This is a genomic window from Mycolicibacterium elephantis DSM 44368 (assembly GCF_004014805.1).
Taxonomy (GTDB): domain Bacteria; phylum Actinomycetota; class Actinomycetes; order Mycobacteriales; family Mycobacteriaceae; genus Mycobacterium; species Mycobacterium elephantis.
In genome coordinates this window covers 111117-167983 of the sequence record NZ_ATDN01000056.1, presented here as the reverse complement: position 1 = coordinate 167983, position 56867 = coordinate 111117, and the positions used below count along the sequence as shown (strand labels likewise).

General features: G+C 68.4%; 53 protein-coding genes and 1 pseudogene (2 of these 54 cut by a window edge). 25 read left to right on the top strand and 29 right to left on the bottom strand.

What is annotated here, in order from left to right; translation table 11 throughout:
* Both MELE44368_RS23650 and MELE44368_RS27430 read left to right on the top strand, forming a co-directional pair.
* Positions 1 to 256: the 3' portion of a hypothetical protein gene (locus tag MELE44368_RS23650; RefSeq protein WP_128110716.1), read on the top strand. The gene continues 221 nt to the left of window position 1, outside the view; the window shows 256 of its 477 coding nt (coding positions 222-477); the start codon falls outside the window, past its left edge; the stop codon is at positions 254 to 256.
* A pseudogene (locus MELE44368_RS27430) lies at positions 214 to 4710 on the top strand (HAD-IC family P-type ATPase); the annotation flags it as partial. The gene MELE44368_RS23650 and the pseudogene MELE44368_RS27430, both read left to right, overlap by 43 nt.
* On the opposite strand, the gene MELE44368_RS27240 reads toward MELE44368_RS27430, so the two are convergent.
* Positions 4626 to 4850 (bottom strand): Rv1535 domain-containing protein, encoded by a 225-nt coding sequence (locus MELE44368_RS27240; protein ID WP_241566749.1) that lies wholly within the window; start codon positions 4848 to 4850, stop codon positions 4626 to 4628. The pseudogene MELE44368_RS27430 and the gene MELE44368_RS27240 overlap by 85 nt on opposite strands.
* Between MELE44368_RS27240 and MELE44368_RS23640 the strand changes: the two genes are divergently transcribed.
* Positions 4818 to 5090: a hypothetical protein gene (locus MELE44368_RS23640; protein ID WP_128110715.1), complete on the top strand. Its 273-nt coding sequence runs from the start codon at positions 4818 to 4820 to the stop codon at positions 5088 to 5090. The two genes, MELE44368_RS27240 and MELE44368_RS23640, sit on opposite strands and share 33 nt — an antisense overlap.
* A 13-nt stretch (positions 5091 to 5103) precedes the next feature.
* Here MELE44368_RS23640 and MELE44368_RS23635 read toward each other — a convergent pair whose 3' ends face one another.
* Genes MELE44368_RS23635 through MELE44368_RS23625 form a run of 3 tightly spaced genes read right to left on the bottom strand, consistent with a single transcriptional unit; the run spans position 5104 to position 7218 of the window.
* Entirely contained in the window at positions 5104 to 5490 is a 387-nt protein-coding gene (locus MELE44368_RS23635) for a nuclear transport factor 2 family protein (RefSeq protein WP_128110714.1), read from the bottom strand.
* A gap of 28 nt (positions 5491 to 5518) precedes the next feature.
* The gene (mshD, locus tag MELE44368_RS23630) at positions 5519 to 6433 is read right to left on the bottom strand and encodes a mycothiol synthase (RefSeq protein WP_128110713.1); all 915 of its coding nucleotides are present in this window, start codon (positions 6431 to 6433) and stop codon (positions 5519 to 5521) included.
* On the bottom strand, positions 6430 to 7218 hold the full coding sequence (locus MELE44368_RS23625; protein WP_128110712.1) for a winged helix-turn-helix transcriptional regulator: 789 nt from the start codon (positions 7216 to 7218) through the stop codon (positions 6430 to 6432). Before MELE44368_RS23625 ends, mshD begins: the two co-directional genes overlap by 4 nt.
* A 178-nt stretch (positions 7219 to 7396) precedes the next feature.
* On the opposite strand from MELE44368_RS23625, the gene lmeA reads away from it, so the two are divergent.
* The 8 genes from lmeA (at position 7397) to MELE44368_RS23585 (ending at position 11599) form a co-directional block, all read left to right on the top strand.
* On the top strand, positions 7397 to 8194 hold the full coding sequence (gene lmeA / locus MELE44368_RS23620; RefSeq protein ID WP_128110711.1) for a mannan chain length control protein LmeA: 798 nt from the start codon (positions 7397 to 7399) through the stop codon (positions 8192 to 8194).
* Positions 8191 to 8613, top strand: a complete 423-nt coding sequence (locus MELE44368_RS23615) for a thioredoxin family protein (protein WP_128110710.1) — start codon at positions 8191 to 8193, stop codon at positions 8611 to 8613. Before lmeA ends, MELE44368_RS23615 begins: the two co-directional genes overlap by 4 nt.
* A gap of 5 nt (positions 8614 to 8618) precedes the next feature.
* Positions 8619 to 8735 (top strand): Ms5788A family Cys-rich leader peptide, encoded by a 117-nt coding sequence (locus tag MELE44368_RS27580; protein WP_409366152.1) that lies wholly within the window; start codon positions 8619 to 8621, stop codon positions 8733 to 8735.
* A gap of 94 nt (positions 8736 to 8829) precedes the next feature.
* Positions 8830 to 9306: a DUF4395 domain-containing protein gene (locus tag MELE44368_RS23610; protein ID WP_128110709.1), complete on the top strand. Its 477-nt coding sequence runs from the start codon at positions 8830 to 8832 to the stop codon at positions 9304 to 9306.
* Between the two features lie 36 nt (positions 9307 to 9342).
* Positions 9343 to 10176: a sulfurtransferase gene (locus MELE44368_RS23605; RefSeq protein ID WP_128110708.1), complete on the top strand. Its 834-nt coding sequence runs from the start codon at positions 9343 to 9345 to the stop codon at positions 10174 to 10176.
* A gap of 1 nt (position 10177) precedes the next feature.
* Positions 10178 to 10480, top strand: coding sequence for a DUF1416 domain-containing protein (locus MELE44368_RS23600; protein ID WP_046754390.1), 303 nt, complete (start codon positions 10178 to 10180; stop codon positions 10478 to 10480).
* Between the two features lie 214 nt (positions 10481 to 10694).
* Positions 10695 to 11324: a heme-binding beta-barrel domain-containing protein gene (locus MELE44368_RS23590; RefSeq protein WP_128110706.1), complete on the top strand. Its 630-nt coding sequence runs from the start codon at positions 10695 to 10697 to the stop codon at positions 11322 to 11324.
* Complete coding sequence (locus MELE44368_RS23585; RefSeq protein WP_128110705.1) at positions 11324 to 11599, top strand: hypothetical protein; 276 nt, start codon at positions 11324 to 11326, stop codon at positions 11597 to 11599. Before MELE44368_RS23590 ends, MELE44368_RS23585 begins: the two co-directional genes overlap by 1 nt.
* Here MELE44368_RS23585 and MELE44368_RS23580 read toward each other — a convergent pair.
* Positions 11596 to 12441 carry an ABC transporter substrate-binding protein gene (locus MELE44368_RS23580; protein ID WP_128110704.1) on the bottom strand — a complete coding sequence of 282 codons (846 nt, stop codon included), beginning with the start codon at positions 12439 to 12441 and terminating at the stop codon, positions 11596 to 11598. The genes MELE44368_RS23585 and MELE44368_RS23580 overlap by 4 nt on opposite strands.
* Before the next feature lie 223 nt (positions 12442 to 12664).
* On the opposite strand from MELE44368_RS23580, the gene MELE44368_RS23575 reads away from it, so the two are divergent.
* The 5 genes from MELE44368_RS23575 (at position 12665) to MELE44368_RS23555 (ending at position 16927) form a co-directional block, all read left to right on the top strand.
* Positions 12665 to 13435, top strand: coding sequence for an SDR family NAD(P)-dependent oxidoreductase (locus MELE44368_RS23575; RefSeq protein ID WP_128110703.1), 771 nt, complete (start codon positions 12665 to 12667; stop codon positions 13433 to 13435).
* Positions 13436 to 13551: 116 nt separating this feature from the next.
* Positions 13552 to 14742 carry a lipid-transfer protein gene (locus tag MELE44368_RS23570; RefSeq protein WP_128110702.1) on the top strand — a complete coding sequence of 397 codons (1191 nt, stop codon included), beginning with the start codon at positions 13552 to 13554 and terminating at the stop codon, positions 14740 to 14742.
* Positions 14739 to 15188, top strand: coding sequence for a MaoC family dehydratase N-terminal domain-containing protein (locus MELE44368_RS23565; RefSeq protein WP_241566748.1), 450 nt, complete (start codon positions 14739 to 14741; stop codon positions 15186 to 15188). Before MELE44368_RS23570 ends, MELE44368_RS23565 begins: the two co-directional genes overlap by 4 nt.
* Positions 15185 to 15598, top strand: coding sequence for a MaoC/PaaZ C-terminal domain-containing protein (locus MELE44368_RS23560; protein WP_409366151.1), 414 nt, complete (start codon positions 15185 to 15187; stop codon positions 15596 to 15598). The genes MELE44368_RS23565 and MELE44368_RS23560 overlap by 4 nt, the downstream gene beginning before the upstream one ends.
* Before the next feature lie 144 nt (positions 15599 to 15742).
* Positions 15743 to 16927, top strand: a complete 1185-nt coding sequence (locus MELE44368_RS23555; protein ID WP_128110699.1) for a TetR/AcrR family transcriptional regulator — start codon at positions 15743 to 15745, stop codon at positions 16925 to 16927.
* On the opposite strand, the gene MELE44368_RS23550 is transcribed toward MELE44368_RS23555, so the two are convergent.
* From MELE44368_RS23550 to MELE44368_RS23540, 3 genes are all read right to left on the bottom strand, one after another.
* On the bottom strand, positions 16924 to 17565 hold the full coding sequence (locus tag MELE44368_RS23550) for a 3,4-dihydroxy-2-butanone-4-phosphate synthase (protein WP_128110698.1): 642 nt from the start codon (positions 17563 to 17565) through the stop codon (positions 16924 to 16926). The genes MELE44368_RS23555 and MELE44368_RS23550 overlap by 4 nt on opposite strands.
* Entirely contained in the window at positions 17565 to 18062 is a 498-nt protein-coding gene (locus tag MELE44368_RS23545; RefSeq protein ID WP_128110697.1) for a flavin reductase family protein, read from the bottom strand. Before MELE44368_RS23545 ends, MELE44368_RS23550 begins: the two co-directional genes overlap by 1 nt.
* Before the next feature lie 108 nt (positions 18063 to 18170).
* Entirely contained in the window at positions 18171 to 19097 is a 927-nt protein-coding gene (locus MELE44368_RS23540; protein WP_128110696.1) for an alpha/beta hydrolase fold domain-containing protein, read from the bottom strand.
* A gap of 122 nt (positions 19098 to 19219) precedes the next feature.
* On the opposite strand from MELE44368_RS23540, the gene MELE44368_RS23535 reads away from it, so the two are divergent.
* Positions 19220 to 20047 carry an SDR family NAD(P)-dependent oxidoreductase gene (locus MELE44368_RS23535; RefSeq protein ID WP_128110695.1) on the top strand — a complete coding sequence of 276 codons (828 nt, stop codon included), beginning with the start codon at positions 19220 to 19222 and terminating at the stop codon, positions 20045 to 20047.
* A gap of 20 nt (positions 20048 to 20067) precedes the next feature.
* Here MELE44368_RS23535 and MELE44368_RS27235 read toward each other — a convergent pair whose 3' ends face one another.
* From MELE44368_RS27235 to MELE44368_RS23490, 9 genes are read right to left on the bottom strand one after another with little or no spacing between them, the layout of a single operon-like run.
* Positions 20068 to 21090 carry an Rv1363c family protein gene (locus MELE44368_RS27235; RefSeq protein WP_241566747.1) on the bottom strand — a complete coding sequence of 341 codons (1023 nt, stop codon included), beginning with the start codon at positions 21088 to 21090 and terminating at the stop codon, positions 20068 to 20070.
* Positions 21054 to 22481, bottom strand: coding sequence for an MCE family protein (locus MELE44368_RS23525; RefSeq protein ID WP_128110694.1), 1428 nt, complete (start codon positions 22479 to 22481; stop codon positions 21054 to 21056). Before MELE44368_RS23525 ends, MELE44368_RS27235 begins: the two co-directional genes overlap by 37 nt.
* Before the next feature lies 1 nt (position 22482).
* The gene (locus MELE44368_RS23520; protein ID WP_128110693.1) at positions 22483 to 23628 is read right to left on the bottom strand and encodes an MCE family protein; all 1146 of its coding nucleotides are present in this window, start codon (positions 23626 to 23628) and stop codon (positions 22483 to 22485) included.
* Positions 23628 to 24893, bottom strand: a complete 1266-nt coding sequence (locus MELE44368_RS23515; protein ID WP_128110692.1) for an MCE family protein — start codon at positions 24891 to 24893, stop codon at positions 23628 to 23630. The genes MELE44368_RS23520 and MELE44368_RS23515 overlap by 1 nt, the downstream gene beginning before the upstream one ends.
* Positions 24893 to 26197 (bottom strand): MCE family protein, encoded by a 1305-nt coding sequence (locus tag MELE44368_RS23510; protein WP_128110691.1) that lies wholly within the window; start codon positions 26195 to 26197, stop codon positions 24893 to 24895. Before MELE44368_RS23510 ends, MELE44368_RS23515 begins: the two co-directional genes overlap by 1 nt.
* The gene (locus tag MELE44368_RS23505; protein ID WP_128110690.1) at positions 26194 to 27222 is read right to left on the bottom strand and encodes an MCE family protein; all 1029 of its coding nucleotides are present in this window, start codon (positions 27220 to 27222) and stop codon (positions 26194 to 26196) included. The genes MELE44368_RS23510 and MELE44368_RS23505 overlap by 4 nt, the downstream gene beginning before the upstream one ends.
* A gap of 16 nt (positions 27223 to 27238) precedes the next feature.
* Positions 27239 to 28606 carry an MCE family protein gene (locus MELE44368_RS23500; protein ID WP_128110689.1) on the bottom strand — a complete coding sequence of 456 codons (1368 nt, stop codon included), beginning with the start codon at positions 28604 to 28606 and terminating at the stop codon, positions 27239 to 27241.
* A 4-nt stretch (positions 28607 to 28610) separates the two neighbouring features.
* Positions 28611 to 29459, bottom strand: coding sequence for an ABC transporter permease (locus MELE44368_RS23495; RefSeq protein WP_128110688.1), 849 nt, complete (start codon positions 29457 to 29459; stop codon positions 28611 to 28613).
* Entirely contained in the window at positions 29456 to 30166 is a 711-nt protein-coding gene (locus MELE44368_RS23490; protein WP_128110744.1) for an MlaE family ABC transporter permease, read from the bottom strand. The genes MELE44368_RS23495 and MELE44368_RS23490 overlap by 4 nt, the downstream gene beginning before the upstream one ends.
* Before the next feature lie 970 nt (positions 30167 to 31136).
* Here MELE44368_RS23490 and MELE44368_RS23485 point away from each other — a divergent pair.
* The 5 genes from MELE44368_RS23485 to MELE44368_RS23465 all read left to right on the top strand — a co-directional run bounded on the left by MELE44368_RS23485 (position 31137) and on the right by MELE44368_RS23465 (position 38914).
* Entirely contained in the window at positions 31137 to 32354 is a 1218-nt protein-coding gene (locus tag MELE44368_RS23485) for a cytochrome P450 (protein ID WP_128110687.1), read from the top strand.
* A gap of 5 nt (positions 32355 to 32359) precedes the next feature.
* Positions 32360 to 33358, top strand: coding sequence for a PDR/VanB family oxidoreductase (locus MELE44368_RS23480; RefSeq protein WP_128110743.1), 999 nt, complete (start codon positions 32360 to 32362; stop codon positions 33356 to 33358).
* 305 nt (positions 33359 to 33663) lie between these two features.
* Positions 33664 to 35583, top strand: a complete 1920-nt coding sequence (locus tag MELE44368_RS23475; protein WP_128110686.1) for a flavin-containing monooxygenase — start codon at positions 33664 to 33666, stop codon at positions 35581 to 35583.
* Positions 35584 to 35628: 45 nt separating this feature from the next.
* The gene (locus MELE44368_RS23470) at positions 35629 to 36759 is read left to right on the top strand and encodes an acetyl-CoA acetyltransferase (protein WP_128110685.1); all 1131 of its coding nucleotides are present in this window, start codon (positions 35629 to 35631) and stop codon (positions 36757 to 36759) included.
* A gap of 7 nt (positions 36760 to 36766) precedes the next feature.
* Positions 36767 to 38914, top strand: a complete 2148-nt coding sequence (locus MELE44368_RS23465; RefSeq protein ID WP_128110684.1) for a 3-hydroxyacyl-CoA dehydrogenase NAD-binding domain-containing protein — start codon at positions 36767 to 36769, stop codon at positions 38912 to 38914.
* A 64-nt stretch (positions 38915 to 38978) separates the two neighbouring features.
* Here the strand turns inward: MELE44368_RS23465 and MELE44368_RS23460 are convergent, their stop codons facing one another.
* Positions 38979 to 40526, bottom strand: a complete 1548-nt coding sequence (locus tag MELE44368_RS23460) for a long-chain-fatty-acid--CoA ligase (protein ID WP_128110683.1) — start codon at positions 40524 to 40526, stop codon at positions 38979 to 38981.
* A 154-nt stretch (positions 40527 to 40680) separates the two neighbouring features.
* On the opposite strand from MELE44368_RS23460, the gene MELE44368_RS23455 reads away from it, so the two are divergent.
* Positions 40681 to 41886, top strand: a complete 1206-nt coding sequence (locus MELE44368_RS23455; RefSeq protein ID WP_128110682.1) for an acyl-CoA dehydrogenase family protein — start codon at positions 40681 to 40683, stop codon at positions 41884 to 41886.
* A 59-nt stretch (positions 41887 to 41945) separates the two neighbouring features.
* Here the strand turns inward: MELE44368_RS23455 and MELE44368_RS23450 are convergent, their stop codons facing one another.
* On the bottom strand, positions 41946 to 42842 hold the full coding sequence (locus MELE44368_RS23450) for an alpha/beta hydrolase (RefSeq protein ID WP_128110681.1): 897 nt from the start codon (positions 42840 to 42842) through the stop codon (positions 41946 to 41948).
* Positions 42843 to 43003: 161 nt separating this feature from the next.
* Between MELE44368_RS23450 and MELE44368_RS23445 the strand changes: the two genes are divergently transcribed.
* On the top strand, positions 43004 to 45082 hold the full coding sequence (locus MELE44368_RS23445) for an acetate--CoA ligase family protein (protein ID WP_128110680.1): 2079 nt from the start codon (positions 43004 to 43006) through the stop codon (positions 45080 to 45082).
* Positions 45083 to 45148: 66 nt separating this feature from the next.
* Here MELE44368_RS23445 and MELE44368_RS23440 read toward each other — a convergent pair whose 3' ends face one another.
* The gene (locus tag MELE44368_RS23440) at positions 45149 to 46990 is read right to left on the bottom strand and encodes an acyl-CoA dehydrogenase (RefSeq protein ID WP_128110679.1); all 1842 of its coding nucleotides are present in this window, start codon (positions 46988 to 46990) and stop codon (positions 45149 to 45151) included.
* Between the two features lie 243 nt (positions 46991 to 47233).
* Between MELE44368_RS23440 and MELE44368_RS23435 the strand changes: the two genes are divergently transcribed.
* Positions 47234 to 48487, top strand: a complete 1254-nt coding sequence (locus MELE44368_RS23435) for a TetR/AcrR family transcriptional regulator (RefSeq protein WP_128110678.1) — start codon at positions 47234 to 47236, stop codon at positions 48485 to 48487.
* Here the strand turns inward: MELE44368_RS23435 and MELE44368_RS23430 are convergent.
* The 9 genes from MELE44368_RS23430 to MELE44368_RS23390 form a co-directional block, all read right to left on the bottom strand.
* Positions 48484 to 48873 carry a hypothetical protein gene (locus MELE44368_RS23430; protein WP_128110677.1) on the bottom strand — a complete coding sequence of 130 codons (390 nt, stop codon included), beginning with the start codon at positions 48871 to 48873 and terminating at the stop codon, positions 48484 to 48486. The genes MELE44368_RS23435 and MELE44368_RS23430 overlap by 4 nt on opposite strands.
* Before the next feature lies 1 nt (position 48874).
* Positions 48875 to 49912, bottom strand: coding sequence for a phosphotransferase family protein (locus MELE44368_RS23425; RefSeq protein WP_128110676.1), 1038 nt, complete (start codon positions 49910 to 49912; stop codon positions 48875 to 48877).
* A 15-nt stretch (positions 49913 to 49927) separates the two neighbouring features.
* Entirely contained in the window at positions 49928 to 50704 is a 777-nt protein-coding gene (locus tag MELE44368_RS23420) for an SDR family NAD(P)-dependent oxidoreductase (RefSeq protein WP_128110675.1), read from the bottom strand.
* Positions 50704 to 51843, bottom strand: a complete 1140-nt coding sequence (locus tag MELE44368_RS23415) for an acyl-CoA dehydrogenase family protein (RefSeq protein WP_128110674.1) — start codon at positions 51841 to 51843, stop codon at positions 50704 to 50706. The genes MELE44368_RS23420 and MELE44368_RS23415 overlap by 1 nt, the downstream gene beginning before the upstream one ends.
* Complete coding sequence (locus MELE44368_RS23410; protein ID WP_128110673.1) at positions 51836 to 53392, bottom strand: AMP-binding protein; 1557 nt, start codon at positions 53390 to 53392, stop codon at positions 51836 to 51838. The genes MELE44368_RS23415 and MELE44368_RS23410 overlap by 8 nt, the downstream gene beginning before the upstream one ends.
* A 12-nt stretch (positions 53393 to 53404) precedes the next feature.
* On the bottom strand, positions 53405 to 54382 hold the full coding sequence (locus MELE44368_RS23405) for a DUF7064 domain-containing protein (protein ID WP_128110672.1): 978 nt from the start codon (positions 54380 to 54382) through the stop codon (positions 53405 to 53407).
* A 13-nt stretch (positions 54383 to 54395) separates the two neighbouring features.
* A complete protein-coding gene (locus MELE44368_RS23400) occupies positions 54396 to 55250 on the bottom strand; it encodes an enoyl-CoA hydratase-related protein (RefSeq protein ID WP_241566746.1) in 855 nt (284 codons plus the stop codon).
* An 11-nt stretch (positions 55251 to 55261) separates the two neighbouring features.
* Positions 55262 to 56089 (bottom strand): SDR family NAD(P)-dependent oxidoreductase, encoded by an 828-nt coding sequence (locus tag MELE44368_RS23395; protein ID WP_128110671.1) that lies wholly within the window; start codon positions 56087 to 56089, stop codon positions 55262 to 55264.
* Between the two features lie 455 nt (positions 56090 to 56544).
* A protein-coding gene (locus MELE44368_RS23390) for an aminodeoxychorismate lyase (protein ID WP_128110670.1) crosses the window boundary here: on the bottom strand, positions 56545 to 56867 show its 3' portion. 559 nt of this gene lie beyond the right edge of the window; the window shows 323 of its 882 coding nt (coding positions 560-882); its start codon lies off the right edge, out of view; the stop codon is at positions 56545 to 56547.

Below are 56867 nucleotides of genomic sequence, written 5' to 3'. Positions count from 1 at the left end.
ACTGCTGCTCGCCGCCGCCGGCACGGCGATACTGCTGCGCCAGCTCAATCAGCGCTCCGTGGCGCCCTCCCCGCAGACGTCATCCCAGTCGTCGCAGGACCAGGACAGCGGCACCGCGGCCGCCAGCGCACCAAAGACACAGGCTCGTAAGTCGACGCCGACCAAACGTGCCAGCAAGGCAACCAAGTCGCCCAGCCGAAAGGCGACCAAGGCTTGGGCCCGCAAGTCGTCGGCGCGGCGCACGGCGAAGAGGTGATCGGCGCCCTCAGTCGCCTCGTCAGCAGAGCAGCGACTGCCGCGACGCTTCCGGTTGCAGTCGCCGGGTCCTGCGCGGCGAGCGCCGTGTCGGTCGGGGTCGATGTCGCCACGTTGCCCGCACGCCGGTTGGCCGGTGCGTTGCCTTCGGTCGACGTCGACGTGGTCGGGGCCGTACGCGCCGCCGTCGGCGAGTTGATCGGTGAACCCAGCAGGCGCTGCTGGCGCGGCGGCGACCGCTGCTGGATCGAGATCCGGGGCCTTGACGGCCAGGACGGAGGTGAGGTCGCCACCGCCGCACTCGACGCCGTTCGCGCGCACGCGGGCGTGCGCTCGGCGCGGCTGAACGTCCCGTTGGCGCGGCTGGTGGTGTCCGTCGAGGGTGCTGAACCCACACTGCGCGAGCTGTGCGACGTGGTGGCGTCGGCCGAGCACCGGGCACGACAGGCCGCCGGCGACGTCAGCCGCCCCTCCCCGACGGATCTGCCGGGCGATGGTGTGGTGCTGGCCGCAGCCGCGGTCGCGGCTGCGGCCAGCGCCGCAGGGCTGTGCGTCGCCGTGGTTGGCCGGGTCATGCCGTTACCGAGGTTGCCCACCGCGCTGACGGCCGCGGTAACCCTCGTCGACTACCAGCCAGGGCTGCGCACCATCGTCGAAAACCGTTTGGGCACTACCGGAGCCGACACCGGGTTCGCCCTTGCCGCCGCGACGGCGTACTCCCTGACCCAGTCCCCCGCCGCCGTCGCGGTGGAGTGCGCGCGCCATCTCGGGCGGGTCGGCGAGACGCTGGCGGGTGCGCGGGCCTGGGCGCGGCAGGAAAGCGTGTTGGCGCGCTATGCCGACGCCCCGGCCGCGCCGCCACCCGGCCCACGCCCGGGTCCGCCGCCGGCCGGGCCCGTCGAGCGGCACGCCCAACGCAGCGGGTTGATCCAGGCGCTGGCAGCGCCCAGCGTCGCAGTGGCCAGCGCCAACCTCGGCTCGGCCGCCGCCGCGGCCGTCGTCGCCGCCCCCAAGGCGGCACGTTTTGCCCGCGAGTCTTTCGCCAGCGCCCTGGGCCGGGGACTGGCCGATGAGCACGACGTGCTCTCGTTGCGGCCCGAGGCGTTGCGCCGGCTCGACCGCGTCGATGCGGTGGTGATCGATCCCCAAGTGCTCCTCGGCGATCGGTTGCGGGTCAGCGCAGTGCGGAAGGTCCCCGACCGCTTACGCGCCGCGGCCTGGCAGTGGGCGCAGGAACAGATCGGCCACGATGCACTGGGCACCGGCTGGCACCGGGTCGCGGGCCCGGAGTTTTCCCGCCACAACGGCTTCCGCGGGGACGTGCTGATCCGCCACGCTCATCATCCGCTGGCGGCATCGCTGCTTGCCGAAGTGCGCCGTAGCTCCGCCGAACTCGTGTCACTGGATGTCGATGAACTCGACGACCTGCGCTCGACGTTCGATGAGCTCTGGCCGTTGGACGGCGCCGGCGACACCGCACTGGCTGGCGGGGTGCGCCGCCTGCAGGAAGCCGGGCACACCGTGGCGGTAGTGTCCAGCACTGCCTCCCAAGCACTTTCGGCTGCCGACGTCGCGATCGGACTGATCCCGCGCGGCGGTCCACCGCCGTGGTCGGCGCACGTGTTGGCCGCCGATCTGGCCGGGGTTTGGCAGCTCTTGCATGCCTTGCCGGCGGCGCGCAAGGCCAGCCAGCGGGGTGTCGAGATTGCCACGGGCGCTTCGCTTCTGGGTGCTCTGCTGATGGTGCCCGGGGTGCGCGGACAGGGCCCTGGTCCGGTGACTGCGGGTGCGGCAGCAGGGTTGTCCACGGGTTTCTGGCTGGCCCGCGGCGCGCTGCGCGCGAGCGTGCCGGTGCCTGCGCCGACGTATGAGTGGCACGCGATGTCGGTCGAACAGGTCCGTCGTCTGCTGCCAGCGCCGGACGCCGACGATGGCGGTTCGCCGCAACCGGCCCCGACGACCGCGTCGAGCTCATCGATGGCGATGGTCGGCCGCGTGGTAGCACCGGTGCAGCGGGCCGTGTGGGACTTCGCAGGCGCATTGCGCGGGGAACTGTCCGATCCGTTGACGCCCGTGTTGGCGGTGGGTTCCGCGGCGAGCGCGATGCTGGGCTCGCCGGGCGATGCGCTGTTGGTCGGAGCGGTGTTGGCCGGAAACTCCGCGCTCGCGGCCATCCAGCAGGTTCGCGCCGAACGGCTGATCGGGCGCTTGCTCGCGGTACAGGATCCACCCGCGCGCCGCGTCTCCAACGGCAGCACCGACGCACCGCGCAGCGAGACCGTCGAGGCCACGCGACTTCGGCCGGGTGACCTGATCGAGGTGCGGCCCGGCGAGGTGGTACCGGCCGATGCCAGGCTGATCACGGCCGACGATCTCGAGACCGACGAGTCGTCGCTGACCGGCGAGTCGCTTCCGGTTGTCAAGCAAAGCGATGCCACGCCGGGGGTTCCGCTGGCCGAACGCGCTTGCATGGTCTACGCGGGCACCACGGTGGTCGCGGGCACCGCGGTGGCCGTGGTGACCGCGGCCGGCGAGTCCACCCAGGCACAGCATGCTGTGCAGGCGCCGAGCGGTCAGTCGCGCGCGGTCGGGTTGCAGACCCAGTTGCGCGAGCTGACCAATCGCGCGCTGCCGGTCAGCCTCGCCGGCGGCGGGTTGGTCGCCGGGCTGGGACTGTTGCGCCGACTTTCCCTGCGAGGGGCCATCAGCAGTGGCGTAGCCGTCAGCGTGGCAGCAGTGCCGGAAGGGCTGCCGCTCGTCGCCACCCTAGCCCAGCAGGCCTCGGCGCGGCGGTTGACCAAGTGTGGCGCCCTGGTCCGCAGCCCACGCGCGGTGGAGGCGCTCGGCCGCATCGACGTCATCTGCTTCGACAAGACCGGCACCCTGAGCCAAAACCGGCTGCGGGTGCGCGATGTCTTTGTCGCCGAAGGGTTTCCCCGCCAAGCGCTGCTGGATTATGCCGCGCGGGCGACGCCGCCGAAGAACGGCGACCGCCATGAGCATGCCACCGACGCCGCAGTGGTCGCCGCGTCCCCGGAGGCCGATGCCACCCGGGACCGCGACGTTGTGTACCTGCCGTTTCGTTCCGGCCGACCGTATTCGGCTTCGATCTCCGGCGACCAGCTCTTCTTGAAGGGCGCCCCAGAACTGGTGTTGGCCGCCTGCGCCGATCCCGGCGACGCACAACGTTCGGTGCGCCGGTTGGCAACCGACGGCCTACGGGTGATCGCGGTGGCCCACCGGCAGCTGACCGCCGCACAAGCAGCGGCAGCGCGCAAGGACCCGGACGCCTTCGCGGAATTGTGCCGGCAAGACCTGCGAATCGTGGGACTGCTGGGGCTGTCCGACACGCCTCGCGAGGAAGCCGCGCCGTTGTTGGCGTCGTTGCAGGACCAGCAGATCGGCGTGCGGTTGATCACCGGCGACCACCCGATCACCGCGACCGCGATCGCCGCCGAACTCGGGATGGCGGTGACCTCCGAGCAGGTGATCAGCGGCACCGAATGGGAGGCGCTGTCACGGCACGCGCAGGAACAAGCGGTGGCCGATCGAGTCGTGTTCTCGCGCATGACACCCGAGAACAAGGTTCAGATCGTGGAGACCCTGGAACGCAGCGGGCTCGTCTGCGCCATGGTGGGCGACGGCGCCAACGACGCGGCCGCAATCCGCGCCGCGACCGTCGGTATCGGGGTCGCCGCGCGGGGCAGTGACCCGGCCCGCAGCGCCGCCGACATGATGCTGCTCGACGGGCGCATCGGATCGTTGCTCGACGCGGTCGACGAGGGACGTCAGCTGTGGCGCCGCGCGCAGGCGGCTACCGCGGTGCTGCTCGGCGGCAACGCCGGCGAGGTCGCCTTCGCCATCGTCGGAACCGCGCTGACCGGCCGCTCACCGTTGAACACCCGCCAGCTGCTGCTGGTCAACACGCTCACCGACGCGTTGCCCGCCGCGGCGCTCGCGGTGAGCGCACCGACGTCGCGGATGCGCAGCGCCGGACGCGGCCCAAATCAGGCCGCCCTGTGGCGCACTGTGGCCGTTCGGGGCGCCACCACCGCGGCAGCGGCGACGTCGGCATGGGCGCTGGGCAGCATCACGGGCAGGCCACAACGCGCCTCCACGATGGGCTTGATCGCGCTCGTTTCGACCCAACTCGGTCAGACGTTGATCGATTCGCACGGCCCGCTGGTGGTGGCCACCGCGGCTGGGTCGTTGCTGTTGATGGGCGCGGCGATCAGCACACCGGGCGTCAGCGGGCTGCTCGGGTGTACACCGGTCGGCCCGTTGGCGTGGTCACAGGCGCTGGGCGCCGCCGGGCTGGCCACCGCGGCGGCCGCGGTGGCGCCTCGCCTGCTGAGCGGTTCGGCCGGCGATCAGCCGTCGATCTCGACCACGCCCGCACGCCACAGCACCGCATACAACTCGCGCAGTGGAATGAGGAGAACCCCTGCAACGGCATCGGTGAGCGGGTCCGAACCCACCTTGACTCCGGTACTCGACACGGTTACGACGGTGCAGTCCGCAGGAGTCCAAACGTCGAACACGCCATGACAGGGAGACCACCAATGTCTGAAGAATCTCGGAATGGCCCCACGCATCGCGACGCCGTGCAGCGCGTCCGGGAGGCCCGAAAGTTCACCGTGGACATCCCCGTCATCGGTCGCGTCACGATTCCTCGGCCCGAGCAACTGGCGTTCTACGGGGCGCTGGCGGCGCTGGCCGCCGTGGAGATCATCGACTGGCCGATCGCCCTGGTCCTCGGGGCCAGCCATGCGCTGACCCAGTCCGAGCACGGACGCGTCGCCCAGGAGATCGGCGAAGCCCTCGAAGACGTCTAGCGGTGCGTCGTGGTCAGTCGAAGAACTTTCGTTGCCGGATGGCGGCGCGGCGTCGCTTCAGGCGCCAACCGGCCGGCGTGCGCACGATCAGGTCGTGATAGTCGCCGGTGACCGGTGGACCTTCGTTTGGAAACCCGATGAACTTGGAGTGTGCGCTGACCGTGCCGTCCTCGTGCTCCCGCATGGTGGTGTTCGTGGTGATATGGGCATACATGTTGCGGCCCTTGAAGTTCGCGACGATGTCGGCGATGCCGTGCAGGTCCGGTCGGCCGGCGTCGCTCATATCGAAAACGAAGTCCTCGGCGAATACTTCGTGGGCTCGGTCCCAGTCGTGGTCGTCGACGACGTGGCCGTAATCGGCGAGCAGCATCCGGATCTCCAGGGCGTCTTCGGGTGTCATCCTCGTCTCTTCGTCGTCACGGGAGCCTTCAGTCCGCGGATTGACTCCCGGAGTATGCCGCGTCGACCGAGAACACCTCGAACCCCAGCTTCTCGTACGTCCGCACGGCCGCGGAGTTATCTCCTTCGACGTAGAGCATCACCGTGGGATGCGAGCTGCCCGACAGCCGATCGGCAAGGTGATGCAGCCCGATCAGGGTGAGCACGCCACCGAGTCCGCGGCCCTGGGCGGCCGGGTCGACGCCGACGACGTAGACCTCGCCCAGATCAGCGGCATGGATTTCGCCGCGGGGCGCGGCATGGATCTTCGTCCAGTGGAAGCCGAGCAGCGCACCGGTCTGCTCGTCGAAGGCCAGAAACAACCCCGCCGGGTCGAACCACGGCTCGGCGCGCCGCTCGGCGAGGTCGGCGTCGGACCACCCGCCCTGTTCGGGATGCCAGACGAACGCGGCGTTGTTCACCCGCAGCAACTCCGCGTCGTCGTCGGGCCCGGAGTAGGTGGCGATGCGCACGTCGTCGGGAACCGTGACGGGTGGCAGATCGCTCAGCGGCCGGCGCATCTGCAACAGTTCGCGCGCGACCGTCAGGCCCAGTTTGGCCGCGGTGGCGCGGGCGGGCGCCAGGTTGCCGTGCGCCCAGATGCGGGTGCCCGCACCGCCCGCGGCGAGGCCGGTGCGCGCCATCTGCGACCCGATACCGCGGCGGCGGGCGGTGGGGTGCACGACGAGCTCGGCCATGGCCGGCTCGGCGGTCAGGTTGAGGTAGCCGACGATCTCGCCGTCCTCGACGGCCAGCAGATGCCGGGTGCGGTCGTGCGGCAGCTCGCGCAGCACCTGGTCCCCGACCGGGGCGACGCCGTCGGCGGCGGTCGCCGCGTCGATCAGCTCGCGAATCGCGCGCTGCTCGTCGGCCGACAGACCAGCGCGCCACTCGAGCGATGTCACTGGCTACGCAGCGGGTCAGTCAGCGAGTCGGGCACCGAGTCGGGCAGGGATTCGTGAGGTGCGTCGTCGTCGACGTCGTCGACCAGCTCGGCCGCCGTCGTCGGCTGACGGCTGCTGCGGGCCGGGCGCACGGCCTTGTAGCCGACGTTGCGCACCGTGCCGATCAACGACTCGTATTCGGGGCCGAGCTTGGCGCGCAGCCGCCGCACGTGCACGTCGACGGTGCGGGTGCCGCCGAAGAAGTCGTACCCCCACACCTCCTGAAGCAGCTGAGCGCGGGTGAAGACCCGGCCCGCGTGCTGGGCCAGATACTTCAGCAGCTCGAATTCCTTGTAGGTGAGGTCCAGCGGCCGGCCACGCAGCCGGGCGGTGTAGGTGCCTTCGTCGATCACCAGCTCGCCGAGCGTGATCTTGCCGGCGTTCTCCTGGCTGGCGACACCGCCGCGACGGCCGACCAGCAGCCGCAGGCGGGCGTCGATCTCGGCGGGGCCGGTGCTCGGCAGCAGGATCTCGTCGAGCCCCCATTCGACGTTGACAGCCACCAGGCCGCCCTCGTTGACAACGGCCACCACGGGAACCGAGGTGCCGGTGGTGCCGAGGAGACGGCACAGCCCGCGGGCGGCCGCCAGATCGGTGCGCGCGTCGACGATGACCACATCCGCGCTGCCCGCCTCGAGCAGCGACGAGACCTCGGTCGGGGCGGTGCGCACGCTGTGCGGCAGCAGCGCCAACGACGGCAGCACCGACTCGGGCCGTGGGTCGACGGTCAATAGCAGTAGATCCAACTGGCCCTCCAGCAGCCATTGGGGACCTCGCCGATGACAACGGTGTCGCTGGTGACTTCCCAGATTCATGCCTGACATGTGGCCGTTACCCGGCCGTTAGTCCTCTAACGATAGCGTGAGACCTGGCCATTGGCCGCGCCGAACCGGTCGATAAGGCGGCGTGGGCCAGAATGTGCGGGTGCGCAAGCTGCTGTTCGGGGTGCTGGCAACCGTGTTCGCCGTGGTCGTCGGCGCGGTCGGGGTGGATTTCGGCGCGGCGATCTACGCCGAATATCGCCTGGCCAGAAGCGTGCGCACGGCGGCGGACCTGCAGCACGACCCATCGGCGGCGATCCTGGGCTTCCCGTTCGTCGCCCAGGCGGCCGACCGGCGTTACGACGAGATCGAGATCCGCGCGGCCGGCGTCGACCACCCTGTGGTCGGCAAGGCGTCGCTGGAGACGACGCTGCACGACATCGACCTCACCGAGGCGTCGTGGCTGATCGGCCCGGACGCCGTGCTGCCGGTCGGCAAGGCCGAGAGCCGCATCATCATCGACTCCACGCACGTCGGCCGGTTCATGGGTATCACCGACCTGCTGGTCGAGGCGCCGACGCGGGAAAGCAACGACTCCACCGGCGGAACCACCGAATCGGGGATCTCGAGCAACCGGGGGCTGGTGTTCACCGGAACTCCCGCCAAGGCTGGGTATCACGAGAAGGTGAGCATCGCGGTGGACCTCGACATCGTCGGACCCGACCAGACCACGCTGGTGATGACGGCCACCGACGTCCTGACCGGCCCCGGCACCGCCGACCAGGAGGTGCCCGAGGACAAGAAGGCCGCGGTGCTGGCGGCGTTCTCCACCAGCGTGCCGGGTCAGAAGCTGCCGTTCGGGCTGGTGCCGACGGCCGAGGGGGCGCGCGGCTCCGACATCATCATCGAAGGCATCGCCGAGGGAGTAACCGTCGCGCTCGATGAGTTCAGGTTGTCATGAGCTCTTCCTGGGTGCTGGTGATCGCCGTGCTGGTGGCGGCGTTCGGGGTCGCCTACGTGATCAGCCGGTTGATCGCGTTGCGCGCTCAGCTGCGCGAAGCGGGTGAAAAAGCCGCCGACATCGACACCAGCGGGCTGGGCCTGTCGAGCACCGGGCCGACGGTGCTGCACTTCAGCGCGCCCTGGTGCGGGCCCTGCGCCGGGGTGCGCCGGGTGGTCAAGCAGGTGTGCGAGGAGCTGCCGCAGGTGTCCCATGTCGAGATCGACATGGACGCCGATCCCGAGGCGGCCCAACGGCTTTCGGTGCTGTCCTTGCCGACGACGATCATTTTCGACACCGATGGGCGGCCCCGGTACCGCACGGCGGGAGTGCCCACGGCGGCCGATCTGCGCAAGGTGCTGACCCCGCTGTTGGCTTGAGCGCTGTGCCATTGGGTAAGCTGTGCGGCGTGTCCGCCCGCCTTGAGCCGATGCTCACCAAGCGCCGCGCAGTAGATCTGTGCCGCGTCGCGGGTTCTTTCTGTTGTTGTTGTAGCTGCTGAGCGCAGCCGCGCACGTTCGCGCGCTCGCTCTGGGGCAGCCGTTTTGGTCTGCTCGCCATTCAGCCCGGCCCAATTGCAACAGGAGTGTGACCAGATGCCGACCGACACCCGACCCGCCATCCCCCAGGTGGACGTGCGCGGCCCCCGGTTCACCGCGTGGGTGACCACGGCCGTGCTGGTGACCGCCCTTCTGGCGTCGACGGTCAGCCACCTCGCCGCCGCGGTGGTGTTGGGCGTGCAGGCCCTGGTGTTCGCCGTCGGCGCCGCGTTCGGCCCGCGACGCCATCCCTACGGCCTGGTGTTCGCCCGCCTGATCGCGCCACGGCTGGCCCCGGTCACCGACCGCGAACCGGTTCCGCCGCTCAAGTTCGCGCAACTGGTCGGTCTGGTGTTCGCGGTCAAGGGCGCCGTCGGCTTCGCCATCGGCTTGCCCACCCTGGGTCTGCTCGCCACCGGCCTCGCGTTGGTGGCGGCGTTGCTCAACGCGGCCTTCGGCATCTGCCTTGGCTGTCAGCTCTATCCGCTCGTCGCACGGGTTCGCAGGAACCCGCGCGTTCCGTCACCCGTATAACGGTTCAAAGTCCAAGCAAGCGAAAGGATTTCATACATGGCACGCTCCGACGTCCTGGTCACCGCCGACTGGGTCCAGAGCAACCTCAACGCTCCGAACATCGTCTTGGTCGAGGTCGATGAGGACACCAGCGCCTACGACGACGGCCACATCGAGGGCGCCGTCAGGATCGACTGGAAGACCGATCTGCAGGACCCGGTGCGTCGCGACTTCGTCGACGCCCAGCAGTTCTCCAAGCTGCTGTCCGAGCGCGGCATCTCCAACGACGACACCGTGATCCTCTACGGCGGCAACAACAACTGGTTCGCGGCCTATGCGTACTGGTACTTCAAGCTGTACGGCCACGAGAACGTCAAGCTGCTCGACGGCGGCCGCAAGAAGTGGGAGCTCGACGGGCGTCCCCTGGTGAAGGACGTGCCGAACCGGCCAGCCACCACCTACACCGCCAAGGCGCCGGACAACAGCATCCGCGCGTTCCGCGACGAGGTGATCGACGCCATCGGCAAGAAGAACCTCGTCGACGTGCGCTCCCCCGACGAGTTCTCGGGCAAGATCCTCGCTCCGGCGCATCTGCCGCAGGAGCAAAGCCAGCGCCCCGGGCATATCCCCGGCGCGATCAACGTTCCGTGGAGCAAGGCCGCCAACGACGACGGCACCTTCAAGTCCGACGAGGACCTGGCCAAGCTGTACGCCGAAGCCGGCCTCGACGGCGAGAAGGAGACCATCGCCTACTGCCGCATCGGTGAGCGCTCGTCGCACACCTGGTTCGTGCTGCAGGAGCTCCTCGGACACAAGAACGTCAAGAACTACGACGGCAGTTGGACGGAATACGGCTCCCTGGTGGGGGCCCCGATCGAGTTGGGAAGTTGATATGTGCTCTGCACCCAAGCAAGGTCTGACGCTGCCCGCCAGCGTTGATCTCGAGAAGGAAACCGTGATCACCGGCCGCGTTGTCGACGGCTCGGGTCAGGCGGTCGGCGGCGCGTTCGTGCGGCTGCTCGACAGCTCGGAAGAGTTCACCGCCGAGGTCGTCGCGTCGGCCACCGGTGACTTCCGGTTCTTCGCCGCGCCCGGCACCTGGACGCTGCGTGCGCTGTCGCCGGCAGGCAACGGTGACGCCAGCATCGCGCCGACCGGCGCGGGCATCCACGAGGTCGACGTCAAGGTCGCCTGATTCTGTGGGCTCGAACGTGAGGTTGTGTTCGAAGATCCGCCGAGATCTCGCACACAACCTCACGTTCGGCGGGCCGGGCCCGTTCGCCCGGCCCTGCGCCGCTGATTAGACTCGACGGCGTGGTGCTGTTCTTCGAGATTCTGCTGGTCGCAACGGTTGTGGTGATCACGTGGTTCGCGCTGTACGCGCTGTACCGGCTGGTCACCGACGAATCGTGAGCTCCGGCGACGAAGCCATCGCGGCCGCGGCCGAGCGGGCCAAAGCGACCGCCGCGCGCAACATCCCGGTTTTCGCCGACCTGCCCGGCCCGCGCGACACGGCCAACCTGCGCGAGGGCGCCGACCTCGACGACGCGCTGCTGGCGCTGCTGCCGCTGGTCGGCGTGTGGCGCGGGGAGGGCGAGGGCCGCGATGCCGACGGCGACTACCGGTTCGGCCAGCAGATCGTGGTCTCTCACGGCGGCGCCGATTATCTGATGTGGGAAGCCCGGTCCTGGCGGCTGACCGAGTCCGGCGAATACGAGCGGCCGTGGCTGCGGGAGACGGGCTACTGGCGGTTCGTCAGCGACCCGGCCGACCCGTCGGAGTCCCAGGCGATCGAACTGCTTCTGGCGCACTCCTCGGGCTACGTCGAACTGTTCTACGGGCGTCCGCTCTCGCAGTCGTCGTGGGAGCTGGCGACCGACGCCTTGGCCCGCACCAGGTCCGGCGTGCTGGTCGGGGGGGCCAAGCGGCTCTACGGCATCATCGAGGGCGGCGATCTGGGGTACGTCGAGGAGCGGGTCGACGCCGACGGCGGTCTGGTGCCGCATCTTTCGGCGCGGTTGTCGAGGTACATCGGCTAGTGCCCGCCCGTCTTCTCGCCGCGGTGTGCGCCGCGGCCGCCCTGCTCGCCGGCTGCTCGTCGCAGCCATCCGAGGCGCCCTCGCCGACGCCCGCTGAGACCACCGCTGAGATTTCCGAAGCGCCCGCGCAGCACGGCTCGCTGGCGCAGTGCCTCACCGATCACGGGGTGCCCGCCGACCCCGGCCCGGCCGGTCCGCCCGCGGGCGTCGACCCCGACGCCTGGCACGAGGCCATGCAGGCGTGCGCGTCGTTCGCGCCGGGTCCCGCGGGTTAGGCCAGCATCGGCGCTCGCCCGGCGTCGGCCAGCGACGCCGACTCCAGACGTTCCAGGGTGCCGTCGTGGCGCAGCGCGTCGACGACCGCCGACACACACGGGGTCAGCGGGCTGCCCTTGCCCAGCACGATCCCGAACTGTTCCACCTCGCCGGCGCCGGTGGGCAGCTGACCGACCATCATCCCGTCGCGCAACTCACCGGCGACGGTGAACGCGACGGGCAGATCGGCCACCAGCGCGTCGATCTCCCCGTTGGCCAGCGCCAGTTTCGCGTCGCCGGTGGTGTTGTACACCTCGACCGGGTTGTCGCCGTCGACGGCCATCGCCGCGGTGTGGCTGGTGCTGCCGACCTCCGCCCCCAGCCGCAGCGTCTTGAGTTCGTCGACGCTGCGCACCCGGGCCGCGGGTGAGGACTTCACGGTCACGACGGCCGGGTTGACGTTGAAGTAGGGCGACGAGAAGTCGACGGCGACCCTGCGCTGGTCGGTGATGGAGAACTGGGACAGGTTGGCGTCGAACGACTTCGGTCCGGGCACGATCGCCTCGCTGAACGGCACCCGGACCCAGCGGACATCCTCCGGCGCGTAGCCGAGCCGGTCGGCGACGGCGTAGGCCAGCGCCGCTTCGAAGCCCTCCCCGTTGGCCGGGTTGTCCCCGATGTACCACGGCGGATACACCGGCTGGTCGGTGCCGAAGGTGAACACGCCCGGGTAGAGGGTGGCCAGCTGGTCCTTGTGGCAGTCCTCGAGCCGGGGCGCGGCGTGTGGCGCGGCGACGGGCGCGCAGGCGGGCACCGCGACGGCGGCGGCCAGCAACGCTCCGAAGGTCCTGGCGAGGCGCATGGGGCGCATCATCGCGCAGCCCGCACGTCAACGCCAGAGCTAGCAGGCAACGGATCGCTACCGATCCGGTACCGACCTGCCCGCAGAATACCCGCAGTTCCGGCTCTATGGTAGAACAAGGATTCACAACCCGGGTAAGCAGAGCGCTCACACCGCCGCCGCAGTCGGCCCGGTTTACCGCAGTAGCCGCATCAAACATGCAGGCAGACAGAAGGGATCAGCGTTGACCGAGCAGTCCGTCACCGTCGTCGTCGGCGGCGCCTCAGGAATCGGCGCGGCCGTGAGTCGCGCTATGGCCAATCACGGAAGCGTGGTGGTGGTCGGCGATCGCGACGTGGCCGCCGCCCGCGCGGTCGTCGCGGAGCTGCCCGGCGCCGGCCATCTCGCGCTCGAGGTCGACGTCACCGACGAGGCCAGTGTCGCAGCGTTTTTCACCGCGATCGCGCAGCAAACCGGTCCGGTCGAGACCGTGGTGCACTGTCCGGGTGTCACCGCCCTGGGGCTGGTGACCGAGCTGCCGGTCGCTAAGTTCCGCCGCGTCGTCGACGTGTGCCTGACCGGCGCGTTCCTCGTGATGCAGCACGCCGCCCCACACATCGCCGACGGTGGCGCCATCATCGCGCTGACGTCGCTGAACGGGCGGCAGCCGGCGGTGGGCATGAGCGCCTACTGCTCGGCCAAGGCCGGGCTGTCGATGCTGACCCAGGTCGCCGCGCTGGAGTTGGCGCCGCGGGTGCGGGTCAACGCGATCGCTCCGGGCCTGGTCCGCACACCGCTGACGTCGGGCGCCCTCGGGGTCGACGGCGTGGAGCGTGAGTACGTCGAGAACATCCCCCTGGGACGGCCGGGCACCCCGGACGAGATCGCCGACGCCGTGATGTATCTGGCGTCGGCCAAGTGGCTCACCGGCGAGGTACTCGATCTCAACGGCGGGGCGCACATGATGCGCTATCCGAATGTCCACACGCACTTCCTGCGCGCCACCGGGGCGTAGATCCGCCCGCGTGGTTATTCGCGATATCGCCGATGCAGCCAGATCCTCGCTTGCATCGGCTGATAAATCGCCCATATAGTTAGTCGTCGTTCTAGTACTGCAACACAAGGGTGGATATGCAGAGCACTGTTTATGTCGCCGGGGTCGGCATGACCCCGTTCGCGAAACCGGGTAAGAGCCCGGACTACCAGGAAATGGGCGCCGCCGCCGCGCGCGCGGCGCTCGCCGACGCCGGCCTGGACTACACGAAGGTGAATCAGGCTTACGTCGGCTACGTCTACGGCGACTCGACGTCGGGCCAGGCGGCGCTGTATCACCTGGGCCTGTCGGGTATTCCGGTGGTCAACGTCAACAACAACTGTTCGACCGGATCGTCGGCGCTGTGGCTGGCCCGCCAGGCGGTGGCCTCCGGTGTGGCCGACTGCGTGCTGGCGCTGGGCTTCGAGCAGATGCGCCCCGGCGCGCTGGCCGCGGTGTGGGACGACCGGCCCAGCAGCACCGGCAAGTTCGAGGAGGTGGCCTCCCGCCAGCCGGGCGCCGATCCGCAGGCACCGATGGCCGCACAGCTCTTCGGCGGTGCCGGCGTCGCGCACATGGAGCGCTACGGCACCAAACCCGAGACGTTCGGCATGATCTCGGTCAAGGCGCGTAAGCACGCCGCCAACAACCCGTTCGCGGTCTTCCGCGATCCGGTGACCCTCGACGAGGTGATGGGCTCGCCGACGATCTGGGGCCCGCTGACCCGCCTGCAGTGCTGCCCGCCCACCTGTGGTGCGGCCGCGGCGGTGGTGTGCAGCGCCGAGTTCGCCGCCGCGCACGGGATCGACCAGGCGGTCGCCATCCGGGCACAGTCGCTCGTGACCGACCTGCCCGGTGCGTTCGACGGTGACGACATGCGCCGGGTGGTCGGCTACGACATGACAGCCAAGGCCGCCAACGACGTCTACGAGGCCGCCGGTGTCGGCCCCGAGGACATCCCCGTCGTCGAGCTGCACGACTGCTTCACCACCAACGAGCTGATCACCTACGAGGGCCTGGGCCTGACCCCGGAGGGCACCGCCGAGAAGTTCATCCTCGACGGCGACAACACCTACGGCGGCCGCGTGGTCACCAACCCGTCGGGCGGTCTGCTGTCGAAGGGTCACCCACTCGGTGCGACCGGTCTGGCGCAGTGCGCAGAACTGGTGTGGCAGTTGCGCGGTCAGGCCGGCGACCGCCAGGTCGAGGGCGCCAGACTGGGCCTGCAGCACAACCTCGGCCTCGGCGGCGCATGCGTGGTCACGCTGTACGAGAAGGTGGGCAAGTGAGCGCGGAATCCCTGAAGGGCTACCAGTGGCCCGAGAGCACCGTCGCGGTGGAGCGTGGCCGAGTTGCCATGTTCGCCAAGGCAATCGGTGAGACGGACCCGATCTACTTCGACGTCGAGGCGGCGCGGGCCGCGGGCCATCCGGATCTGCTGGCGCCGCCGACGTTCGTCTTCGGGCTCGACCTCGAGCACTCCGACACCCTCGGTGTGCTCGAAGCGCACGGAGTGAACCTGTCGGGTGTGCTGCACGGCGAGCAGCGGTTCACCTATCATCGTCCCGTGCATGCCGGCGACACGCTGACGCTGCGCGCCGAGTTCACCGACTACTTCTCGAAGAAGAACGGCGCCTTGGAGTTTCTGGTGCGCCGTTCCGAGTTGAGCTCGAACGGCGAACTCGTCGCCGAGATGGAAAGTGTGTCCGTCATCCGGAATGGAGCACCATCGTGACCGCCACCACCGAGATTCAGGTCGGAACCGAACTGCCGCCCCTGGAGGTCGCGCCGATCTCGCGCACCACGCTGGCGCTGTTCGCCGGGGCCTCCGGAGATCACAACCCGATTCACATCGACATCGACGCCGCGAAGGCGGCCGGATTCGATGACGTGTTCGCCCACGGCATGCTGTCGATGGCGTACCTGGGGCGGTTGATCACCTCCTGGGTGCCGCAGTCCCAACTGCGCGCACTGAGCACCCGATTCACCGCGATCACACCAGTGCTCGCGCAGCCGACGTGCACCGGCACCGTGACGAGCATCGACGAGGTCGACAGCGAGAAGCGCGCGACGGTGGATGTGCGGATCACGCTGGCGGACGGCACCGTCACGCTCAGCGGCGAGGCCGTCGTCGCGGTCCCCTGACCGCTTGCGCACGCCGGCCGGGCCCCCGCCGGCCGGCGTGCGTGAGCACAGTTACCGTGCTCATGTGCGGAACTGAACTATAATCATGCTTCACTCTTGAGTACCCAACGTCCGCCGAGCGGCAGAAACGGGAGGTCCTGCTCCGTGGCGCAACCCGTTCGCCACCACGCGCGGAGTTCCGTACGCAAACTGCAGCTGTCCCAGGCTGCCGCCCGGCTGTTCTCCGAACGCGGGTACCACAACGTCAGCATGGACGACGTCGCCTCCGCCGTCGGGCTGACCGGGCCGGCGCTTTACCGGCACTTCCGCAAGAAACACGACATTCTGGCCCAAGCGATCTCCGAACAGCTCGGGGCCGTGCACGCCGTCGCCGAGAAGGCGGTGGCCGCCGATCTCGCCCCGGCCGAGCGCCGGGCGCAGTTCCTCTCCGAACTCGGCGAACTCGTGCTCGAGCGCGAGGAAATGATGCTGTGGAAGCGCGAACGCCGCCAGCTCTCCGAAAGCGAGCAGGACGCGTTCCGCGACAAGTTCAACGAACTGCTCCGGCTGACGATCGAGGCACTCGGCCTCGCCGAGAACGGCGAATCGAAAGCGGATGCCGAACTGCGCGCGTGGAGCGTGCTGGGGATCTACTCCAGCATCGCGCCGGCGCGCAAGCGCATGGAACCGGCTGCCGCCAAACGCGTCATGCAGACGATGGCGGAGAACGTGCTGGCGTGTGAACTCAACGGCACCGCACTGGCTGCCGCACCGCCGGAGCCGGCGCCGCGCCGTCCGCCGGGGCGGCGGGAACGCATTCTCAGCACGGCGACCCGGTTGTTCTACGCGCAGAGCTACCACGCCGTCGGCATCGAGGAGATCGCCGCGGCCGCCGATACCGCGATCGCCACGTTCTACCAGTACTTCAACGGCAAGGCCGAACTGCTGCAGGCCGTCCTCAACCGTGGTGCCGAGGGCCTGCACTACGTGACCAACCACCGGCTTCCGGCGGCGACCACCCCGCAGGAAGCGGTGGACGTCATCGCGTGCACCCTCATCGAGCTCGCGCTCGGCCCGCACCAGCCGATCCTGGCGATCCTGGCCGCCGACCTGATCTATCTCCCCGAGGAGGCGCAGGAGGCGATCCGGACCAGCGAGCGGGAGTATGTCGACGAATGGGTGGCCGCCATCAACGGGATCCGCCCCGACATCTCCACACACCACGCCCGTCTCCTGGCCCAGTCCGCGATCGGTCTGGTCACCGATCTGACGCAGACCGCGAGTGTGCGCAGCCGGCCGGGGATCGCCGCCGAGTTGCACCACCTGGTCACCGCGGTGCTGGCCGCCTAGGCTCCCCCGACGAATGCGCGGTCGCGACGCGCCGCGGTCGCCACGGCGAGGCCGAACCTGTCCGCGAACCGGCATGCGGCCGCTTCGTCGAGAACATCGCCCGAGTCGTGCACCAGTCGGCATGCACCGGCCACCGGGGTGAACCCGGCACACTCCACGATCCGGATCATCTTGTCCCACACCAGGTCATGCTCGTCGACCGGATTGCGCGGGCACCGCACAGGAAGCACGTGACCGGGACGACGGAAGTCCTCGGCCCCGGCGGTCGGCGAACCAAGCATGCGCAGGGTGCGGGCACGGTCCTTACCCGAGATGCCGGTTCCGGTGCCGAGCGCGTCCACCGACACCGTGAAGTCGTGGGCGCCGCGTTCTGACCGCAGCACCTGCTGATCGTGAATGCGGAACTGGTCCAACCGGTTCGGGCGCATGGCTGCGTGGATCAGCCCCGACGAATGCCGCACCGCGAAGTCCAGAAGCCGCGCCGACGCCGCCTCCGCCGCGAAGAACAGCAACGCGCCGCGATCACCGTCTAGGATGACCGCCGCTGCGCTGCTGGCGATCTCGCTCACGACGGTGCCGTTGTCACTGCCGACCGGGCGCACGGCTGCCGGGCTCGGGTACTCGAGTTCGATCGTCATCACGACTCCCCGAGGATCCGATGGGTACCGAACCTACGGGCGTGGTAGGTCAGCGGCGCGCCGTCGACGGTCTCCACCGAGCTCACCATGCCGATCACCAAAACATGGTCGGCGGCCTCGACGGTCTGGCCGACCTCACAGGCCACCCATCCCGGCGAACCGGTCAGCCGGGGCACGCCGTCGGCGAGAGACCAAGGCACACCGGCGAATTTGCCGCTGCCCTTGCGGGCGAACCCGGTGGCCAGCGCCGCCTGGTCGTGTCCGAGGATGTTGAGCCCGAACCGGCCGGTGCGGCGCAGCAGGGCCAGCACCTCCGAGCCCTGGTCGAGGCTCACCAGCAGCGACGGCGGCAACATGGACAGTGAGGCGAACGCGCTCACCGTGGTGCCGTGGGGACGATCCTCGTCCATCGCGGTGACCACGGCCACCGGCGTACACACCGACGCCATCGCGGTCTTGAACGCGTCCTGGAGGGAGCCGACGCTCGCTGCTGTCATGTCAACCTGCCTTAGCTCGACTGCCCGAAGACTAACAAAGTCACGATTAACAATCCAGACTGATTTCCCATCAAATCAAGATTATTCATCTGTCGCAGTCCATAGTGATCAGTCACTAGCGAGGGCCTCGCGCGTGAAGGCCCCGATCTCGGCGGCGGCCCGTTGCGCCCGCGGCATGTACGCGGCGAACATCGTCCAGGCGTGGCAGACACCCGAGTAGATCGACAGAGTGGAGGGCGAACCGTCGCGCTGCATCGCGGCGTGCAGCGTCTTGGCGTCGTCGAGCAGCACCTCGCGGTCGCTGGCCAGGATCAGCGTGTGCGGCAGCCGGTTCAGCGTCCCGAACACCGGCGACACCAGGGGATCCCGCGGATCGTGGCCCTGGAGGTAGGCATGCGCGAGCGCCTTGACCGAGCCGCGGGAGATGGCCGGGTCGGTGTCGGCGTGGGTGTCGAAAGTCGCGCCGGAGGCGGTCAGGTCGGCCAGCGGCGACATCAGCACCGCCGCCGCGGGCAGCGCCGCGCCGGTGTCGCGGGCGTGGATCAGCGAGGCGACGGTCAGGCCGCCGCCCGCGGAGTCGCCCGCCAGCACCCAGCGGTCTCCGTACGTCTGCGACGCCCAGCCCATGACCGCATGGGCGTCGTGCAGGGCCGCCGGGAACGGGTTCTCGGGCGCACGCCGGTAGTCGGGCAGCACGACCGAGTAGCCGCTGGCCGCCGACACCGCCGCGGCGACCCCGCGATAGCCGGTGGGTGAGCCGATGAGATACCCGCCGCCGTGCAGCCAGATGATGACCGCGCTGTCGTCGACGTCCCCGACCGACACCCGCAGCGCGTCGACGCCGCCGGCCTCCAGCTCGGTGACCGAGGTGCCCACGGGCAGCTCGGACGAGGTCATCATGGCGTCGAGCCGCTCGCGCAACACCGGCACCGTCGGCCGCCCGTCGCCGAACACCGAGGCGAGATCGCGCTCCGCCCGCTCCAGTGCGTCCGCGTCGGCTTGCGTCCACTGATCATCGACCTGCGAGGCACCCATACCGGCGCCACCTCCCAACTTCCCAGTTCACGACAGTTTGAGAATTGCTACTAACAAAGTAGCTATATCTACTAGTCAATAGCTTATTGACCCGACATAGCGATGAAGTTAGCCTTCACACTATGTCACGACTGACCGATAAGATCGCTATCGTCACCGGCGCCACCACCGTCGAGCCCGGTGGGCTCAACATCGGCGGGGCAACCGCCACCGAGTTCGTCGCCGAGGGCGCGCGGGTGGTGCTCGCCGACATCAACATCGACGGCGCCAACGCGCTGGCCGACCAGCTCAACGACAAGTACGGCCCGGACGTCGCGATCGCGGTCCACACCGACCTGCGTTCCGAGGACGCCATCCGCGATCTCGTGGCCACCACGGTGTCGACGTTCGGCGGGCTGAACCTGCTGATGAACATCGCCGGCGTCTTCCCGCCCGGCGACGGCGAACTCGCCACCATGCCGGTCGAGGTGTGGGACGACGTGATGGCGGTCAACCTGCGCAGCGCCATGCTCACCACCAAGCACGCGCTGCCGTATCTGCGCCAGGGCGGCGGCTCGATCGTCAACACCGCCTCCACGCACGCGTTCGCCGGCGACACCAGCCTGACCGGATACGGCTGTACGAAGGCCGCGCTGCTGGCGCTCACCGCCTACACGGCCACCCAGTACGGGCGAGAAGGTGTGCGGTGCAACGTGATCTGCCCGGGCACCACCCGTACGCCCCCGGCCCAGCAGCTGCCGGAGGCGATCACCGACGTCTACCGCCGGCACACGATGGCGCCGGACCTCAACTCCCCCGTCGACCTCGCGAAGGTGTACGTGTTCCTGGCCTCGGACGACTCCCGCGGCATCAACGGCGAGACCATTCGTGTCGACGGCGGCCTGCTGGCCCATCAGCCGTTCGTTCCGGACATGGTCGCCATGGGGGCGGCGACCTCCACGTCCCAGTAGCGACGACGGGCGGTGGCTGATCAGATCGGTTCGAAATCGGCGATCAGCCACCGATTCCCGACCTTCTCCATCTCCACGCGCGCCGACGACGTGCTCTCGGTGGGCGGTTCGTCACCGACGGTGGTCGTCTGGTTGATGTAGACGAGGACCTCGGCCCGGTCCGCGGACGCCGAGACCGCGGCGGCCGCGGGGACGGTCGCGACGGCCGAGATGCGCTTCTCCTTCGCGCCGGGGATCACCACCTCGTTGATGAGCTTAATGAACTCGTCCCGGAATTCCCCGGTCATCCTCTCGCTGGCCTTGGACAGATCCTCGGCGGCGTGGTCGGCGCGGTAGGACAGCATCGCGGTCGTCGCCTCGGTGGCGGCCGAAACTGACTGTGCCACCTCGGTATGTGGGGTCACCGTGGTGTCGTGCTGCCATTTGAGGTAGCCGACGCCGAGCGCCGCGAGCAGCACCGCCAGCGCCGGCAGGAGGTAGCCGAGAGTGCGCCGCGTCATGACACGAACTTGCACGTCGGAGATCTTCGGCGCACCGTCGGTCTGCTCCACCGTGACCTTCATCCGCCAGGCCTGTGGAACCCGTTCGGCCGCACCGGGAGTCGACATCCGCACCGACGCGAGGACCAGCACCTCCGCGCGGTCGTCCTCGCTGGAGACCAGTGCGGCCGACGTGACGGTGCCCTCCGACGTGGACTGTGCGCGCCGGACGACCTCGGCGAACGGCCCGGACCGCTTCTGGAAATCGTCGTGGAACACGCCCGACGAGGTGTCGAGCACCCGTTGGATGTCGGCGTCGACGGTCCGGTGGTCGATCGTCGTCAGGTTGACCGCGCCCTGCCGGGCCGCCTCGACGAAGGCGTCCCGCCGCTGGTCTGTCTGGCGGTGGTGGACGATGTCGTAGCCCAGCCACCCGCCGACGGCGGCGAGCCCCACGAAGGCCGCACCGCACACCGCAACCGACGCCTTCCACGCCGGATTGCGGTGTGCCGCCACACTTTCGGTGCTCAGCGTCCCGGCGGCGGGACCAGCATGCTCTGCCATGTCCTACCTTCCGTCTGGGACCCCAGGTCGGCCTGGGTGTAGATCTTCCCGTCCGGGCCGACGTACTCGCCGGTGTTCGGGTCGTACTCGGCGATCGCCACCGGCGGCGGTGCCGCGGGCGCCGGGCCCACCTGGGGGACGTCCTGGCCGGACAGCGTGGCGTTGGGGTCGCCCTTCCAGTTGAACCCGTCGTTGAGCGGCACGTACTCCTCGTCGCTCTCGCACATCCGCGCCGTCGGCGCGCGCTTGCCCGGTTTGGTCAGGCACGGATAGTTCCGGTTGCCGCGCACCACGTTCCACGAATCCTGCGGGATCCGGCAGTACAGATCGCCCTCGGGGAGATCCGCCGTCGTCTCGACGTTGGGCGTCAACTGCTGGCGCGCGGGCAGGAACCCGGTGGTGCATGGTGGCGGCAGGTTCAGGTTCAGGTTGAAGCTCACGTACAGCCCGGGCGAGAACCGCCGCGAGTCCTTGTTCGCCAGCAGCGCACCCTGCAGGCCGGCGACCAGCTGCGGCTCCAGCACCAGCACCTGCTCGATGGCCGGCTGGTAGACCACGGCGACCTCCCCGACGCTGACCAGGTTCGCCAGCAGCGTCGGCAGCGTCGGGTTGAGCCGTTCGAACAGCTCACGGCCCTGTTGGGCGGTCTCGTCACCGCGCTCGATCAGGCCGGCCAGCGCCGAGTCGGCCCCGCGCACCTGGTCGGTGAGGTTGGCGAGGTTCTTCGCCCAGGCCCGGATGGAGTCGCCGGTCTCGGCCTGCGAGTCCATGATCGGCCTCGCGTCGTCGATCAGCGTCAGGATCGGATCGAGGTTCGCGCGGGCGTCGCTGGCCAACCGGGTGGAGCCCTGCACGATGCGGGACAGCTCGGGGCCCAGTCGGCCGACGGCGGTGTAGCTCTCGTCGATCACCGTCTTGACGTTGTCCTTGGGGATCGCCTGGATACCGCGGTTGGTCGCGTCGAGCAGGGCGTTGATCGTCGGCGGCACCGTGGTCCGGTCGGCGGGGATGACGTCGCTGTTCTTCAGTGCCGGCCCGGACCCGTCGCGCGGCTGCAGGGCGATGTACTGCTCGCCGATCGCCGAGGCGCTGTGCACCTCCGCGGTCACGTTGGCGGGAATGTCCACGCCGGTGTTCAGCGACAGCACCGCCTCGACCCCGCCGCGGCCGTTCAACCGGACATCGGTGATGCGGCCGACCTTCGTGCCGCGGTAGGTGACGTTGCCGGTCCGGTAGAGACCGCCGGCCTGCGGAAGCTCGACGGTGATGGTGTACTGGCCGAAGCCGAGCATGGCGGGCACCTTGACGTACCCGAACGCCATGATGCTTCCGGCCACGATCGCGACCGTCGCGAAGAGCAACAGCTGCAACTTGATTCGTCTGGTCAGCATGTCACGGCCCCTGATTGAAGTGGTAGGGAGCGACCAACGGGTTCGCCGCGGTGGACGGGCTCGGCACCTGGCCGATCGTGCGGCCCCACTGCAGCTCCAGCTCGGTGAGGTCGCCCTCGAACCGCGTCCCGTTCAGCAGGCCGTCGCCGAGCCGGCTGAGGGTCAGGTCGAAGATCACGTCGGTGTTGAGGTAGTCGCCGCGCACCACCTTGTCGATGTTCTCGATCGGCCACGGGAACGTCGTCAGCAGGCTCAGCGAGCGCGTCATGTCCGGCCCGGCATCGGCGAACGCTTTGAACACCGGCCCGAGGGCTTTCAGCTCGGAGACGAGGTTCTGCTTGGTCTGGTTGACCGAATTCGCGGTCAGCGCGCTGAGTTTGCCGAAGCCGACGACGGCCTCGGTGAGCTGCTGGCGCTGGTCGCTGAGCACCTCGACGGCCTCGGGGATGGTGCGTAACGCGTTGTCCAGCACCGGTTTCTGCGCGGCGAACTGACCGACCAGGCTGTCGAAGCTCTCGGTGGCGGCGATGATGTCGCCGGTCTGGCCGTTGAGCCGCCCGACGAACTGGTCCATCTGTTCGATGAAGCTGCGCAGATCGCTTTCCCGTCCGGCCCAGGCGGCGGCGAAGGCCGCCGTGATGTCCTGGATCTGGCCGATGCCACCGCCGTTGAGCAGCAACGACAGTGCGGCCAGCGTCTGGTCGGTGGTCGGGTAGGCGGCGCCGGCCTTCAGCGGGATCAGCGCCCCTTCCGCGAGCCTGCCCCGCGGCGGTTCATCGGCCGGCGGTGCGAGCTCGACGTGCAGCGACCCGAGCAGGCTGGTCTGCCCGACGGTGGCGGTCGCGTTGGCGGGCAGCTCGACGTCGCCGTTGAGCCGGATGGTGACCAGCGCATGCCAGCCCTGGCGTTCGATCTTGGTGATCGTGCCGACGTTGACATCGCCCACCCGCACCCGCGAGTTCGGTTCGATCGTGCCGACGTCGGGAAGTTGCGCCTGGATCACGAAGGACCCGTCGCCGCCGCCCTCGGTGCCGGGCATCGGCAGCGAGTTCAGCCCGCGCCACTGACAACCCGACAGCACGAAGACGGCGAGTACGGCGAGCACGGTGAACCGCCTGGCGCGCAGTGCGATCCGGTGACTCGACATCACGATCCCCCTTCCGCGGGCAGCATCAGGCCCGGCAGCCCCGCCGCGGGGTCGGTGGCGACGGGCTCCGGCGCCGGCGCGGGCGCCTGGGGCGGGACGTAGTCGGGCCGCAGGCGGTCCTCGCTGTAGGTGATCTCGTTCGGCCGCGCGGACTGCCCCACGAAGGGGTTCACCCCGACCGGCAGGAAGTTGATCTGGCGGTTCTTGACGATCGGCGCGAGGTACTGCACGCACAGCTTCGACGAGATCTCGTGGTTCAGCCGCGCGCCCGCCTCGATCGACCCGCAGATGAGCGACAGCGGGTCGGCGAGGTTGTTGATCGCCAGCATGCCGGTCAGCGCGGCCTGCGACGGCTGGTAGACGTTCGCGAAGTTCTGCGCCGCGTTCGGGAAGGCGTGCAGCGCCTGCTTGATGTCGTCGAGGCCGCCGTGCAGCGCGGTCGAGATCGCCGCCAGCCTGTCGGTGGCGATACCCGCGGCTTCCTTGTTCTCCCTGACGAAGTCGGTGGCCTCGCCGACCACCGCGTTGAGGTCCTCGATCGCGGCGGCGACCGCACCGGGATCGTCGGCCAGCAGCCCGGTCACCGCGGCCATGTTGCGGTTCAGCTGCGCCAGCAGATCCGAGCTGTCCTCCAGCGCCGTCACCACGACCGACAGGTTCTTCAGGGTCGCGAAGGTGTCCTTACTGTGATCACCCAACGCGGACAACGCCTTCGACATCGCGATGACGGTCTCGCGGATGTTGGCGCCCTGCCCGCGCAGGTTGTCCGCCGCGGTGTTGACCAACTGTCCGAGCGTGCTGACCCCACCCGGTTCGGTGGGCTGCAGTGCGCTGGTCAGCTTCTCCAGTTGCGTACGCAGATCGTCCCATTCGAGCGGGACCGCGGTGCGGTCCTCGGGGATGACGGCGCCGCTCTCGAGCACCGGCCCGCCCGCGTAGGCGGGGGTGAGCTGGATGGCCCGGGCGGTCACCAGCTGGGGCGACACGATCACGGCACGCACATCGGCGGGCAGCTTGTGCTTGCCGTCCACCCAGAACGCGATCCTGACCCGTTCGGGCTCCGGCTCGATCGACTTCACCGCGCCGACCGGGACGCCGAGGATGCGCACCTCGTCGCCGACGAACAGGCCGTTGCTGTTCTCGAAGTAGGCGACGATCTCGGTGCGGTTGGCCTGATGGACCGACCGCAGCACGAGCACGCCACCGGCCACCGCGGTGCAGACCAGCAGCACCGACAGGACGATCCGCAGAAGCGATTTGCGCATCACTGACCTCCCTGTCCGTGCGGTTGCGGGGACGGCAACGGGTCGGATGTCGCCGTCGGTGACGGGATCGGGGTCGGCTGCTCACCGGCCGGCCACGGTGCGGGTGGCCCGGGCGGCGGACCACCGGGCGGGGGCGCGGGCAGCGGCTCCCGGTACGGGTAGCGCGGGTCGCCCGGCTTGCCGGTGATCGCGTCGGGAACGGTGAGGTGCGGTTCCCCACCCTGACCGGTCCGTGGGAACGGCGAGGGCAGCGCGGGGGTGGCGCGCTGGCCGGTCTGCGGCTCGCTCAGTTGCGAGGGCAGCAGCACATTCGGGTCCAGTCCCAGATCCGAGAAGGCCGAGTCAATGAACGGCTGGACCAGCTGGCCGGGGAGGTTGGCCAGGTACGCCTTGAAGAACGGGCCCGAGCCGACCGTCTCGCCGAGCGACATCGTGTACTGGTTGAGGTATTTGATCGCCGACATGACGCGTTCCTTGCGGTTGTCGACCATCGTCAGGACGCCGTTGAGTTTGTCCAGAGCCGGGCGCAACTGGCCGCGGTTCTCGTCGATGAACACCGACAGTTGCTGGGCGAACAGCGACAGGTTGCGCGAAATCTGTTCCAGCGCAGTGCTCTGGTTGCGCAACTCGGCCAGCAGCGCGTTGCTGTTGGCCACCAGTTCGGCGACTTCCCCGGCGCGCTCGGACAGCACCGCGGTGGCCTTGCTGGCGTTGCTCAGCAGGGTGCGCAGGTGTGCGTCGCGTTCGCCGAGCGTGTGGGAGAACCGGCCCACGCCCTCCACGGCGGCCCGCAGTTCGGGCGGGGTGTTGGCGAACGTGTCCGACAGCGTGGCCAGCGCGTCGGACACCGTGTCGGTGTCCAGTCCGCTGATCGTGGCCGACAGGTCCCCCAGCGCGTCGGGCAACTGATAGGGCGCCGTGGTCCGCTCGAGCGGAATCGCCTCGCTCAGTTGGCCTTCACCGCGCGGGGTCACCTCGAGCACCTTGGCGCCGAGCAGGCTCTTGGTCCGGATGCGGGCTTCGGTGAGCTCGCCGAGGTGAACATCGGAGTTCACGTCGAACTCCACCACGACACGGGTCCCGTCCAGTTCGACCGAGGACACCTCGCCGACCCGGAATCCGGCCACCTGCACCGCTGCGCCGGTGTGCAGGCCGCCGGCCTCGGCGAAGTACGCCGTGTAGTCACGGCTGGAGGAGATGACCGGGCGCTTGTCGTACTGCAGGGCCACGACGGCCAGGCCGGTGGTCAGCGCGATACCGGTCAGCCCGATGAGGAACGGGTTACGTTCGGCGAAGGGTTTCATTTCGGAGCGCACCGTCCTGTGGTCTGCTCGATGAGCTTGACGTAAACCGGCTGGCCGCCTTTTCCGTTGAGCTTCAACGACATGGCGCACAGATACTCGGGGATGAAGTCGCCGCGGCTGCCCAGTCGGGACAGCTTCTTGTAGGCGTCCGGCAGCATGTTGAGCAGGTTGTCGACGTACTCGTGGTCGGCCAGCACGATCGAGTTCATCCGATCCGACTGCGCGACAGTCTCTTTGAACGGCTGGGTGGACTCCGTCAGCAGGTCCGCGATGGTCGCGGTCGCGGCGTTGGTGTAGGCGACCGCGTTGGCGATGTCGGTCTTGCGTTCGGCCAGACCCTTCACCAGCTGTGACAGCGAGTCGACGGCCTTGCCGAACTGGTCGGTCTGCTCCCCGAAGCTGCCCAGCACCACATTGAGGTTGTCGATGACCTGGCCGATCAGCGCGTCCCGGTCGGCGAGGGTGTTGGTCACCGCGGCGGCCTGATTCAGGAACGAGCCGATGGTGGCGCCCTCACCCTGGAACGCCTGGATCAGCGCGCTGGACAGCGTGTTCACCTGCTCGGGGTCCAGGGCGCGGAACAGCGGCCGGAACCCGCCGAGCAGGGTGTCGAGATCGAGTGCCGGTTCGGTGCGGGACACGGGGATGACCCCGTCGCGGGGCAGCCGCTGCGCGTCGCCGGGACCGTCCAGCAGCGCCAGGTACCGGTCGCCGATCGGATTGGCCCACCGGATCTGGGCCTTGGTGCCGCCGGTGAGCACCACGGTGTCGTCGGTGGTGAACTCGACGACCGCGAGCGCCTTGTCGTTGACCGAAATGCGTTTCACCTGGCCGACTTCCACACCGGCGATGCGGACGAAGTCGTTCACCTCAAGGCCGCTGACGTCGGTGAACTCGGCGCGGAACACCTGCTCACCGGAGAAGCGCAGGTTCGCGAAGACTGCGATCAGGCCGAAGGCGGCCACCACGCAGGCGACGACGAAGACGGTCAGGTTGATGACTACCCGTCGCAAGTTGGTCTTCACTGCTGGTCCTCGATGGTCATGGGGTCGGGGCCGCCGGATCCGCCGGCGGTGCCGGTGGGGCGGGCGGCTTGGGCGGCACACCCGGCCACAGCGGGGTGCCGTCGGGCGCGTACAGCGCGGCGCCGTACGGGGCACCGCCGGGCACCGCGGGCGCCGGGCCCGGTGCGGGACCGCCGAGGTCGCGCACCCGCGGCGGTTCCGGAATCGCCTTGGTGACGGGGTAGTAGTTCGCCCAGCCCGGGAACCCGATGCCCGGGTTCGGCCGGATGTCCAGGCCCGTGCCGAAGCCGGTGTCGGTGACGAGGTAGCGCACCGGGAAGTTCTTGCTGACGTCGGGCAGCGACCCGCAGCCCGGTTTCCCACCGGGGCCGCCCTTCGCATTCACCACCGGCAGGTGCTGCGGATAGCGGTAGGGGTCGTCGCCGAACAGCAGACCCACGTCCTGCACCACGGAACGGCCGTTACCGCCGATGTTCTCGTAGGCGCCGTGGTCCAGGGCGTACTTCGCCCCCTGCAGCAGGCACGTGTACTCGGGCTCGTACTTCAGCAGCAGGCTGGTGGTCGGCTCGAGCACGTTGATGCCGTTGACGAGGTTGTCGCGGTTCGGCGCGATGAGATCGATCCCGCTGGTGGACAACCCGATCGAGCTCAACAGCAGCGCGTCGAGGTCCTTGGCGTGGTTGTCGACCGTTGCGCTGGTGACGGTCGCGGCATCGAGCGTGGCGAGGATGTCCTTCGCCGCGGCGCTGTACGCGTCGCTGAAGCCCTTGAACGACACCCAGTTCGCCGCGACGTTGTCCATCTTCGGGTTGACGGCCAGCAGCACCTCGTTCGCGTCGGTGGTGGCCTTGCCGATGGCCTCACCCTGGCCGCGAACCGCGTCGGCGACCGCGGTGAGCACCGCGGACAGCTTGGTGACGTCGATCTGGTTCAGCAGTCCGACGAGGTTGTCGAACACGGTGTTGACCTCGGTGGCCACATTGCGCGACTTGAGCACCATGCCCGCCGTGATCCGTTGCGGGCTGGGGTTTTCCGGATAGATCAGGTCGACGTACTTGGCACCGAACGCCGTGGTGGTGGCGATCTGGGCTTCGACGTTGGCCGGGATGAGATCCGCCTGGTCCGGGTAGATCTCGAGTTTCAGGCCGACCGGGGTCTTTCCGCCTTCGATACCGGCCACCCGGCCGACCTCGACACCCTGCATCTTAACCTTCGCGCCGGACTCCATCACCAGACCGGACCGGTCGGCGGTCAGCGTGACCGGCACGAAACGCCGGAACGTGCCGGCGAAGATCAACGAGCACACGACGACCAGGCCGATGATCGTCGCGAACAACGCCGCGGTCCACCACAGCGGGTGGACTCCGCCTCTCCTCGAATCCATGTGACTACCCCGCGAGGTGGAAGTTGCCGGACTGGCCGTAGATGGCCAGCGAGAGGAACAGGACGACGAGCACCGCCGCGATCAGCGAGGTCCGCACCGCGCGGCCGACCGCCTCGCCGACCCCGGCCGGACCACCGGAGGCGGTGAACCCGTAGTAGGTGTGCACGAGCATGATGACCACCGCCATGGCGACCGCCTGGAAGAACGACCAGATGATGTCGGTGTTGTTCAGAAACGTCGTGAAGTAGTGGTCGTAGACGCCGGAGGACTGTCCGTAGATCGCGATCGTGCCGAAGCGCGCGGCCCAGAACGCCGACAGCACCGCCACGCAGTACAGCGGGATCACCACGATCACCCCGGCCAGCACCCGGCTCGACGCCAGGTAGGCGATGGCGCGCACGCCCATCACCTCCAGGGCGTCGATCTCCTCGTTGATCCGCATGGCGCCCAGTTGGGCGGTGGCACCGGCGCCGATGGTGGCGGCCAGCCCGATGCCCGCGATCACGGGACCGATCAGGCGGACGTTGAAGTAGGCCGACGCGAACCCGGTGAGTGCCTCCACACCGACGTCGGCGAACTGGTTGTAGCCCTGCACGGCGACCAGCGCACCGGTCGACAGTGTCAGGAAGCCGACGATCACCACGGTGCCGCCGATCACGGCCAGCGCTCCGACGCCCAGGCTCATCTGGGCGATCAGCCGGACCAGCTCGATCTTGTAGTAGATGAGGACGTCTTTGATCGAGCCGAGCGTCTTGAAGTAGAACTGCGCCTGGCTGCCGATCCGGCTCAGGCCGTCCACCCATCCGCTCAGGACGCGGTGGATCCGCGGATGGAACCTGCTGGGGGCGGTCACAGCGTGGCCTTGATGCCGACGGCGGACGCGATGATGTTGATCGCGAACAGCGCCACGAAGGTGAACACGACGGTCTCGTTGACGGCGTTGCCGACGCCCGCGGGGCCGCCGCCCACCGAAATGCCCTTGTAGCAGGCGATCAGGCCGGCAGACAGCCCGAACAACGCCGCCTTGACCAGCGACAGCACCACGTCGGCCGGGCCGGTGATGACGGTCAGACCGCTGACGAACGCGCCGGGTGTCACGTGCTGGACGAACACCGAGAAGATGAAGCCGCCGACCAGGCCGACCAGGATCACCACCGAGGCCAGCAGGGTGGCCACCACGGTCGCGGCCAAAACCCTTGGCACGACCAGGGTTCGGATGGGGTCGACGCCCATCACGCGCAGCGCGTCGAGTTCCTCGCGGATCGTGCGGGCGCCGAGGTCCGCGCACATCGCGGTCGCACCCGCCCCGGCGACCACGAGAACCGTTACCACCGGACCGATCTGGGTGACGGTGCCGTACGCGGCACCGGTGCCCGCGAAGTCGGCCGCACCGAACTCGAGCAGCAGGATGTTGAAGGTGAAGATCAGCAGCACGGTGAACGGGATCGCCAGCATCAGCGTGGGCACCAGCGACACGCGGGCGACGAACCAGGACTGCTCGAGGAACTCACGCCACGCGAAGGGCCGGCGCGGGATCGCCATCAGGGTGTCGAGTGCCATCGCGAAGAAGCCGCCGACGGCGTTGACAGGCTTGGCGGCCTTCGCCGAAGAGATCGCGGAGATCGAGAAGGACCCCGCTGTGTCGCGAATGTCGTCAGTTGTGGTCACGTCCACCTCGGCATGAGTCGTCTCGGCGTGCTGTCGCACGGGGACCAACCCCGGTGAACCGACGCGCGTTGTGAGGCTCTGTTATGCGCCGATTTGGTCAACCTGCCGCCTTCCTGTTCGGGAGACCGGTGTTGTCACATGTTGGGTTCCGGGTGGTCCCGATCACACAATGTGATCCGCGATAGCATCGCATAAAGAAAATTTCAGCGTCAAGCGACCGTCGAATGGCAGGCGCTTGACTTGCGCGAAACGAAGTACGCGAGCGTCATATATATACATTTCAAAGCGCATTTTTGGCGATGTCAGCACCGCAGTGACCACTTCCGTCCAGCCCCGCGGACGGCTCCGATGGGCATGCGAATAGTGAATATGAGTTCTATCCATTCATTAGCGATACGAACTACGTCCCGCCTGATCATGTTGCCGGGACGTGACTCGTCCGAACCCGCCGCGGTTATTCGTTGATATAGAGACCGGCCCGTGGCGACAGCACCAGACAGGAATATTGCCGGGGCCATCGCCGCGCGGAAACAGGCTGCGAGGCCAACTCGACCACCCAGCGGCTACAGTTGCCGACTTCCGCCCAGCCGGGACGCCAGCAGGACAGAACTGACATTAACTGTCGGCGTAACGAGGCCACTCACAGAGCGTCTTAGCCGATCGCCTATAGAAACCTACTCTCATGTCATCTACCTGCTATGAAGCTGTTACCAGCAACGAATCGAGACGAGACTGTTAATGGTGGTTTTAGTCAGGCCTTGACGGCTCCGGAAGATCTGTGTGATGCTATCGCCAATCACTCTTGTGATCAGGATCATTCCCATTCGGACACTGTGCGCGAACTTTCCAAGGAGGCCTCAGAGTGACCACCAGCGATCAGGTTTCGGCCGTTCAGTCCCTTGCTGCGGACCTGAATTCCCCGGAGCCTCCGGCATTTCCCTTCAAGCGGACGTGTCCGTTCGCGCCCGCGGCCGAGTACGCGGACGGCGACTCACTGCGCCCGGTTCTCTTCAAGGGCCATCCGGCGAAGCTGGTGACCGAGCACGCCGACGTGAAGGCCGTCCTCGCCGAACGTCAGGCGAGCGTGCGTGACATTCCCGACCCGTCACGGGGCGACGCGGGAAGTGAGCCCATCCCCGGCTTCTTCGTCGCGATGGATCCTCCGGACCACACCCGGCTGCGCAAGATGCTCTCCCGCGAGTTCACCCCGCGGCGCATGGAGGACATGCGGTCCACGGTCGAACGCATCGCCAACAAGCTGATCGACGACATTCTGGCGCAGGGTAATTCGGCTGACCTGGTGCGGGACATGGCGCTGCCGCTGCCGTCGCTGGTCATCTGCGAACTGCTCGGTGTGCCCTACGACAAGCACGACTGGTTCCAGACCGAGACCCACAAGGTGCTCGACCCCGAATCGACGCCGGAAGAGGTCAGCGGTGCCATCGCGTCGGTCATGCAGTACCTGGCCGAGCTGACGCTGGCCAAGCAGGAGAACCCCGGCGACGATCTGATCAGCCTGCTGCTCAACCACGTCCGCAGCGGTGATCTGTCCGTCCACGAGGTGTCCGGTATGGCGGCCTTCCTGCTGATGGCCGGCCACGAGACCACCGGCAACATGATCTCGCTCGGTGTGTTCACGCTGCTCGAGCACCCCGACCAGCTCGAGAAGATCCGCAAGCATCCCTCGCTCATCCCGAGCGCCGTCGAGGAACTGCTGCGCTTCTGCGACATCATCGGCAACCTGCCGCGCGTGCTCACCGACAACGTCGAGATCAACGACAAGAAGTTCAACAAGGGCGATCTCGTGATGGTCGCGATGGACGCCGCCAACCGCGATCCCAACGTGTTCGAGGATCCCAACACCCTCGACATCCAGCGCGACGCCCGCGGGCACATCGCCTTCGGCTACGGCATCCACACCTGCCTCGGCGCACCGCTGGCCCGCGTGGAACTGCAGACCGTCATCCGCCTGATCTTCGAGCGCATCCCCACCCTGAAGCTGGCTGTGCCGGCTGACGAGGTGCCGCTGAAGAACGACGCGAAGATCTTCGGCCTCAAGTCGCTTCCCGTCACCTGGTGACCGGCATGGCGGACGTGGACTGCCCGCCGCGGCCGAGCACCGTCCGGCTGGTGATGCGGGAGTACGAGGCCGACGTGGTGGTGGCTGACAAGGCCGTCGTCGCCGACGGTGTTGTCTCGCTGCGGCTCGAAGAGGTCGGCAGGCATGAGCTCCCGGAATGGGAGCCGGGTGCGCACATCGACCTGATGATGCCTTCCGGGCTGGTTCGCCAGTACTCGCTGTGCGGCGATCCCGCCGATCGGCGCAGCTGGCGCATCGCGGTGCTGCGCGAGCCCGAGTCGCGCGGCGGTTCGGTGTACGTCCACGACTCGATCGGCACCGGCACCGAACTTCGGATTCGCGGACCGCGCAACCATTTCCGGCTCGCGGAAGCGCCGAACTACATCTTCATCGCGGGCGGCATCGGCATCACCCCGATCCTTCCCATGGTGGCGGCCGCCGAGGCCGCCGGCGCGACATGGCGGCTGGTCTACGGGGGTCGCACCCAGGCCTCGATGGCCTTCCTGGACGAACTCGCCGTCTACGGCGACCGGGTCGACCTCTGGCCCCAGGACGAGCGCGGTCTGATCGATCTCGACAGCGTCCTCGGCGAACCGCGTGAGGACGCCCTGGTCTACTGCTGCGGCCCGCAGGCACTGCTCAAGGCCGTGGAGGAGCGGTGCGCGACCTGGTCGCCCACCGCACTGCGGTTCGAGCGCTTCGCCCCCGGCACCGACGGCGAGCAGGACTGGGTGAACCGCCCGATCGAGGTGGAACTGGCCCAGCAGGGTGTGACACTGACCGTGCCTGCCGATCAGTCCATTCTCGAAGCCATTGAGGCACAAGGTGTCATGGTGATGTCCTCGTGCCGGTCCGGAATGTGCGGGACGTGCGAGACCCCGGTTCTCAGCGGTGTTCCCGAGCACCGCGACGACGTCCTCAGCTATGAGGAGCAGGAACGTAACGACTGCATGATGATCTGCGTCTCGCGTTGCCGGGGCGACAAACTGGTTCTGGATATCTGAATTCACCGACCCTGCGGACGTAGACCGGACGCTACGTACCGCGGTCGCCCTCAGAACGCCGGCGGGAACTCACATCCCGCCGGCGTTCTGCTGTTCAGCGTGGTCACCGCCACACAATTGACAAGAATCTAGACTAACAACTTGGCCATGTTGTGCTGTATATTCCCAGTAGAGGTTGTTCCACTACTGAAGTAGCGATTCACCGATGGTCCGAAAGCGAGTCGGCCGATGCCACCCGACGGCGACGGATCCGACCGAACGCCTCAACGTGTCAAAACAGTTGTCGCCCTTAGCAAGGAGATGTCATGACGCAACTACTGGATTCAGGCTCGAACATCGACGCCGACGAACTGCGCAACGCGTTGGCGGAGGCCAACGTGCCCTGCCTGATCGGGGTCCTCTACCAGCTCACCGGTGATCCGCGCTGGCTCGGTGAGCCCTACCGCATCGCCCCGGTGAAGGGCTTCGAGGATCTCGACGACGGTGGTCTGCCCGCCGAGCGCGTCGCCGAGGTCCGGGAGGCGGCCTTCACCGCGATCATGGACTGGGCCGCGGGGACGCCGGCTGCGCATCCCTCCCCCACCGGCGACGAACTGGTCAAGGTGATGTCCGCGGTCATGGGCGAACCGGTGTCGGACACCTACACGGACCTGGCGGCCGAACAGCTGGGGTTCGTCCCGTTCACCGCCGAGAACGTCGCCGACCGCGCCGCGGCGACGGGCTTCTCCGTCGTCATCGTCGGCGCCGGGTTCTCCGGGCTCGCCGCCGCCGTGCACCTGAAGCGCGCCGGTATCCCGTTCCGGGTGCTCGAGCGCAATGAGAAGGTCGGCGGCACCTGGTTCGAGGCCCGCTATCCCGGTGCCCGCGTGGACGTCCCGAACAACCTGTACTCCTACTCCTTCTTCCACCACGACTGGAGCGAGAACTTCGCCCAGGCCCCCGAGATCCGCCAGTACGTCGACAACGTGGTCGCCCACTTCGAGCTGGCGCCGCACATCGAGACCGGTGTCACCGTGGAGGGGGCCGAATGGGATCCCGCCACCAACGAATGGGTGGTGACGGCGACGTCGGCCGCCGGCACCGAGACCATCCGCACCTCGGCACTGATCACCGCGGCCGGTCTGCACAGCACCCCGAATATTCCTAATTTCAAGGGCCTTTCGGACTTCACCGGCACGGTGGTCCACTCGGCACGCTGGACCCCCGACGCCGACTACCGGGGCAAGAAGGTCGCCGTCGTCGGCGCCGGCGCCAGCGCGATGCAGGTGGTCTGCAAGATCGCCCCCGAGGTCGAGCACATGGTCGTCATCCAGCCCGAGCCGCACTGGATCACGCCCAACGAGCAGTACTACCGCAAGCAGCCGGCGAGCAGGCACTGGCTGTTCCGGCACGTCCCGTTCTACCGGGCGTGGTTCCGGTTCCGGCTCTACTGGGTCTACACCGAGCGCAACTACCCCGCGCTGCGCGTCGACCCCAAGGCCGCCGAGAAGGGCAAGCTGGTCAGCTCCCTCAACGACGCCTACCGGCGGGCCTTCATCGGGTATCTGCGCCAGCAGCTGGACGGCCGAGAGGATCTGATCGAGAAGTGCACGCCGGACTACCCGCCGTTCGGTAAGCGGCTGCTGATGGACAACGGCTGGTTCGCCACGCTGCGCCGGGACAACGTGGAGCTCGCCGCCGAGGGTGTCGACCACCTGACCTCGCGGGAGTTGGTGACCGAATCCGGGTCCGCGCACGAGATCGACATGCTGATCCTGTGCACCGGATTCCAGCAGCAGCGCTATCTGTATCCGATGGAGCTGCGCGGCCGCGACGGCATCGAGCTGCGCGAGGCGTGGAGTGACGACAACGCCCGGGCCTACCTGGGTATGACCGCACCGGGCTTCCCCAACCTGTTCTTCCTTTACGGGCCCAACACCAATCCGCCCGGCGGCAGCTGGCTCGTGATCGCCGAGGCGCAGATCCGCTACATCGTCAACATGCTGACCCGGATGGTGCGCGACGACCTGGCGGCGGTCGAGTGCCGGCCCGAACCGTTCGAGGAGTACAACCGCGAGCTCGACGCCACCAACAACGAGATGGTGTACGCGATGGACGGGGTGCAGAACTACTACCGCAACAGCAAGGGCCGCGTCGTCACCAACTCGCCGTGGGCGGTGCCGGACTACTTCGCCCGCACCCTCGAGCCGAACTTCGACGACTACACGACCACTGCCCGTTCGTAACCAGAAGAAGAGCCGAAACAACCCGAAACAACAAGGAACACACACATGTCTGAAGAAGCCTTCATCTATGAGGCGATCCGCACGCCGCGCGGTAAACAGCGCGGCGGCTCGCTGACCGAGGTCAAGCCGATCGACCTGGTCGTCGGGCTGATCAACGAACTGCGGTCGCGTTTCCCGGATCTCGACGAGAACCTGATCTCCGACGTCATCCTCGGGGTGGTGTCCCCGCTGGGGGATCAGGGTGCGGTCATCGCGCGCACGGCGGTGCTGGCGGCCAAGTTGCCCGACACCACCGGTGGTGTGCAGCTCAACCGGTTCTGCGGCTCCGGTCTGGAAGCGGTGAACATGGCGGCGCAGAAGGTCCGTTCCGGGGACCCCGAGACCAACTACAGCGTCGGCTTCGTGCCGCAGGGCATCGGCGCCGACCTGATCGCGACGATGGAGGGGTTCTCCCGCGAGGACGTCGACGCCTACGCGCTGCGCAGCCAGCAGCGGGCGGCCGCGGCGTGGTCGGGCGGCTACTTCGCCAAGTCCGTTGTCCCGGTGAAGGACCGCAACGGTCTGGTGATCCTCGACCATGACGAGCACATGCGCCCCGACACCACCATGGAGGGCCTGGCCAAGCTCAAGCCGGCGTTCGCCGACATCGGCGCGATGGGCGGCTTCAACGAGGTGGCGCTGCAGAAGTACCACTGGGTGGAGAAGATCAACCACGTCCATCACGGCGGGAACAGCTCGGGCATCGTCGACGGCGCCGCGCTGGTGCTGGTCGGCAATGAAAGGGTGGGAAGGGCTCAGAATTTGACGCCGCGGGCGCGCATCGTGGCGACCGCGACCAGCGGTGCCGACGGGACGATCATGCTGACCGGCCCGATGCCGGCGACCCGCAAGGTGCTCGACCGCGCCGGCCTGACGGTCGACGACATCGACCTGTTCGAGCTCAACGAGGCGTTCGCGTCGGTGGTGTTGAAGTTCCAGAAGGATCTGAACATCCCCGACGAGAAGCTGAACGTCAACGGCGGCGCCATCGCGATGGGTCACCCGCTGGGCGCCACCGGCGCCATGATCACCGGAACCATGGTCGACGAGCTCGAGCGGCGGGGCGCCAAGCGTGCCCTGATCACGCTGTGCATCGGCGGCGGTATGGGTGTGGCCACCATCATCGAGCGAGTCTGAGGTAAACATGGCAGAGAACACCATCAAGTGGGACAAGGATGCCGACGGCATCGTCACCCTGACGCTGGACGACCCGACCGGCTCGGCCAACGTCATGAACGAGCACTACCGCCAGTCCATGCACAACGCGGTCGAAAAGCTGGCCGCCGAGAAGGATTCGATCACCGGCGTGGTGATCACCAGCGCGAAGAAGACCTTCTTCGCCGGGGGTGACCTCAAGGAGCTGCAGCGGGTCACCTTCGAGACGGCCGGTGACTTCTTCGCCACCGCGGAGTTCATCAAGGCCGATCTGCGCAAACTCGAAACCCTCGGCGTACCGGTCGTCGCCGCGATCAACGGCGCCGCGCTTGGCGGCGGCCTGGAGATCGCGCTGGCCTGCCACCACCGCATCGCCGCCGACGTGCGGGGTGTGGTCGTGGGCCTGCCGGAGGTGACGCTGGGTCTGCTGCCGGGCGGTGGCGGTGTCACCCGCACGGTGCGGATGTTCGGCATCCAGAAGGCGTTCACCGAGATCCTCTCGACCGGAACGCGATTCACCCCGGCCAAAGCGCTCGAGGTCGGCCTGGTCGACGAACTGGTCGGCAGCGTCGAGGAACTGGTGCCGGCCGCCAAGGCCTGGATCAAAGCGAACCCCGAGGCCCACACCCAGCCGTGGGATGCCAAGGGCTACAAGATGCCCGGCGGCACGCCGAGCAGCCCGGGCCTGGCGGCGATCCTGCCGTCGTTCCCGGCAACGGTGAAGAAGCAGCTCAAGGGCGCACCGGTGCCCGCGCCGCGGGCCATTCTGGACGCGGCGGTCGAGGGTGCGCAGGTCGACTTCGACACCGCCAGCCGCATCGAGACCCGGTATCTGGTCCACCTGGCGGCGGGTCAGGTGTCGAAGAACATGATCCAGGCGTTCTTCTTCGACATGCAGACCATCAACGGCGGCGGCAGCCGGCCCGAGGGCATCGTCACCGAGAAGCCCCGCAAGGTCGGCGTGCTCGGCGCGGGCATGATGGGTGCGGGCATCGCCTACGTGACGGCCAAGGCCGGCTTCGACGTGGTGCTCAAGGACGTCAGCCTCGAAGCCGCGCAACGGGGTAAGGCCTATTCCGAGAAGATCGAGGCCAAAGCCGTACAGCGCGGTCAGACCACCGAGGAGGCGGCCAAGGCGCTGCTCGACCGGATCACGCCGACGGCCGACAACGCCGACCTGGCGGGCGTCGACTTCGTGATCGAGGCCGTGTTCGAGAACTCCGAACTCAAGCACAAGGTGTTCGGCGAGATCGAGGACATCGTCGAACCCCATGCGATCCTGGGATCCAACACCTCGACGCTGCCGATCACCGGTCTGGCCACCGGGGTGAAGCGCCAGGAGGACTTCATCGGCATCCACTTCTTCTCCCCGGTCGACATGATGCCGCTGCTGGAGATCATCAAGGGCGAGACGACCTCCGACGAGGCGCTGGCCCGGGTCTTCGACTTCGCCCAGGCGATCAAGAAGACGCCGATCGTGGTGAACGACAGCCGCGGGTTCTACACCTCGCGGGTGATCCGCACGTTCGTCAACGAGGCGATGGCCCTGCTCGGCGAGGGTATCGAGCCCGCCAGCATCGAGCAGGCCGGCGGTCAGGCGGGCTACCCGGCGCCGCCGCTGCAGTTGCTCGACGAGCTCAACCTGGAACTGCTGCAGAAGATCTCGACCGAGACCCGTAAGGCCGCCGAGGCCGAGGGCAAGGTCTACGAACCGCACCCGGGTGAGGCCGTCGTCGACAAGATGATCGAGATCGGCCGCCCGTCGCGGCTGAAGGGCGCGGGCTTCTACGAGTACGTCGACGGCAAGCGTGCCGGCCTGTGGCCGGGCCTGCGCGAGACGTTCAACTCGGGCAGCACCCGGATTCCGTTGCAGGACATGATCGATCGTCTGCTGTTCTCCGAGGCCCTGGAGACGCAGAAATGCCTCGACGAGGGCGTGCTGACGTCCACCGCCGACGCCAACGTCGGGTCGATTCTCGGCATCGGCTATCCGGGCTGGACCGGCGGCACCGCCCAGTTCATCCAGGGCTACCAGGGTGAGCTCGGCACCGGCCAGAAGGCGTTCGTGGCGCGGGCCAGGCAGCTGGCCGAGCGCTACGGCGAGCGGTTCACCCCGCCGGCGTCGCTGGAGCAGTAGGACACGAGCTGAGGCCCCGAAACATCAGTGCTGATGTTTCGGGGCCTCTCCCGTTGCAGGCGGGTCATGACACCGCCCGCGCCTCGTCCTTCCAATAGCGTTCGCGCAGAGCGCGTTTGTTCACCTTCTGCGCCGGGGTCAGCGGCAGGGCGTCGACGAACTCCACGCTGCGCGGCGCCTTGTAACGGGCGATCAGCCGCCCGGTGTGGTCACGCAGCTCCTCGGGGGTCGCGGTGGCGCCGTCGTGCAGGACGACGACGGCGTGCACCCGCTCACCCCAGTCCGGGTCCGGCACCCCGATCACCGCGCACGTCGCCACCGCGGGATGCTGCGCCAGCGCGTTCTCCACCTCGGCGGAGTACACGTTCTCCCCGCCGGTGACGATCATGTCCTTGATGCGGTCCACGATGAACAGGTAGCCGTTCTCGTCGAGGTAGCCGCCGTCGCCGGTGTGCATCCAGCCGCCGCGCAGCGCCTTGGCGGTCTCCTCGGGCCGGTTCCAGTAACCGATCATCACGTGCGGGCCGCGGGCCACCACCTCGCCGACGGTGCCGGGCGGCACGTCGTTGTCGTTCTCGTCCACGACCCGCACCTCGGCGATCGGCACCGCGCGGCCCGCCGAGCGCAGCATCCCGGGCAGGTGGTGGTCGTCGGCGGTGAGAACCGTTGTGGTCGGCGATAACTCGGTCATCCCGTACGCCTGCAACAGCCGTGCGCCCGGCAGCAGGCGCATGGTGCGCTCCAACAGTGCCTGCGAGATCGGCGAGGCCCCGTACAGCAGGTGCCGGAGGCTCGACAGGTCGTGCTCGCGGGCGGCCGGCGAGTCGACCAGCATCTGGATCATGGTGGGCGCCAGGAACATATCGGTGATCTGGTGCTTCTCGACGGCGGCCGCGACCGACTCGGGGGTGAACCCCGGCAGGATGACGTGCGTCCCGCCGACGATGTTGCGGGCAACCCACCCGGACCCGTCGGCCAGATGGAACATCGGCGCGCTGTGCAGCAGCCGCCCGCGCGGCGCCAGGAACTGCCCGGTGGCCAGCGCGCCCAGCGCCGCGCTCACCAGGTTGGCGTGGCTGAGCATCACGCCCTTCGGCGTTCCGGTCGTGCCGCCGGTGTAGTAGATCGCGGCCAGCGCGTCACCGCCGCGCCGCGCGTCCTCGACCGGGTCGTGCGCGGCGATGAGCTCCTCGAAGCCGTGCACCCCGCCGGGGGTGGGCTGCTCGCCGTTGTGGATGTAGGCCGTCACCGACGGTGCCAGCTCCCGCAGCTCGTCGAGCATGGGCAGGAAGTCGTCGCCGATCACCAGAGCCACCGCACCGCAGTCCTCGAGCGAGAACGCGATCTCGCGCGCACTCCACCGGGTGTTCACCGGCACGGTGACGGCGTCCGCCCACGGCGTCGCGAACAGGACGTCGTGGTAGTCGTCGCAGTTCTGGGCGAGGGTCGCCACCCGGTCGCCGCTGCACACACCCAGGCTCTTCAGCGCCGACGCCAACCGCGCGGCCCGCTCGGCGCTCTGCGCCCAGGTCCGGATCCGCTCACCGAAGACGGTGGCCGGGAGGCCAGGAGTTTGTTGCACCGCCCTGTGCAACGCCTGCGTCAGATACATAGTTAGTGCTCATTTCGGTCTTGATTCGCCCATTTGAGTCGTTTAACCTGCATGCTAGCCACTTGACATTAGCATTAATTTCGTTATCTTGTTCACAGCACCGGTTGCGAACCTTCGAGCTTCTCCGCTCAAGCACCCGCGAGAAAGGCACGACATGACAGAGACGCTGACCCGTGAAGCCGCCGCCGTCGGCAGCGATCGGTTAGCCGACTATCTCGACCGAGTCCGCTCCATCACGCCGCTGATCCGGTCCGAGGCGCAGGCGATCGAGCGCGACCGCACTGTCACCAAGCCGGTCGCCGACGCGCTGTTCGAGAACGGCATCTTCCACATGCTGGTGCCGACGGACCTCGGCGGCGGCGGCCTGCTGCCCAGCGAGGGCATGCGGGTCTACGAGGAGCTCTCCAAGGCCGACGCCTCGGTCGGCTGGTCGGTCATGGCCAGCTCGTGGGCCACCGCCATGGTGCTGGGCTACCTGGAGCCCGAGGCCGCGCGGGAACTGGTCAACCAGCCCGGAGGTTTCGTGCTCGCCGGCCAGCTGCTCCCGCGCTACCCCGCGGTCCAGACCGGCGACGGCTTCATCGTCGACGGCGAGTTCTCCTTCGCCTCCGGATCCGACCACGCCACCTGGATCGGCGCGGGCATCCTGCTCGCCGGTGAGGACGGCAAGCCGGTGCTCGACGAGAACGGCAACCCGAAGCCGCGCGTCGCCCTCCTGCCCAAGGATCAGGTGGAGCTGAAGAACAACTGGGACGTCTGGGGTCTGGCGGGCACCGGCAGCCACGACTACCGGATCACCAAGAAGTTCGTGCCCATGCGGTACTCGATCCCGACGTTCGGCGGTACCGCGTACCGGCCCGAGCCGATGTACCAGCTGGGTAACGAGCTGCTCGGCGGCCTGTGCCATGCGCCGGTCGTGCTGGGAATCGCCACCCGGGCACTTGAGCTGGTTGCCGCGATGAGCGCCAACAAGGTTCGGCCGAACTACGGGGTACCGGTGGGCCAGGCCGACATCTTCCGCATCGACTTCGCCCGGCACGAGGCGACCCTGCAGGCGGCTCGGCTGTACTGCTACGACCTGATCGAGTCCGCCGAGGCCAAGGTCGCGGCCGGTGGATCGGCGACCGCCGAGGACATCGCCCGCGTGCAGCAGATGCTGGCCTGGATCCACGAGGTCACCGACGACATGGTGTCGTTCGCCCACAAGTGGGGTGGCAGCCGCAGCATCGCCAGCACCAGCGAGCTGGGCCGCTACGTGCGCGACATGCGGGTGGCGACGCAGCACCTGCTCGTCGACCCCAAGGGTCTGGTCGACGCCGCCGCGGTGCTGCTGCCGATCTACGAGAAGGCCGGGGCCTGACACATAACGCGAAGGCGCCCAATCACTTCGGTGATTGGGCGCCTTTCGCGTCGCGGTCGCTACAGCGCGAGGTGCTTGCGGATGAACGCACCGGCCTCGTCGGCGGCCGCCACCCCTTCCGGCAGGATCGAGGCGAACAACGGCCACACGTGCACCATGTCGTCGTACACCGAAACCGCGGCGGTGCCACCGCTTTGGGTGATCGCCAGCGCAGCCCGGTTGGAGTCGTCGAGCAGAACCTCGGTGGATCCGACCAGGAACAGCGCCGGCGGCAGGCCCGCCAGGTCGCCGAACACCGGCGAGGCGAGCGGATCCCGCGGATCGTGGCCCTGCAGATAGGCCTCGCGCAGGTTGGCGATCGAGCCGCGCGAGACCGCGATGTCCTTGCCGTCATACAGGTCGGCACTGGCGCCGCTGACGGTGAAATCGAGCAGCGGCGAGAAGAACACCGCCGCCGCGGGCAGCGGCGAACCCTTGTCCCGCAGGGCCGTCAGCGCCGCCAGGGTCAGACCACCGCCCGCGGAGTCACCGCCGACCGCGAAGTTCTGCGCGCCGTAGGTGGACACCAGGTCCTCGATCGCCGCGACACCGTCGTCGACCGCGGCCGGGAACTTGTTCTCCGGCGCGCGCCGGTAGTCGGGCAGCACGACGGTCACCCCGGACGACCGCGACAGCGTGTGGCCGAGCTCTTGGAAGCCCCGCGCACTGCCCAGCACGTACCCACCGCCGTGGAACCACGCCAGCACCTTGTCCCCGGTCGCGCCGGCGGCCCGCACCGACAGGGCGGGCACGCCGCCCACCACCGTCTCCGCCGGCTCCACCCCGGCGGGCAGCGGGAACTGCAGGAGCAGATCGTCGTAGGCCTTGCGCAGGTCCTCGACCGTGGCCGTCGCCGGGTCGGGGAAACCGTTTATGTACATCTCCTCGACGCGTGCCAGCGCCTCGGTCCTAGCCATCACTCCTCCAGGTCGCTCGACATCCCGGCCACACCGCCGGGCTGTCCGCGATGCTACATATTCGCAGCTAACTTTTGGAAGTTTTTCCAGCTTATTTCCTTAGTTTTCGGGATCAGATACCATAATCACTGTTCACACATTGCGATTGAAGGGCAGTACGCATGACCCTCGCCACCACCACCTCCCTCGAACGGCTGCTCAACCCCGCAACGGTCGCGGTGGTCGGCCTGAGCGACAAGTCGCCGGTCGTGGATTTCATCGCGCCGACGCTGAACTGCGCGGCCGAGGTGCACTTCGTCCACCCCACCGCCGAGACGGTGCTCGGACGCCCGGCCGTGCGGTCGATCACCGATATCGACGGTCCGATCGACGCGGTGCTGTCTGTGATGTCCGCGGAGCGCACCGTGGCGCTGGCCGAGGAGTGCGCATCGCTGGACTGCGGCGGCCTGGTCGTCTACGCCGCCGGGTTCTCCGAGCTCGGTGCCGAGGGCGCGACGCTGCAGGCCCGCCTGGTCGACGCCGCGACCAGGGGCAACATGGCGGTGATCGGCCCGAACAGCCTGGGTTACATCAGCTATCCGCGCAGCCTGCACCTGACCGCGTCTGCCGATTACCGTCCCACGCCGGGCGGCATCTCGATCGTGTCCCACAGTGGCGCGATGATCGGCGGCATCGCGATCGCCGCGCGGGAACGCACCGGTGTCGGCATCTCGCGGCTGATCTCCGCGGGCAACGAGGCGACCACCGATATCGCCGACTACCTCGACTTCCTGGCCACCGACCCCGACACCACCGCTATCGGCCTCGTGGTGGAGGGAATCCGCAGGCCCGCAGAGTTTTTCGCCGCCGCCCGCAAGTGCATCGCCGCGGGAAAGCCGATCGTGGCGCTGAAGCTGGCCCGCAACGCGCGCACCCAGCAGATGGCCGCCTCGCACACCGGCGCGCTGGCCGGCAGCGCTTGGGGCTACGACGTCGCGTTCCGGCACGCCGGGATCCGGCTGGCGTTCGACCTCGAGGAGCTCGTCGAACGTCTGTCGATGCTCAGCCAGCTCGACCCGGCGGTGTGGAACCCCGTGCAGCGCATCGGCGTGGTGGCCGGCACCGGCGGTTTCGCCTCGCTGGCGTTCGACGTCGCCGAGCAGGAGGGGCTCACGCTGCCGCCGCTGGACAGCCTCGCGGACTGGGTCAAGGACACGATCCCCGGCATCACCGTGCCGAATCCGTTGGACACCACCGGTTTCGGTGCCACCTTCTGGACCGACATCGTCGAGCGCTACGTGGGTTCCGACGAGCTGGACGCGGTGGTGTTCGTCAACATGTGGAGCGACTCGCCGCTCTACCGGCGGCTGATCGACGACGTCGCGGTCGCCGCGCGCAAGTACCGCAAGCCGGTGGCGATCGCCGCGGGCGCCGGTGAGGTCGGCGAGTTCGCCAGGGAGGTCATCGGCGACGACGGCGCCGTCGCGCTCGGCTACGGGATCCGCGGCACGCTGCGCGGCCTGCACGCGCTGGGCAGCTTCGTGCGCGACCGGCAGAACGCCGGTGCGCTGGCCGACGCCCCCGCACCCGTGCCGTGCCCGGCCGAACCGGTCACCGACACCGGGGGCAGCCGGTTCCTGCCGTTCCGCGCGGTGATGGAACTCCTTGGCCGGTACGGGATTCCGACCGCCCCGTACGCGGTGATCGACGCCGACGCACCCGCGGCCACGCCGGAGTTCCCGGGTCCGTACGCGGTCAAGCTCGCCGACGTGGCGCACCGGACCGAACTCGGTGCGGTCGCGCTGAACGTCGACGCCGACGGCCTGGCCGACGCGGTCGCGAGGATGCGTGCCATCGCCGCGCAGCACGGCGTCGCGGCCGCGGTGGCCGTGCAGCCCATGACCTCCGCGCGCGGTGAGCTACTGATCGGCGTCGACGGTCGCAATGAGCTCGGCCCGATGGTGATGCTCGGCCTCGGCGGCGTCTTCGTCGAGGTGCTGCAGCGGGTCGGCGGCCGGCCGGCCCCGTTGACGACCGCGGACGCCGAGTCGCTGATCGAGGAGTTCCGGGACCTGCGGCTGCTGCACGGATACCGGGGCTCGCAGCCGTGGCACCTCGAGCAGCTCGCCCGGGTCCTCGTCGGTCTCGGCAATCTCGCCGCCGCCGGCCACGACTGGATCGAGTCACTGGACGTCAACCCGCTCCTGGTCACCGACGACGGGCTGGTCGCGGTCGACGCCCTGTGCATCGTGCGCGACTGAAAACAGGTCACTCACAACGCCAGAAGGCCGCCACCCCTCCGGGTGGCGGCCTTCTTCGTCGCAGCGTCAGAACGCGGCTTCGTCGAGCTCCATCACGAAGTTGTCCACGCGCAGCGCGGCCTCCCGCTGTGCGGTGACCGCAGGCAGCACCTCACGCGCGAAGAACCGCGCGGCGGCGACCTTGCCGCGGTAGAACTGCTCGTCGGCGGAGTGGGGATCGGACTCCAGTGCGCGCAGCGCGATGTGGGCACTGCGCAGCAACAGCCACGCCACCACCACGTCGCCGAGCGCGTAGAGGAACCGGGTGGCGTTGAGCCCGACCTGGTAGATGCGCTCCGCCTCGTCGCGGGCCGCGGCGAAGTCGGCGGTCATCTTCTCGACGATCGCCTCGATGTCGGCCACCGCCCTGCCGAGCAGTTCGTGTTCGACGCCGAGGTCGGCCGACGGTTCGCCCGCCAGGGCCTTGACCTCGCCCAGCACGTGGTTGAGCGCACGGCCGCGGTCGCGAACGACCTTGCGGAAGAACAGGTCCTGCGACTGGATGGCGGTGGTGCCCTCGTACACCGTGTCAATCTTGGCGTCGCGGACGTACTGCTCGATCGGATACTCCCGCAGGTACCCGGAGCCGCCGAAGGTCTGCAGCGACTCGGTGCCCAGCAGCACCCAGGAGCGTTCGGACCCGTAGCCCTTGACGATCGGCAGCAGCAGATCGTTGACGGCCTCGGCCAGCGAGGCGTCCTCGCCGGCGGCGGTCCTGATCGCGACCTCGTCCTGCCACGCGGCGGTGTAGAGGATCAGCGAGCGCAGGCCCTCGGCGTAGGCCTTCTGGGTGAGCAGCGACCGCCGGATGTCCGGGTGGTGCGTGATCGTCACCCGCGGCGCCGCCTTGTCCGACATCTGGGCCAGATCCGCACCCTGGACCCGCTGCTTGGCGTACTCGAGCGCGTTGAGATAGCCGCTGGACAGGGTGGCGATCGCCTTGCTGCCCACCATCATCCGCGCGTCTTCGATGACGTCGAACATCTGCGCGATCCCGTCGTGCGTCTCGCCGAGCAGCCAACCGCGCGCGGGGATGTCCTCGCCGAGTGTCATCTCGCACGTGGTGGAGACGTTCATGCCCATCTTCTTCTCGACGTTGGTCGCGAAGGCGCCGTTGCGCTCCCCGGTCAGTTCACCGGTCTCGAGGTCGAAGTGGTACTTCGGCACCAGGAACAGGCTCAGCCCCTTGGTGCCCGGGCCGCCGGCTCCTTCGACGCCGACCGGACGGGCCAGCACCATGTGCAGGATGTTGTCGGCCAGATCATGCTCACCGGCGGTGATGAACCGCTTGACGCCGTAGATGTTCCAGGTGCCGTCGTCGTTGGGGGTGGCCTTGGTGCGGCCCGCTCCGACATCCGAACCGGCGTCCGGCTCGGTGAGCAACATCGTTGCGCCCCAGTGGTTGTCGACGGCGATCTGAGCGATCCGCTTATCCCGCTCGGTGCCGTGCCGGTAGATCACCCGCGCGGCGGTCGGGATGCCGACGTAGGTCCACAGCGCCGGGTTGGCGCCCTGGACCAACTCCGCGAGCGCCCAGTTCAGTGAACTCGGGGCGGCGGTGCCGCCCAGTTCGGGCAGCACCCGCAGGCGCCACCACTCGGCCTCCATCCAGGTCTTGTAGGTGGCGGCGAACGCCGGTGTCACCTTGACCGTTCTGGTCTGCGGGTCGTAGACGGGCGGGTTGCGGTCGGCCTCCTCGAAGGACTCGGCGAGGTCCTCGCGGGCGAGCCGGTCCACCTCGCGCAGGATGAACTTCGCGGTGTCGAGGTCGAGGTCCGGGTACGGCTGGGTGCCGAAGATACGCGCGCGGTCGAGCAGTTCGAAGAGGTTGAACTCGATGTCGCGCAGGTTGCTCTTGTAATGGCCCATTCTGGCTGCCTCTCACGATGTGCGGATTGGTCGCGGACTCCCCTGGTATCAACGCGATCAGTGAACTGTAACTCCGGCAACTGTCCAGGGTCAACAATGTCATATCCGGCGTTAATAGCAACTATAGTTAATCAGCAATATGGTCTGCGCCGTCCGGTCGGCGAAGGCACAAGATCGCCGCTGGGGTCCGTCGCACCACGATGCGAGACTGGACCCATGGCCCGGCCGTTGAGAAAGAGTGAGATGCCACGATCGACCGCGGCGCGCGTGGACTCGGTGAAGTCCAGGCTGCAGTCGTCGGCCCGGGGTTCCCATCGGACCGAACAGGTCGCCCGCGCCGCAGCCCATCTGTTCCAGGAGTACGGCTACCAGAACGTCAGCATCGACCGCATCGGCGCGGCGGTCGGGCTGACCGGCCCCGCGGTCTACCGGCACTTCAAGGGCAAACACGACATTCTGGTGCACGCCCTGATGAGCCAGGTCCATCTCACCGAGGAACTGCACACCGCGGTCGACGAACAGGGCACCACAGCCGAGGAGAAGCTGCATCTGCTGCTCGCCGGGTTCAGCGATCTGACCGTGTACGGCAACGAGGCCACGCTGTGGCGCCGCGAACAGCGCCACCTCAACCCCGACGAACGGGAAGTCTTCCAGCGTTACTTCGCCGACAACCAGCAGCGGATCGCCGAACAGATCATGGCGTTTCGGCCCGAGCTCAGCGCCGCCAAGGCCGAGCTCCTCGGCTCCGCGGTGCTGGCGACGTACTCCAACACCCCCGACATCCGCGGGACCCTCTCCGCCGACCGCCTGCAGGAGATCCAGACCGCGGTGGCGTGGGCGATCATCGACTGCGACCTACCCGATCCCGATCCCGATCCCGACGCGCCCGCGACCCCCGCGCCGAACGACCGCAGGCCGGCCGGGCGGCGGGAGCGCATCATCGATGCGGCCGCGCGGCTGTTCAACGAGCGCGGTTTCTACGACGTGCACATCGACGACATCGCCAAGGCCTCGGAGATGTCGACGGCCACGCTGTACCAACATGTGTCGAGCAAGACCGAGGTGCTGCGCGCGGTGCTGGAACGCGGCGCCGAGGGGCTGCTCTACGTGACCGCCGACGCGCTCGCGTATGCGTCCACCCCGGAGTCGGCGCTGGACGCGCTGATCGAGACCTACATCCGGCAGGCCGTCGGCCCGTACGGGCGGATCATGCAGATCCTGACGGCGGATCTGCTGTACCTGCCGGAGGACGACCAGCAGGCGCTGCGCAACGCGCAGCGGGAGTACGTCGCCGAGTGGATCCACGTGATCGAGCAGCTGGCGCAGGGGTTGTCCGCCTCCGATGCCCGCGCACTGGCGCAGGCGGCGATCGGGGTCGTCACCGATCTGACGCAGAGCCCGCAGCTGCGCAAGCGGCCGGCACTGCCCGCGGAGCTCACCACGCTGGTGCACACGATGGTGCTGCCCGCGGGCCTCACCCGGCCCGCGGGGGCCTAGTCCGGCAGGCCCGGGAGCAGACCCTTCGAGATCTCAGCCCTGACGTCGGCTGCGGTGAATTCGGCTACCGCACGGGCGATCTCGGCGCCGTTGCCATCGGCGTAGGCCGCAGCCAGCGCGTCGCCGAGCTCGCGGCGGGCGGCCGGCAGATCGGCGGGCACGTCGTCGATGCCCAGCCGCGCGGCCAGGTCCCGGGTGCGCGCCAGAGTCTCCTCGCGCGGTTCGGCAGCCCACGCCAGCCGGCCGGCCAGGTTGTCGAGCATCTCGATGACGGCGTGCAGTTCACCCTTGGCGCTGTCGGATTCGATCGCGGGCAGCACCTTGCTGACCAGGGTTTCGCGGATCGTGTGCTGGACCTTGTCCAGATCCAGTGCGTAGACCGTCATCTCAGGCTCCCCACTCTCCGTCGCGCAGCATCTGGTTGAGCCAGCCCACGCTGTAGTACACGCTGTGCGCCATGTTGGCGTACCGCAGTTCGGGGCGGTCGCCCCGTTCGTAGATCGCCGCGGCCTGCAGGCAGCCGATGGCCGTCTTGACCAGTGACTGCACGGCCCACCAGGTCAGGCTGTCCTGACTCGGGCGCCACCCGGCGACCTCGGCGTACTCGTCGAGGAACTCGTCGACCGGCAGCAGCTTGCACGCCAGCGGTGAGCGGCCCCGGGAGGTGCGCTGGAAGAACCACGCCAGGTCGGCGACGGGATCGCTGAAATGGGCGGTCTCCCAGTCGAGGATGCCCACCAGGCTGCCGTCCTCCGGGCTGACCACCACATTGCCCACCCGGAAGTCGTTGTGCACCAGCGAGACCCGGCCGGACACATGGTCGGCCCGGTGGTCCAGCCAGGCCATGGCCAGGTCCAGGACGGGGATCCGCACGGCCGCCACCTCGTCGTAGGTGACGCGCCACTGGTCGTTCTCGACGCGGCCGGTGTCGCCCGGGGCGGGCGGCGAACCGAGTTCGGGCAGGTCGAGGGACTCGGGTGCGGCCGCGTGCAGGGTGGCCATCTCCCGCGCCAGGCGACGGCCCAGCGCGGCCCGGTGGTCGGCGTCGGTGATCACGCGGGTGACGTTGTGCGGCATGGGGACGACGCCCATCATCCGCTCCATGACGAAGAAGCCGCGGTTGCCCGGTTCGGTGACACGGTGGGCCACCACACCGGGCACCGGCAGGCCCAGCCCGGCCGCCGCGCGCAGCAGGGCGACCTCGCGGCCGACGTCGTAGCTGCCGACGATGCCGCTGAGCGGCTCACGCTTGACGGCATACGAGGCCGTCGAGGCGCCGTCGTTCCACGACGCGGTGACCAGGTACGTCTCCCACGAGTTGCCCTCACCGCGCTGGTCGACGTCGACCAGCTCGACCGGCGATCCGCCGGCCACGGCGTCGCTGAGAGCCCGGGCCAGTTCGTCCAGGAAATCGGAGGAACCCATCAGTCACATCCTCCTCTAGATCACGGTGACCGGGCGGCCGCCGCCGTCGACGGTGATCCGCTGTCCGGTGACGTACTCCGCGTCGGCCGACACCAGGAACGCCACCACGCCGGCGATGTCCTCCGGTGTGCAGACGCGGCCGAACGGATACCTGCGCGCGAGTTCCTCGATGGTCCCGCCGCCGGTCGCGGCCTTCACCAGGCGCCTGCCCATCTCGGTCTCGACCAGGCCGGGCGCGACGATGTTGGCGCGGATGCCGTGCTCGCGCTCCTCCTGGGCCAGCGTGCGGATGCACATCTCCATCGCGGCCTTGGCCATCGTGTACGGCGCGGAGTAGGCCGGGGCCTCGGCGACGGTGCTGCTGGAGACCATGACGATGTCGCCGCGGGCCGCCTGGCGCATGTCGGGCAGCACCCGCTGGATCAGGTGGATCGGCCCCAGCGCGTGCACCGAAAGCAGGGACACGAAGTCGGCGCCCGGGGTGTCGGCGACGGTCTGCCCCTTGCTCGCGGTGCCCGCGTTGCTCACCACGATGTCGACGGGTCCGAGGTCCTCACGCACCGCGCCGACCATCGCGTCGACGGCGGCCTTGTCGTCGATCGCCGCGCAGTAGGCCTTGGCCCGGCCGCCCTTGGCGACGATCTGCTCGACCACCTCGGCAGCCTCGTCGGCGCCGCGCCGGTAGTTCACCGCCACCGCGGCACCTTCCTCCGCCAGGCGCAGCGCGACACCGCGCCCCACGCCCCGGGAGCTGCCCGTCACCAATGCCACACGCCCGTCCAACCGGGACATCACGCCACCACCGTTCGTCCGACGAGGTCCTTCATGACCTCGTTCGCTCCGCCGTAGATCCGCTGGATGCGCGCATCGCGCCACATCCGGGCGATCGGGTACTCCTCCATGTAGCCGTAGCCGCCGAACAGCTGCAGCACACGGTCGAGGACCTCCCACTGCAGTTCCGTCGCCTTGTATTTCGCGCCGGCCGCCTCGGCGGCGGTGAGCTCACCGTCGTTGAGCGCCAGCACGCAGCGGTCGATGTACTCCTGCAGGATCGCGATGTCGGTGTGCATCTCGGCGATCTGCATCCGCACCGACTGCAGGTTGGTCAGCGGGCCACCGAACGCGTGGCGCTGCCGCGCGTGTTCGAGGCCCAGCGCAAGCGCGTGCCGGGCGGAGGCGATCGCCATCACCGCGATCGAGAGCCGCTCCCGCGGCAGATTCGCGATGGCCGAACCGAATCCGCGTCCGGGCTCGCCGATGATGTTCGACACCGGCACCCGGCAGTCGTCGAAGAACAGCTCCGCGGTGTCCTGCGCCTTGCGACCGATCTTGTGCATGGGCTTGCCGCGGGTGAAGCCGGGGGTGCCGTTCTCCACCGCGACGAACGTCGTACCGCGGCCGTCGCGTTCGCCGGTGCGCACCAGCACGATCACCAGGTCGCAGGTGGCGCCGCTGGTGATGAAGGTCTTCTGGCCGTTGATGACCAGGTGGTCGCCCTCGCGGCGCGCGCTGGTCTTGATCGCGGCGAGGTCGGAACCCGCCCCCGGCTCGGTCATGCCGAGCGCGGTGACGCACTCGCCGCGGGTGAAGGCGGGCAGCCAGCGCTGCTTCTGCTCGTCGGTGGTCAGGTCGCGCAGGTAGGGCACGATGATGTCGTTCTGCATCGAGAACAGGTCACCGGCCATTCCGGAGGCGACGACCTCCTCGCTCATCACCGCGTTGTAGCGGAAGTCCTCGATGCCCAGGCCGCCGAACTCGGACGCGAACTCGAAACCGAGGAAGCCGTTCTCGCCGGCGGCCTTGATGAACGCGCGGTCGACGGTGCCGGCCCGCTCCCAGTCCTCGACATAGGGCACCGCGGCGCTGTCGATGAACGCGCGGAACGCCTTGCGGAATGCCTCGTGCTCCTCGGTGTAGAGCGTCCTACGCACTCGTCTTCTCCTTGTGGTCCTGCCAGTACTGGTCGCGCAGCTGGCGCTTGTAGAGCTTCCCGGTGGGCAGCCGGGGCATCTCGTCGATGAAGTCGAACGTCTTGGGGCACTTGAACCTCGCCAGGTGCGCCAGGCAGAACTCCCGCAGCCGCTGGGCGAGTTCGGGGGTGCCGCCGTCGGGGTCGACCGGCTGGATGACGGCCTTGACGGCCTCGCCGAAGTCGTCGTCGGGCACCCCGAACACGGCGGCGTCCATCACCTCGGGATGGGTGATCAGCAGGTTCTCGATCTCCTGCGGGTAGATGTTGACCCCGCCGGAGATGATGACGAACGCCTGCCGGTCGGTGAGGAAGAGGTAGCCCTCCTCGTTGACGTAGCCGATGTCGCCGATCTTCGACATGGTGCCGCTGGGATCCATTGCCTGTGCGGTCTTCTCCGGATCGTTGAGGTACTCGAAGGAGCTGTTGCCGCCGCGGAACCAGACCGTGCCGGGCACACCCGGGGGCAGCTCGTTGCCGTCGTCGTCGCGGATCACGATCTCCCCGAAGAAGGCCTTGCCCACCGTGCCCGGGTTGGCCAGCCACTCCTGTGGGGTGCAGCCGCAGGTGCCGTTGGCCTCGGTGCCGCCGTAGTACTCGTAGATCACCGGGCCCCACCAGTCGAGCATGTCCTGTTTGACCTGGCGGGGGCACGGTGCGGCGCCGTGCACGACGGCCTCCAGCGAGGAGTAGTCGTAGCGGTCGCGGATCTCCTTGGGCAGCTTGAGGGCTCGCGAGAACATCGTCGGCACCACCATGGTGTGGGTGACGCGGAACTCCTCGATGAGCGACAGGAACTGTTCGGTGTCGAACTTCTCCATCACGATGTGGGTGGCGCCCAGCCGCAGGCCGATCGAGATGCTGGACTGCGGTCCCGAGTGGTACAGCGGGGCCGTCGACAGGAACGTCATGCCCTCGCGCATGCGGAACAACCGCCGGCCCATCTCCTCGATGCCCAGCTGGTGGCTCGGCGGCACGTCGGGCAGCTGGCGTTTGACGGCTTTGGGTCGCCCCGTGGTGCCCGACGAGTAGAACATCGGAGTGCCGAGGCGCTCGTTCTCCCCCGGGGTGGGCGGGTACGGCGCTATGACCGCCTCGAAGTTGTCGAACGGCGCCGGCGGATCCTCGAGGTCGAGCACCAGCCAGTGCCGCACCTTCGGGCAGTGCCGCGGGAGCTGCTGTGCCACCTCGAATTTCGCAGCACTGGTGACCACCAGTTGGGCGCCGCAGTCGTCGACGATGTAGGCCGCCTCCTCGACGGACAGAAACGAGTTGACCGGCGTGTAGTACAGCCCGCACCGCTCGGCCGCCGACATCGTCACGATCATGTCGAGGTGGTTCTCGGTGAAGATCGCGATGTGGTCGGTGCGCCCCAGGCCCAGCGCCCGGAAGTGGTTGGCCACGCGGTTGGCGCGGTCGTCTAATTCACGGTAGGTCAGACTCTTCCGGCTGCCCGCCATGATCAGCGCGGGCCGGTCGGGGTGCTCGTGAACGTGCCGTCCGGGGTACATCGTCGCTCTCGCCTAGGTGAGGGGCCGCAGGAACTCTGCGATACCCCAACCGCCCTGACCGCCCGCGTAGCGGACGGACATCTGGCCCATGCGCGCGGCGCGGTCGTGGGTGCGCTGGGTGACCGGCACGAAGTGGTTGATCGTCCCGTCGAGCACCAGCGTCGGCAGCCCGTCGGCGGTGATGACCGCCGTGTTGCGTCCGGAATACGTTGCCTCACCGGAATAGTCGGTGTAGACGGTGTACTCGCGGATCGGGTGGAACACCCCGTCCGGGGTGACCACCACACCGCCGGAGGCGCGTTCGCCGTTGGGTTCGAACTCGCCGTACGCGGTGATCGCGGTGCCGTCCTTGAGCCACGCCGCCAGCCACTCCCCCGTGTACGACGCCCACTCCCGCGGCCCCCACGAGTGGTCGCGGAAGGACGTGGCCCGGTCGATGGTCCACGTCGTCGACCCGAGCCGCACCGATCCGCTGACGTGACCGAACTGCTCGTAGTGGTCGGTGGCGATCTGCGAACTGCCCGGGGTGCAGTCCCCGTCCTCGGCGATGGTGAACATGGGCACCGACGCCTCGAACGTCAGGTCGATCTCGCACTCCACCGACGGCGAGTTCTTCAACGCCTGCCGACCGCGCTCGGCCAGCAGCGACGGCGTGCTGATCAGCGCGACGGTGTTGCGGTAGGTGACCTTCCACGTCCGGGTGGCCGCCACCGGCGCGATGGTCAGACCCTGCGTCGACCACTCCTCGTTGGCCTCCTTGGGCTGCCGCCCCGCGCGCAGCGCGATGCGCCCGCCGGGCAGTGTCAACTGCACCGTCGCCTCCGAGTACCCCATGTTCGGCCGGTTGCCGATGCGCATCAGCGCGCTGACTTCGCTGATCGGGTCCACGAAGTTGACGTAGACGCTCTCGTTGTAGTTGGCGATACCCGCTGGGTCATGGGTGAATTCGGCGTCCACGCCGTACTGGCACGCGGTGAACGGTGAGTCCATGGGGCTCTCTCTGTCAGAAGTGGTCGGCGGGGTGATCGTCGAGTGGCGGGAACACCGCGGGACGGCGCTCCAGGAACGACATCACCCCTTCGTGCACGTCGGGGGTGCGCAGCCGGCTGGCGTAGACGCGGGACTCGTCCTCGCAGGCCTCCCGCGGGGTCGGGTGACCCCAGCTGCGGCCGAGCAGGCGCCGCGACAGCGCCACCGACGTCGGGGACGTCTCGGTGACGAAGACGCGCGCGTAGTTCATCGCCTCGTCGAGGACCGCGTCCGGCGCCACCACCCGGGTGAGCAGGCCGGCCTCGTACGCCTCGGCGGCGCCGAAGACCCGGCCGGACAGCACCCAGTCGGTGGCCCGGGTCAGGCCGACCAGCCGCGGCAGGAACCACGACGACCCGCTCTCCGGGACGACGCCGCGCCGGGTGAACACGAAGCCGAAACGCGAACGCTCGCTGGCGATCCGGATGTCGGTGGCGGCCATGATGGACGCACCGCCGCCGACGGCGTCGCCGTTGACCGCGGCGATCACCGGTGTGCGCATGTTGAACAGGCGCTCGCTGACCCGGCCGCCCGGCTCCCGGTACCCGGTCGGGGTGTGGCCCGCCACGTCCTCCTCGAGACAGTTGAGGAGGGTGTCGGGGCCGTTGAGCTCGGCCCCGACACAGAAGTGGTCTCCGGCACCGGTCAGGACAACGGCGCGCACCGCCGGGTCGCGGTCGGCGATGTCGAGCGCCTCCCAGAGGTCACGCAACATCTGGTTGCGCAACGCGTTTCGGCGCTGCGGTGCGTTGAAGCTGATGACCGCGACCCCGTCATCGAAGCGGTAGTCGATCTCCTCGTACGACGGCGGCTGACGATGGTCGGCCACTGTCCCTCCGCTCAGGCCCCGCCGCTGCAGACCAGGGTCTGCGCGGTGATGTAGCTGGACTCCGGCGCGCACAGCAGGTACACCGCACCCGCGGCCTCCTCGACCTCACCGGCGCGGCCCAGGGCGATCCCGGCGGTGACGGTCTCGTACACCTGCGGGTTGACGCCGACCTTGATCTCACGGCCCGCGACGTCGATGGTCTTCTCCTCGGTGGTGACCGCGGTCAGCCGGGTGTTGATGACGCCGTAGGCGACGGCGTTGACCGTGACGTTGTAGCGGCCCCACTCCTTGGCCAGCGTCTTGGTCATGCCCAGCAGGCCGGCCTTGGCGGTGGAGTAGTTCACCTGGCCCGGGTTGCCCTGCATGCCCGAGATGGACGAGGTGTTGACGATCGAGCGCCGGTTGGCGACGCCGTTCTCGGCCTTCTCCTTCTTGGCGAACCCGGAGATGACCGGCTGCGCGGCGCGCAGGATCCGGAACGGCGCGGTCAGGTGCACGTCGATGATGTCGTTCCACTGCTGGTCGGTCATCTTCTGGATGACGTTGTCCCAGGTGTAGCCGGCGTTGTTGACGATGATGTCCAGGCCGCCGAAGTTGTCGACCGCGGCCGCGACGAAGCGCTCGGCGAACTCGGGGTCGGTGACGCTACCGGTGCACGCGACGGCCTGACCGCCGGCGTTCTCGATGGCGGCCACCACTTCCTTGGCGGGTTCGGCGTCGAGGTCGTTGATGACGACGCGGGCACCCTCGGAGGCGAGTTTCTCCGCGACCGCCCGGCCGATCCCGCGCCCCGAACCCGAAACCAGCGCGACCTTTCCGTCAAGCCGTCCAGCAGCCACTACAGCATCCTCTCAGAAGATTGAACCTTGATTTGATGTGAAGACTAACTTCATCAAACCGATGCAGTCAACCGGGTGTTTACCTGCGTGTTTGCCTCAGTCGTGAATGCTGAATATGAAAATGTTGTTCTGACTGAAGGCGTGCCGAGCGGCTGATCTGGCGGCGCGGAGGGGTGCGGGAAAAGGGTGCGGATATGGAGCGGCCCCCGAGCCGTGATTCCTGGGCGGACAAGACCGAGGGGCTCGGGGGCCGGGTGGCTGCGGGGAATTCGCCAGCGCGCGCAGACGCCAAGAGCGTCAGCTCATTCCCTGGCGCTGCTAGCTCGCAGCCACCTCACAAGTCCATAGGTCACACAATTTCCGGACCACCTCCTTCCCTGTTTACGAGCGACGGTACTCGCGCAGGTCAGCGGCGACAACCGATTTAGCAGGGTTCTTTCCGGCGCGGGAAGGTGTCAGCGGTCGCTGACGACCGCGGCGTCGACGAGCTCGGCGAACTCGTCGGCCAGCGGGCTCGGCGGCAGCGGCCTGCCGTCCAGCGTGTGCACCCGCGCGGCCAGCGTGATGCTCGAGACCAGCCAAACTCCTTGTGCGGTAAACAGATCCGCGGGTCGCAACGCACGGTAGTCACAGTCGTAGCCCTTGCTGCGGGCCACCTCGAACAGCGCCTGCTGGGTGGTGCCGCGCAGGATCGGCAGCCACGGCGGCGGGGTGAAGAAGCCGAGCCGGCCGCTGCCGGGTTCGGTCTCGGCGGCGATCACCACCGTCGAGCGCGGCC

Excerpts from the sequence above, each read along its gene's own strand:
- MELE44368_RS23640 (WP_128110715.1), top strand. The coding sequence starts at position 4,818 with ATGTCTGAAGAATCTCGGAATGGCCCCACGCATCGCGACGCCGTGCAG.
- MELE44368_RS23465 (WP_128110684.1), top strand. The coding sequence starts at position 36,767 with ATGGCAGAGAACACCATCAAGTGGGACAAGGATGCCGACGGCATCGTC.
- MELE44368_RS23470 (WP_128110685.1), top strand. The coding sequence starts at position 35,629 with ATGTCTGAAGAAGCCTTCATCTATGAGGCGATCCGCACGCCGCGCGGT.
- MELE44368_RS23425 (WP_128110676.1), bottom strand. The coding sequence starts at position 49,912 with ATGGGTTCCTCCGATTTCCTGGACGAACTGGCCCGGGCTCTCAGCGAC.
- MELE44368_RS23420 (WP_128110675.1), bottom strand. The coding sequence starts at position 50,704 with ATGTCCCGGTTGGACGGGCGTGTGGCATTGGTGACGGGCAGCTCCCGG.
- MELE44368_RS23615 (WP_128110710.1), top strand. The coding sequence starts at position 8,191 with ATGAGCTCTTCCTGGGTGCTGGTGATCGCCGTGCTGGTGGCGGCGTTC.
- MELE44368_RS27235 (WP_241566747.1), bottom strand. The coding sequence starts at position 21,090 with ATGGCAGAGCATGCTGGTCCCGCCGCCGGGACGCTGAGCACCGAAAGT.
- MELE44368_RS23445 (WP_128110680.1), top strand. The coding sequence starts at position 43,004 with ATGACCCTCGCCACCACCACCTCCCTCGAACGGCTGCTCAACCCCGCA.
- MELE44368_RS23545 (WP_128110697.1), bottom strand. The coding sequence starts at position 18,062 with ATGACAGCAGCGAGCGTCGGCTCCCTCCAGGACGCGTTCAAGACCGCG.
- MELE44368_RS23635 (WP_128110714.1), bottom strand. The coding sequence starts at position 5,490 with ATGACACCCGAAGACGCCCTGGAGATCCGGATGCTGCTCGCCGATTAC.
- MELE44368_RS23455 (WP_128110682.1), top strand. The coding sequence starts at position 40,681 with ATGACAGAGACGCTGACCCGTGAAGCCGCCGCCGTCGGCAGCGATCGG.
- MELE44368_RS23605 (WP_128110708.1), top strand. The coding sequence starts at position 9,343 with ATGGCACGCTCCGACGTCCTGGTCACCGCCGACTGGGTCCAGAGCAAC.
- MELE44368_RS23450 (WP_128110681.1), bottom strand. The coding sequence starts at position 42,842 with ATGGCTAGGACCGAGGCGCTGGCACGCGTCGAGGAGATGTACATAAAC.
- MELE44368_RS23570 (WP_128110702.1), top strand. The coding sequence starts at position 13,552 with ATGCAGAGCACTGTTTATGTCGCCGGGGTCGGCATGACCCCGTTCGCG.
- MELE44368_RS23430 (WP_128110677.1), bottom strand. The coding sequence starts at position 48,873 with ATGACGGTCTACGCACTGGATCTGGACAAGGTCCAGCACACGATCCGC.
- MELE44368_RS23580 (WP_128110704.1), bottom strand. The coding sequence starts at position 12,441 with ATGCGCCTCGCCAGGACCTTCGGAGCGTTGCTGGCCGCCGCCGTCGCG.
- MELE44368_RS23405 (WP_128110672.1), bottom strand. The coding sequence starts at position 54,382 with ATGGACTCACCGTTCACCGCGTGCCAGTACGGCGTGGACGCCGAATTC.
- MELE44368_RS23440 (WP_128110679.1), bottom strand. The coding sequence starts at position 46,990 with ATGGGCCATTACAAGAGCAACCTGCGCGACATCGAGTTCAACCTCTTC.
- MELE44368_RS23515 (WP_128110692.1), bottom strand. The coding sequence starts at position 24,893 with ATGCGCAAATCGCTTCTGCGGATCGTCCTGTCGGTGCTGCTGGTCTGC.
- MELE44368_RS23490 (WP_128110744.1), bottom strand. The coding sequence starts at position 30,166 with ATGGCACTCGACACCCTGATGGCGATCCCGCGCCGGCCCTTCGCGTGG.
- MELE44368_RS23540 (WP_128110696.1), bottom strand. The coding sequence starts at position 19,097 with ATGGGTGCCTCGCAGGTCGATGATCAGTGGACGCAAGCCGACGCGGAC.
- MELE44368_RS23520 (WP_128110693.1), bottom strand. The coding sequence starts at position 23,628 with ATGTCGAGTCACCGGATCGCACTGCGCGCCAGGCGGTTCACCGTGCTC.
- MELE44368_RS23460 (WP_128110683.1), bottom strand. The coding sequence starts at position 40,526 with ATGTATCTGACGCAGGCGTTGCACAGGGCGGTGCAACAAACTCCTGGC.
- MELE44368_RS23510 (WP_128110691.1), bottom strand. The coding sequence starts at position 26,197 with ATGAAACCCTTCGCCGAACGTAACCCGTTCCTCATCGGGCTGACCGGT.
- MELE44368_RS27240 (WP_241566749.1), bottom strand. The coding sequence starts at position 4,850 with ATGCGTGGGGCCATTCCGAGATTCTTCAGACATTGGTGGTCTCCCTGT.
- MELE44368_RS23610 (WP_128110709.1), top strand. The coding sequence starts at position 8,830 with ATGCCGACCGACACCCGACCCGCCATCCCCCAGGTGGACGTGCGCGGC.
- MELE44368_RS23435 (WP_128110678.1), top strand. The coding sequence starts at position 47,234 with ATGCCACGATCGACCGCGGCGCGCGTGGACTCGGTGAAGTCCAGGCTG.
- MELE44368_RS23600 (WP_046754390.1), top strand. The coding sequence starts at position 10,178 with ATGTGCTCTGCACCCAAGCAAGGTCTGACGCTGCCCGCCAGCGTTGAT.
- MELE44368_RS23475 (WP_128110686.1), top strand. The coding sequence starts at position 33,664 with ATGACGCAACTACTGGATTCAGGCTCGAACATCGACGCCGACGAACTG.
- MELE44368_RS23480 (WP_128110743.1), top strand. The coding sequence starts at position 32,360 with ATGGCGGACGTGGACTGCCCGCCGCGGCCGAGCACCGTCCGGCTGGTG.
- MELE44368_RS23525 (WP_128110694.1), bottom strand. The coding sequence starts at position 22,481 with ATGCTGACCAGACGAATCAAGTTGCAGCTGTTGCTCTTCGCGACGGTC.
- MELE44368_RS23535 (WP_128110695.1), top strand. The coding sequence starts at position 19,220 with ATGTCACGACTGACCGATAAGATCGCTATCGTCACCGGCGCCACCACC.
- MELE44368_RS23410 (WP_128110673.1), bottom strand. The coding sequence starts at position 53,392 with ATGTACCCCGGACGGCACGTTCACGAGCACCCCGACCGGCCCGCGCTG.
- MELE44368_RS23500 (WP_128110689.1), bottom strand. The coding sequence starts at position 28,606 with ATGGATTCGAGGAGAGGCGGAGTCCACCCGCTGTGGTGGACCGCGGCG.
- MELE44368_RS23550 (WP_128110698.1), bottom strand. The coding sequence starts at position 17,565 with ATGACGATCGAACTCGAGTACCCGAGCCCGGCAGCCGTGCGCCCGGTC.